The following is a 57,671-nucleotide window of genomic DNA, read 5'->3' on the forward strand; positions in this document are numbered from 1 at the left end:
TTCCGCGGGATGCCAGGTGGTGGCCGACCTCGCGGTCCATGCGTCCGAGCTTCTCGGCCCGGCCGTGCTCAATGCCCCGACCATGGATCGACACGCCCGCGACCCCCTGCCGCAGATCGCCCGGTTGCTGTCCGACGTTCCCCGGGAACGGCCGGGGTGGGGCCTGGTCATCGGCCGCGAGTACCTCGACTGCGAGACACGGAGGCTGCTGGCGACATTCCGGTTCCTGCTCGCCGACCCCATCGAACGCAAGCTTGCCCGACTCGCCACTCCCTGCGTCGTGGTCCGGGGTGGCCGGGACCCGATCGTGTCCCGCGAGTGGGTGCAGGAGTGCGTCTCGCTGCTCCCGCAGGGGACCCTGGCCGAGGTAGCAGGAGCAGGGCACACCCTCAACTATTCGGCACCGGCAGCGCTCGCACGGATCATCCACGCACTGCTGGATCGAACGGGGGATTTCGGATGAGCGACCTCCGGCGGCACGCCCGTGCGGCACGCACGCTGACCGACTTCGACTCGTCGGTCAACATGGTTCGCGCACTGGGGCGCTTCCTGCGTGGCCGGGATCATCGGGCGATGTCGGTGGGGCCTGCCTCGCCGCAACTGGCCGATGCCCTGACGCATCTTCCCCGCAGTATGCGCCGGAGAGTCTTCGAGGCGATGGGATTCCTGCAGGCCGTGCCGCTCGACCGGATCGGCCGACTCGACAGTGACGACCTCGCGCAATGGGTGACCCGGCAGTATCGGGGCGGACCGTATCCGGCGGTGGTGATCGGCGCCGCGAGTGGGGCCGCTGTGCATCTCGCCGCCGCGCTGCACGCGCCCTTCCTGCCGCAGACCGTGCTCGTCGGTGCGAGGGACACCGCGACGCACCCGGATGACCCCGTGTCGGCGATGCGGGCCGTCGCACCGATCGCCAAGCACATCGCGGCACGCAATCCCGACATCGCCGTCCACCACATGCACGATCCGGCCCAGGACCGTCCCATGCTGCAGAGCCTGGCGTATCTGCGGCTCAAGCGGCTGCGGCTGGGCAGGATTTACGAGCGGTTCCTGGAGGAACGGCTGGCGCCGGGTGCCCCGATCATCCTGCTCGACTGCACTCGTGATTGGCGCACCACCGAAGTCGCCGAGCGGACCTACTTCCAGTTCGGTTGTCTCGGGGGCGTTTCGGAGGAGGAGTATCACGACAGCGGCGAACGGGTCGCCGAGTACCTGCGGCGGGAGGGCTCACCGCGGCGGCGGTGGCAGCCTCCGGTGCCCGATGCGCGCCGCCCCGAGGCGGAGTGGGGTTTCGATTCGGCGCTGGTTCCCGATATCGCTCGCTTCGCCCATGGGTTCGGTCACCCGATGCACCGCCTCACCGTGGCCGATCCGCAGGACCTCAGTCCCTTCGTGGCCGATCTGTACCGCTGGTGGTACCGCAGACGCGGATTGCCCGCCGATCGACTGCTCGCCGAGTCCTACGTCCAGTTCGATCCGCTGTGGACTCTGCGACTGGCAGCGGTGCCGTTCTGGCTGCGGTTCAACATGCTCCCCAGCTACGCGGCGCTGCGGGACTACCTGCACAGCGCCGAACCGTTCCGGGACATTCACGTGAACCTCTTCTCGCAGGGTCTGCGCTCCCCCGGAGTGGTGCCCGTCGATCGGTGGCGCGAGCTTGCAGCCGGACAGGCAGGCGGCACCGGCGAGATGCTCGGGGTCGACGAGAGCACCTACCCGCTCGATGTCGGCAGCAGCATGCGCTACACACCCGCGTTCGCCGCACTGCCCCCGCGGCACCCGATTCCGCCGCCGCTGTCCCTTGCCGACATCGACGAGTTCCGCACGCAGACCCGGAAAAATCACGCGGTCGATTGGACCGGGCCTGTCCGGTGAACCTTGTGAACCGGTCGGTTGTCGGCAAAACCGCACGCCCCCACACCCTGGGGGAGGGCTCCGGTTTCCGGGAAGATCGGGACTTCACCATAGCTCGGGGTCTCCGGACAGGAGTGCGGCGTAGAGGGTCAGTCCGGGGCCGAAGGCCATCGCCACCACCGGTCCCGCACCCTCCGGATCGTCGCGGCCGAGCAGCTTCTCGAGGATCAGCAGCACCGTCGGCGACGAGCAATTGCCCTGCTCTGCCAGGACCGATCGGGAGGACTCGAGTGCTTCCGGAGGAAGGTCCAACTCCTGCTGCACCGTGCTCAGGATCGCAGGACCACCGGGGTGCACCGCCCATCCCCGCACATCCGGTACGTCCAGCCCGTGCCTGCCCAGCAGATCGCAGACCACCGGCCGGACGTGTTGGGAGAGCACGGCAGGCACCTTGGGGGACAGCCCCATGCGAAATCCGAGGTCGGTGACGTCCCAGGTCATGTGGTCACTGGTGGACACGTCGGTCATCGCGGCCAGATCGACCAGATGTAGGGGTGAGCTGCGCGATCCGACCCTGCGCGATCCGACCCTGCGCGATCCGGCTGCGTGCGCGTGGTCCGGCGTCAGCACCACGGCAGCCGCCGCGTCACCGAACAGGGCGTGGGAGACCATCTGCTGGGGATCACGGGTGGGCGGTTGCACGTGCAGCGACGTCAGCTCCAGACACAGCAGCACCGCGGGTCGCTGCCGGGCGACGACGAAGTCCGCGGCGCTGCCCAGCGCGGGCAGCGCCGCGTAGCAGCCCATGTGGCCGACGAACAGCCGTTGCACGTCGGAGCGCAGAGACAACGAGGTGGCCAGCCGGATGTCGAGCCCGGGGGTGCTGTAGCCGGTGCAGGAGGCGACGGTGAGCAGTCCGATGTCCTCGGTGGCCACACCGGCCTCGGCCAGGGCCGCGATCGTCGCACGATGCCCCAGCGGTTCGGCTTCCCGGACGTAGCGCCGCATGCGCTGTTCGGTCGACCAACCGGACAGGTCCTCGGTGAGCGGGTCGGCCACGGTATGCCTGCGGAGCACTCCGGAACCCGCGAAGATCCGTTCCGCCAACCGGCTCGTGGCGAAGTGGGAACGGAAGAAACCGTCCCACAACGCCTGCTGCTCGGCGGCCAAGCCGGGAAGAGCCGTACCGATACCGGCGATGGTGGCGCTCACCACCGCGGTACCTGCGCGTCCCGGTCCGGGTCACCGTCCAGGGCGGCAACACCCAGCCAGTCGGCACACACGTCCGAAGTGGCCGGTTGCAGCGCACCGCACCGGGCGTCCCGGTAAATCCGCTCCAGCGGATGACCACGCCGGGTCGCCGAGGTTCCCGCGGCTTCGAGCATCGAGGAAGCCACCTCGGCGGCGGTGTCGCCTGCCACCATCTTGGCTCGCCACACCCAGCGGTTGGTCTCCGGTGTCCCCGGCGCTTCGGCCACCCGCCGAGCGGCCTCGGTCACCACCAGCTCGGCCCCCGCCACCGCGGCGTCCGCCCGACCCATACGCGCACGCACCGCGGGCAGGGTATGCAGGTCGCGGGCACGCAGATGTGCCGCGCCCTCCTGCACAGCGGCGCGGGCCACCCCCGCGTACACCGCAGCGTAGGAGGCCACCAGCCACTGTGGCATCACCTCGGCCATCAGCACCGACAGGCCCTCGACACCGCCCAGCAAGGCCTCGGGGCCGACCTCGGCATCGAGATGCAGATCATGACTGCCGGTGGCGCGCATCCCCATCGAGTCCCAAGTCGGCTCCACCCGTACGCCGCGTTCCCCCGGGACCAGGAAGTAGGACACCGCCGCTTCCCGGGAATCGGCTGTCTCACCGGCTTCGGCATCCCTGGCGGCGACCAGGTAGGCATCGGCGTGTCCGGCTCCGGAGACGAAAGCCTTACTGCCGGTGATGTGGAATCCCTCGCCGACCCGGCGATAGCGGGTGGCGAGGCGGGACAGCCGGGAGCCGGCCCCGCGCTCGCTCATGGCCACGGCGTACAGAGCGCCCTCGGCCGCCCCGGAGAGCACCCGGTCCCGCACGGCCGCGAAATCCTCGGGAGCACCGAGTTCGCGCACCAACTCCTCCGGCAGGTGCGCCAGCGCACCGGTCACCGAGGCGTGCATGTTGAAGATCAGGGCTGTGGATCCCGCACCACTGGCCAGTTCCGCCGCCACTGCCGCGTAGTCCGCGAACGAGGCGCCGCAGCCACCCAGCCGTGCAGGGGCCATCAAGCCCAGGAGGCCGTGGGCGCGCAGCTCCTCGAAGTCCTCTGTCGGGAAAGAGCCGGACAGGTCGTGCTCGCTCGCCCGCGCGGCCAGCCGGGGCCGCAGCAGGCAGGCCAGGGTGTGCGCGGCAGCAGGGTCGGTCGGCACCTGTACGTCGGAGACGGTATCTGAAGGGGCTGTACCTGAAAGTGCGGTATCGGACACCGGCAATCACTCCTCCTTGCGGCCACATGCTTGGAACAGCACCGCCGTGGTGGGCACCGAAACCATCCGCACCGCGCTTCGGCGCCCGCGAGCCCAGGCGAGCAGATCGGTCACCGAGGGGCGGATCCCCCGCAGCGCCAGCCGCACACCGTGCCGGGCGCATTCCGCGCTCAACACGGCACGATCGACCAGCAGAGCCGGGTCGTGGATGCCGGTGGGAGCCATCCCCGGTATGCGTTCGGCCACGGTAATGGCCAGCCACCGACTCAGCGCGGTGGCAGCCAGGGTGTCCAACACCAGCAGCCCGCCGGGACGCAGCAACCGGCACGCCTGCGCCACGGCCCCGGAGAGGTCGTCGACGTGTTCGAGGATCTCTCCGGCGGCGACCACATCGGCGCAGCCGTCGGCCAGCGGCACGGCACGCACATCACCGCGCACCCCGTGCACACCGTGCTGCCCGGCCTGGCGCAGTGCCGTCGACGAGAGATCCACTCCGATGTGCCGATAGCCCTTGCCCGCCACATGGGGGGCGAGCAGCCCCGCCCCACAGCCCAGATCCACCAGCACCGCATCCGGGTGCGTCGCCGGGGGCACCAGCCTGCCGCGGGCCGCCGCCAGCCAGTGCAGCATCGCGAACGCCCCATGCGGCCGCCACCACTGGTCGGCCAATACCTCGTACAGGACCGGGTCGTTGCGCGGCACGGCTGTCGCGCGCGCCAGGGAGTGCGGCACCGCCTCAGCCTGGCACACTCACTACCCATGCGGCATCTCGCGCGGACAGCGCCGGCGCTGATCCGGGCCTGCCACCCGCAACCGACGCTGGCGGTCACCGCAGTGGCCACGGGCCTGGCCGCGACTTCCGGACGTGCCACCGACGAGCTGGTCCTCGTCGCAGCGGCCATCCTGGCGGGTCAGCTCTCGGTGGGATGGCTCAACGACCTGGTCGATGCCGGGCGGGACGCCACGACCGGCCGTGCCGGTAAGCCGGTCGCTGCGGGGCAACTGTCCCGGACGGTGGTGCTGGTCGGGGTGGTCGTTGCCGCGACCGGTGCCGTCCTGCTGTCGCTGCCGTCGGGTGGGCCCGCCACTGCCGCGCATCTGGCCGCTTTGGTTTCGGCCTGGTCGTACGACCTCGGCGCCAAATCCGGGGCGCTGTCGGTGCTGCCCTACGCGGTGTCCTTCGCTCTGCTGCCCGCCTTCGTGGTGCTGGGGCTGCCCGGTGCGCCGTTCCCGCCGCCGTGGCTGATCGTGGCTGCGGCACTGCTGGGGGCAGGCGCGCACTTCGCCAACGTCCTGCCCGACCTGGAGGACGACCTCGCCACCGGTGTGCGCGGCCTGCCGCACCGGTTGGGTGCCACCGGCAGCCGGGTCGCGGCCGCCGGGTTGGCGCTGGGTGCGTCGGTGGTGCTGGTTCTCGGCCCCACGGGCGCGGCTTCCGGTGTGGGGCTCCTGGCCCTGTTCATCGCCGTGCTGGCCATCGCCGTCGGGCTGCTGCGGGCGCTCCGGCCGGGGTCGCGGTCGGTTTTCCAGGCGTTTCTGCTCGTCGCGGTCCTCGACGTCGCCCTGTTGCTCGCAGGCGGGGTGAGCATCGCATGAGGCACGGAACCCGGAAATCGCCGCACCACCGCAGGACGGTGGTCACGATTGTTCACCGCCCGCGGGTCCACCGGCCAACTGGTACGCGCGGGCCCGGGAGACGCCGAGTTCCTCGGCGATCCGGGCATAGCTCATGTTCCGCTCCCGCATATCCCGCACGGCCTGGCGCGTGACTTCCGCATACAACGTTTCGAACTTCTTGGCGTTCGCGCGGACCCGGCGGGCGGCATCGATCCTCGCGACCGGGTCACTGATTTCGGCGAGCTCGGTGTGCAGCGCGTCGATCAACTGCAGGACCCGGGCAGCCGGCCCATCCTCATCGGTAGCCATGGCCCGACTGTAGACCCCGGGTATTGACAGAACTCGTCCTGCTGCACGCTCGCACGTATCTCAGCTCGCCCAGGCCAGGAGACGCCGGCTGCGCTCGGGGCTGCGCAGCTCCGCCAGCGCCTGCTTCTCCAACTGGCGGATACGCTCCCTGGTCAGCCCCATGCGTGCGGCCACGTGCTGCAGGGTGTGCTGGTGGCCGTCGTCCAGCCCATACCGCAATGAGACGATCCTGGCTTCCCGTTCGGGCAGGGACCCGAGCAACGTGCGCAGTTCCTCGGTGAAAGCACGCTGCTCCACGATCTCCGAGGCACGCGGGGTCTCGGTGTCCTCGATGAGGTCACCGACGCTCGTCTCACCGTCCTCGCCCACCGGGACGTCGATACTGATCACTTCACGCGCCGCCCGACGCAGCTCGGTGATCTTCTCCGGAGAGACCTCCGCCTCAGCGGCGAGTTCCTCCACCGTCGGCTCGCGCTCCAGGCGCGTCCCGAGTTTGCGTTCCAGGCGATCGAATTTGTTGAGCTGCTCCACCACATGCACCGGCAACCGCACGGTACGGCCTTGCTCGGCGAGCCCGCGGTTGATCGACTGCCGGATCCACCACGTGGCGTAGGTGGAGAACTTGTATCCCTTGGCGTAGTCGAACTTCTCCACCGCGTGGATCAAGCCCGCGTTGCCCTCCTGGATGATGTCGGAGAAGGGTACCCCGCCACGGAGCTGCTTCTTGGCCACCGACACGACCAGACGCAGGTTGGCCCTGATCATGTACTCTTTCGCACGCTGGCCATCACGGGCCACCATCGCGAGGTCGCGGCGCTCTTCGCTCGGCACAGTGCGCTCGCCGGCATCCACTTGGCGCAGCAGTTCGGCTGCGTACACTCCTGCTTCGATGCGCTTGGCCAGCGCGACTTCGTCATCCGCCGTCAGCAGCGGCGTCGAACCGATCTCGTTGAGGTACTGCCCCACGAGATCCTGGTCGGTGTGTGTGTCAGCAACGCGGCCTTCGGCAAGTGTCTTCGCCTGCGACATGAACACCCCCTCATGGCATACGTCACCGGTCGAGGTCGACCGAATCGGAAAACACAGAAATAGCGCCGTGACCACCGGCGTAATGTGGCGCTGACAGCGAACGGCCTCCGCACACATACCCGGCCAGGACGTTCGACGCATCGACGACCGTGCTCGGGCTGCCCGGCAATCTCGGAGCAATCATATCCGCGTGCTGCAACGCATCTTTCCCGGCAGACATTCCCGCTCTTCCGCGGCCACCCGCCCCGGCCGGTTTCGTGGACCGCCACCCGGGTAACTCAACAAAGGAGGTGAGTCTCGGCCGCCTCCCCGAGTGCCGATCATCCTCGTGACCACCGGGCGTCGGAGGCGGCTGCGGCAGTGCACGGCAGGAGGCCCGATGGCGGCAATGTCCACGGACCCGCCGGACGAGTACCTGGTGCGCCATGTCCCCACCCCGCAGGGACGTATCCGAAGCAGAACGCTCGGCCACCGCCGTGAGCACGCACCACCCGTGGTGTCGCTGATGGGCATGGGGGTCTCGGATTACCTGATACCGGCCGTGCACGCCCACACCGGCTGGACGCAGGCGCACCTGGTCGATCTGCCGGGCTTGGCAGGAAGCGGACCTGCCACACATCCCCTCGACGTTGCCGGATACGCCCGGTCGATCGGCTCCTGGCTCGACGCCGCCGATCTGCCGCCGGTGGTGCTGATCGGCAACTCCAGCAGCACCCAGGTCGCCGCACACGTCGCGGCGATGCGCCCGCACCAGGTGTGTGTCCTGGTACTGGCCAGTCCGACCGTGGACCCGAAGGCACGATCCTGGCCACGGATCCTGTTCTTCTGGAACAAGGACTCGCAGTACCCGCTGCCCGGCTTGCAACAGCAGCACACACCGGAATGGGCCCGCGCCGGAGTACGGCAGTTCGTCCACCTGATCTCGGCACACCTCGGGGACCGCCTCGAGGAGGTCATCGGCGAAGTGCGCTGCCCTGTCCTGGTCCTGCGCGGCGAGCACGACAAGCTCTCCACCGAGTCCTGGGCCAGACGACTGGCCGGACTCGCCGCCGACGGCCGGTTCGCCGCCATGCCGGGCCCCCACAGCTTCGTCTGGACGGCCCCCGCCGCCTGGTGCGAGCCGATCCGGCAAGCGGCAGCACGAGAGTGTGGCTTTCCGAACGACGCTCAGAGCTGACGGATTCCCTTCCGCGGGACCGCTCTGCTCACCGCTGCCTGCGCGCAAGGGACCGCAGGGCCGACTGTGCGGCATTGAAACCGCACATGCCGTGGACACCGGCCCCCGGAGGGGTGGCTGCCGAGCACAGGAACACCCCGGGAACTCCGGTGCTGTACGGGTCGACGGCCACCCGCGGGCGCATGGCCACCTGCAGTGCCGTGTTGGCGCCGGTGATGATGTCGCCTCCGAGGTAGTTCGGGTTGGCACGCTGCAGGTCCGCCGGTGAGCGCACCGAGCAGGCGACGACCCTGTCCCGCAGCCCGGGGGCGAATCGCTCGATCCGGTCGAGCACAGCACCCGTGGCATCGCCGGTGTAGCCGTTCGGGACCTGCGCATAGGCCCACACCGGATGGAGACTCCCGGACGACCGGCCGGGGTCGGCCAGATGCTGCTGTGCGACCAGGACGAACGGGCGCTCGGGCATCCGCCCCCGATTGATGTCGCGCTCGGCGGCGGCGACCTCCTCGAAGGTGCCACCGACGTGCACCGTGCCCGCCTTGCGACACGCCTCGTTTCGCCACGGCACACCGCCTTCCACGGCAAGATCGACCTTGAACGCCCCCGGCGCATGGCGAAAGCGGGCATAGGACCGCCGGACATGCCCCGGCAGTCGATCCCCCAGCACCGTGGCGGCCGCACTCGGAGTGAGGTCGAGCAGCACCGCCTTCGCCGGGGGAAGCTCGTCGAGCGAGCGCACCCGCACGCCGGTCTCGATGGTGCCGCCGGTCTCGGTGAGCATCGCCGCCAGCGCGTCGGTGACCATCCGGGACCCGCCGCGCACGACCGGCCAGCCGAACCGGTGTCCGACCGCGGTCATGATCAGTCCCACCGAGGAGCTGACCGGCCGCGTCAGCGGATGGAACACATGCGCGGCCACTCCGGCGAACAGAGCACGTGCCTCGTCGGTCTTCCAGCGGCGCGCGATGACCGAGGCGGGCTGCACCGCTCGCAGCCCGAACCGGACGAGGCGGACCGGATAGCCGGGCACATGCGTCACCGGCCGCAGGAGGTCCTCGACCAGTCCGTCGATCCCGGAAACGAGCGGGCCGAACAGCCCATCCCAGGCAGGCCCGTCATCACCGAGGCCGTCGGCGGTCTCGGCCACCGAACGGACCTGCACCCCCGCCCTGCCGGAGTCCAGCGGGTGTGCGACATCGATCTCGGGCCACAGCCACTCAGCGCCGTATCGCTCCAGGTCGAGCGAGCGCAGGAACGGCGATCCCGCCCCCATCGGGTGTACCGCCGAGCAGTGATCGTGCAGCACTCCGGGCACCGTCAGTTCACTCGTGGCCGTCCCACCGCCGATCTCCTCGGCAGCCTCGAGCACCGTGACCGACAAGCCCTGCCTGGCCAGGGTGACGGCAGCGGCCAGCCCGTTCGGGCCTGCCCCCACCACGATCGCCTCACTCATACGCCACCACCGAAAACCGGGGACGTGCCTGCCGTATGGCATTCCCGGCCCGCTCGCACCGGCAACGCCGTGCCATCGCCCGGTGCCATCGTCGCCCGGTCGAAGCCGTCGCGCATCGAAAGTGCGGCTTACCGGTGTAGCTGCCAGAGTGAGATCCGGTACCGGAAATGGCAGGGGCACTTCCGTGCCCCTGCGTTTCCGGGCATTGCCACAGTGGCGCCCCGGGCGAGGAACCGACACACCAGAGGAGTCTTGCAGGCATGGCACTGAGCTACGTGCTTCTCGCCGTCAGCTTCGCGATGCTGCTCGCGGGTGCCTTCGTGTTCACCAACGCCATCGAGTGGGCGGGCATGCGGCTCAATCTCGGCCACGGAGCCGTGGGCAGCATCCTGGCCGCGGTCGCCACGGCGCTGCCCGAGTCGACGATACCCGTCATCGCGATCATCACCGGTGGTGGCGAGCGCAGCAGCATCGCGATCGGCGCGATCATCGGCGCGCCGTTCCTGCTGGGCACATTGGCGATGCTGTTGGTCGGCGCGAGTGCCATCGGCTTCCGCAACCGCCGGGATCAGGACGTGAAGCTGAGCCTGAACGTCTCCACGATGGTACGCGATCTTACCGTCTTCCTCGTTTTCCTCGGCATCGCGCTCGTGCTCGGCCTGATCGGTCCGCGGATGGTGAGCATCATCGCGGCCATCGTCTTCGTCATCGCCTACGGCACCTATGTCTGGCGGACCATCACCGCCGGGCACGGAAGCCAAGAGGACGAAGAGATGCAAGCGCTGTTCTTCGACCCGAGCAAGCAGAACCCGCCCCGCAATCCGCAGATCATCGTGCAGGTCATCGTCGGTTTGGGCCTCATCATCTACGGTGCGCACCTGTTCGTCGTCCAGATCGAGCACATCGCCACCACGCTCGGCATCTCCGCGCTGCTGCTGGCGCTGGTCCTCGCGCCGCTGGCCAGTGAGCTACCCGAGAAGATCAACAGCTTCCTGTGGGTGAGCCGGGGCAAGGACACGCTCGCCCTGGGCAATATCACCGGAGCGATGGTGTTCCAGTCGATGCTGCCGGTGGCCGCCGGGCTGGCGTTCACACAGTGGCAACTCAGCGGCCCTGCCGCCGTCGTGGCGGGAGCCGCCCTCATCGGAGGGCTGCTGGCACTGCTGGCGATACGGTACTACGGGCGCTTTCCCCCGGCGTTCATGGTCGCCTGGGGAGTGCTGTACGTCGGAGGGGTGGCCTACGTCATCGTCGGAACATGAGCAGAGATCGTCCATCCTGCACGGTCCTCGTGGCACGGTCGGCTCCTCGCCGCACGGCACGGCGGCCGCACACCGGCGCCACCGCGCCGTGCGGCGGCGCTGCCCCACCGGAACAGTTCAGCGCACCGAAGCCAGCGAGACCACGAAATCCTCCGCCTCATCGGTCCACCACCGATGCAGGTCGAAGCCGGCGGCGTCGAGTTCGTCGCGGACCCGCTCGATCCGGAACTTCGCCGAGATCTCGGTGCCGATCTCCTCGCCCTCGGCGAAATCCACGGTCAGGCCCAGTTCACGCAATGACACCCGCATGGCGCGCGTGGCACGCAGTCGGATCTCGATCCACTCCTGCTCGGCATTCCAGCGCGCCACATGGGCGAACTCCTCCACCGGGAAGTCCGCGCCCAGCTCGCGGTTGAGCACGTGCAGCACATTACGGTTGAACTCGGCAGTCACTCCGGAAGCATCGTCGTAAGCGCGCACCAGGCGATCCGAATCCTTGACCAGGTCGGTGCCGAGCAGCAACCACTCCCCCGGGTGCAGGGCCGTACGCACGGAGTCGAGGAACTCGGCGCGTTCGGCGGGCAGGAGGTTGCCGATCGTGCCCCCCAGAAACGCCACCATGCGGTCACTTCCGGCGGGCAGACCGGCCAAACCGCTGGTGAAGTCGCCGACCACACCGCGCACCCTGATTTCCGGGTAGTCCAGGGCGATCGCGTCGGTGGCGGCGCGCAGCGCCGACTCGGACACGTCCCACGGGATGAACTGCTCGAGTGTCTCGTTCTTGCGCATGGCATCGAGCAGCAGTCTGGTCTTCTCCGAGGACCCGGACCCCAACTCGACGAGCGTGCCCACCTCGGTCATCTCGGCGATCTCCATCGCGCTGCGCCGCAGGATCCGGTGCTCGGCGCGGGTCTGGTAGTACTCGGGCAGTTCGGTGATGCGTTCGAACAGTTCGCTGCCACGGGCATCGTAGAACCATTTCGGCGACAGCCACTTCGGTGTGCCACTCAGCCCTGCGCGCGCGTCGGAACGCAGCTCGCGGTCCGCATCGGCCTCGGTGAATCCGACGATCAGTTCGGGTTGACTCATGGTGCTCCTGCTTCCGGTAGTGCGGTGACGCTGACATGGCTGGTATCGGCGACGACGAGGTGGCGATCCGGGATCGCCTCCCATTTCGGCTCGCCTTGCCGGGGTTCGTCCTGCTGAGACTCGTCCTGCTGGGGTTCGTCCTGCTGAGACTCGTCCTGCTGGGGCCGATCCCGGGCGGCATCATCGTGGGGCAGGCCGTCACCGAATGGCTCCGAGGCCACGGTCACGGCATCCGCCTCGCGTCGGACGGACAGCGAGTGGCTCCAGGTGGTGGCGATCAGGACGCTACCGTCGGTCAGCAGCAGGTTCATCCGCGATTCCGGGGCGGCTGTCACGATCTCGCCGAGCAGGTCGCACACCGCTTCCACGGCAGGCTCCCCTCGATGGAGACGATGCCGCAGCAATGCCCACACCACGGCGGAATCCACCGGTGCGTCCAAGGTCATCAGGTCCACGGCGTCGAGTCGACCGGCGAGTCCGGCCAGGGACTCCGGCCACCCGGACACGCGTCCGTTGTGGCTGAACAGCCAGTTTCCGTCGCCGAAGGGCGCGCATGCCGTCGGTACGACCGGAGTGCCCACCATCGCCGACCGCACCGCACCCAGTACCGCCGAACTCGACACCGTGGAAGCCAGCGCGGCGAAGTTCGCATCCGTCCACATCGGGTCCGCGGAACGGTACCTGGTCGGCACGGACGAGCCGACCGGGTACCAGCCGACCCCGAAACCGTCCACGTTCACCGTGCCACCCGAACGCATGTCGTTCGGCGCCCAGGCCTGCTCGCGCAGCGAATGCTCGGGACGCAGCAAGAGTTCGTCCACAGTCACGGGCGGGCCCAGATAACCCACATGACGGCACATCGGCTGCCCGCTCAGCCCAGCTCGTCGCTGTCGGGTGTCCGGGCACAGCGGAATCCGGCGAAGATCTGGCGCCGGATCGGATAGTCCCAGTTGCGGAAGGTGCCGCGGCAGGCCGCGACATCCGTGCCGAAGGACCCGCCACGCAGCACCTTGTGGCTCGCCCCGAAGAAGACCTCGGAATATTCCCGGTACGGGAACGCCGTAAAACCCGGGTACGGCGCGAAATCCGAGGCGGTCCACTCCCAGACATCACCGATGAGTTGGCGAGCACCACACGGTGCCGCCCCCGTCGGGTACGCCCCCGCCGGTGCGGGTCGCAGGTGCCGCTGACCGAGGTTGGCCCGGCCCTGCTGCGGGTCCGCCTGCCCCCAGGGATAGCGCAGGGATCGACCGCTGCGCGGATCGAAGCGGGCCGCCTTCTCCCATTCCTGCTCGGTGGGCAAGCGCTTGCCCGCCCAATTGGCATAGGCCTGAGCTTCGTAGAAGCACACGTGCACCACGGGCTCGTCCAGGGCCACCGGCTCGACGTGGCCGAAGCGGCGCCGCAGCCAGGTTCCTCCGTCGTCCTTCCAGAACAGGGGAGCCCGCAGATCGGCGCGCTGCCGGTACTGCCAGCCCTGCTCACTCCACCACCGGGGCTGGTCGTATCCGCCGCTGTCGAGGAACCGGAGGAACTGTCCGTTGGTGACCGGCGTGGTGTCGATGCGGAAGTCCGCCACGTGTACCTCGTGCGCGGGGCGCTCGTTGTCCAGAGCCCACGGTTCCGTGGACGTGCCCATGACGAACGGTCCGCCCGGAACCAGCACCTCGTCGGGCAACGAGTCCGCGTCCACCGCCGCGGGCGGGGGTTCGTCGTCGAGAACGGGATCGCCGTTGCGGAGCTGGTGGGTGGCGAGCATGGTCTCGTCGTGCTGTTGTTCGTGCTGCACGATCATGCCGAAGGCGAAGGCCTGCTCCACCAGGCGACGCCCTTCCAGGGGGGACCGGTCCAGCAGGTCGAGAACCTTGTCCCGCACTGTCGTCACGTAGTTTCTGGCCTCGGTCGGCCCCAACAGAGGAAGTGCGGGCCGGTCGGCTCGCGCATGCTGAAACGCGTCGTAGAGGTCGTCGATATCCGGCCGTACCGCCTGTCTGCCGCCGACGTCACGCACCAGCCAGATCTCCTCCTGGCTACCGACGTGCGCCAGGTCCCACACCAGGGGAGACATCAACGGGGAGTGTTGCCGCACCAGCTCGTCATCGTCGACAGCGCTGGTCAGTGCGATGCTGCGGTCCCGAGTGCGTTGCATCTCGTCCGCCACGTGGGTCCGGAGATCCTCGATGCCCAGGTCGGCCGGATTCGGACGGACCGTCTCGCTTGCCACTGATGCCACCTCCGATTCACCGCTGCTCTGCTGCGAAAAGTCGTTGCTCGACGGCCGCGGCCAGTCGTTCGGCCACTCCGTCCGGGGTGTCGGCCTGCCGGTCCAGGCACCGGCAGGCCAGGTCGAAGATCGCTCGAGCCGTGTGGGCCAGTCGGGGATCGCGCAGGCCGTCCCGGGCCGCGTGTATCCAGCGTCCGACGGCAGGCGAGGACAACTCCAGCACCTCGTCCACTGTGGACTCCTCCCGGAACAGTGAGATCAGCGCCGCGGCAGGCAGCATCCAGTCCCGGCCCGCCTGGGTGTCGAGATAGCGCACCTCGAAGTACCCGCGCGGCCGCACCGGCGGGAACACCGTGCTCAGGTGGTAGTCCAGATCATCCCGTGTCGGTGGTGCGGGCAGCGCACCACCGATCCATTCGGCGAAGCTGATTCCGCTCGGCACGGTCCAGTCATCGCCGTCGCGCCGCAGACACATCAGCGCGGTGTCCAGCAATCGTTTGGCCCAGCTCGCCGCCGGATCGGTCGTGATCGGCCCCGGCCGGGTACGTGGCGGGTCGGTGCGCAGCAGCGCGCGTGTCCGGGTCGATGCCCATCCGGTGCGGCGACCGAACAGCGCGGGCGAGTTCGCGAAAGTCGCCATCATCACCGGCCCCAGCGCGTGCAGCGCCGCCCAGCGCGGTGCCACGCGGTGCGCCTCGCCCATATCCAGGCACACCTGAATACCGGCGGTGCTGCACATCATCAGCCGCCCGTCGAGACCGATGCGGTCGAAGGCGGTTTCCATTGCCGCATACCGCGGCACGCGCAGTACCCGCCGCGGGCGCCGCCAGGGGTCGGTGCCCTGCTCACCGAGCACGAACCCGGCGGCGGCGAACAGGTCTCGGACATAGCGAGCATCGGCCTCGACCGCGTCGAACAACGAACGCATGGAAGACGCCGGAAGACTGGAGACCTCGACCTGGCCACCGGGCTCGATGGTGAGTATCGAACCGTTCGGCAGCGGCTCGTGCGGACTCTGCGGGGCCAGGGAGGATGGGGCGTGCCGACCGAGGGCGTCGGTCAGCACATCGACATCGAGGGGTTTTCGGGGGTTCTCGGCATGGTGCACGGTCCATTCGAGCTCGATACCGAGCAATCGTGGCGGACCGTGCTTGAAGCACACGGAGGCGACGTAGGCTTCGGCCTCCGCGCGGGTACGAAGGTGGGATGTGGGGAATTCGTGGACGTCCGGGTCGATCGACACGGTCACGGGGATCACCGCCTGTAGTGGTCTCGTCACCGACGCTACCGGTACGGCACCGGTACCGCACTCCCTTGCACCGGCACACTCGATCTGCTAAAGAGCCGATTCACCGGCGAAAACCGATCTCCTCGTCCCCGCGGGCAAAAAAACAAACCGTACGTACGGATTGCAAAAAGTTCCCCCGAACTGGGACGATCAGCGTATGCCTCGTGTGAGTCCGGATCATCTCCAAGCCAGGCGTCGTCAGATCCTGGACGGTGCACGGGCCTGCTTCGCGCGCCACGGCTATGAAGGTGCCACCGTCCGCAGGCTGGAGGAGGCCACCAGCCTGTCCCGAGGTGCGATTTTCCACCACTTCAAGGACAAGGAGTCACTGTTTCTCGCCCTGGCCGAGGACGACGCCGGGCGGATGGCCGATGTCGTGGCCGAACAGGGACTGGTCCAGGTCATGCGTAACCTGCTCGCCGACCCCGACAGCGGTGGTGAACAGGTGCCCGGCGCCGACTGGCTCGGCACCAGGCTGGAGGTGTCCCGGCGACTGCGCACCGACGCCGACTTCCGCAGACGGTGGGCACAGCGTTCCGAGCAGCTCACCAGTGCGACCAGAGCCCGTCTGAAGTGGCAGTATCGTGCGGGCAATCTGCGTGATGATGTCGATATCGACGTGCTGACCGCCTACCTCGAACTCGTCCTCGAAGGACTCGTCTCCCACCTGGCCATGGGATTGCCCGCCGACGATCTCGGGCCGGTGCTCGACCTGGTCGAGGAAAGCGTCCGGCGTCATCGCGGTCGGTGATCCCCGGCATAGGCACAGTGCCGGGCGGCGAACCGCGGCGTAATCTCGCTTTCGTCGGCGAGCGTGCTCGTCGATGACCGGTATCCGGTCGTCGAGAGGAGTCAGCCAGCGGATGTGGAGCGAGTGGTGGAACCGCTTCGTCGCCTCCGATCCGGCACTGCGCCGCTTGCGTACGGCCACCCGCGTGGCGGTCTCGGTCGCGCTCACCCTGCTGATCGTGTTCCCGCTGCTCGCCTGGTGGGGGCAGCCGTTGACCTCGGCGATCATCGGCGCCGTGGTGGCTATCCAGTCGTCGGTGGCGGTCAACGACGACACCGACCGGCAGCGACGGATCACCACCCTGCTGATGCCACTGCCCGCCACGCTGTCCCTGGTGCTGGCCACGGTCACCACGCCCCTGGCGGTCACGCATATCCTCCTGTTCCTCGTGGTGATCTTCATTGCCACCTACATCCGCCGTTTCGGCCCGCGCTACTTCGCCCTGGGATTCGTCGGGTTTTTCGGCTACTTCTTCGCGATGTTCCTGCGCCCGAGCCTGCCGCAAGTTCCCGCCATGGCCGTGGCCGCCGTCTGCGGAGCGCTGGTCGCTCTCGTGCTGCGTTTCGTCGTGCTGCGCGACGACCCCGAGGGCATCCTGCGCCGAGGGCGGCGCACGTTGCGAGCACAGGTGCACGGTCTGCTGCACGCCATTCGCGACGTCGCCCGGAGCCCCGATTCGGCACAGCACCGCAGGCGGCTGCACCGCCGTTCCATCCGGCTCAACGAGACAGCGCTGATGCTGGAAAACACCGTGCAACAACTCGACAGTCTCGACGAGTCCGGCCGCGAGGTGATCCGCAGGCGCATTCTCGATGTCGAACTCGCCGCCGAGAATCTCCGCACGCCGCTGCTGCGGGTGATCGACCACCCCAGTGGCTCGGCTGCTGTGTCGAGCGCACTCGGCCCCCTGCTCGATGTGCTCCGCGCGGCTCCTTCCGAGATTCGCGAAGCCAGTCGCAACGTGGCCGACCGCGTCGAGCAACAGAGCTCGGCCGAGGTCGCGATGACGATCCGCAGACTCGGCGCGAGCCTGGCGGAACTGGCCACGGCCACCGCCGAACTCGGCACGCAGCGTCACGCACCCGACCAGAGCAGCCACGAGACCGGTCCGGGCGAGGAGCCCACCGACGAACCCGAGGAGCGCGAATCCGAGGAGCGCGAGGCCGGGACCACCGAGGAGACCGGACTCAGGCGTCCCGAGCTACGAACGGCCATCCAGGTCACCTGCGCCACCGGGATGGCCGTCTTCCTCGGTCAGCTCATCTCCCCGAACCGCTGGTACTGGGCGGTGATCACCGCGTTCGTCGTGTTCGTCAGCGCCAACAGCCGGGGGGAACTGCTGGTGCGTGCCTGGCAGCGCACCGCAGGGACCCTGCTCGGGGTGGTGGCGGGGATCCTGGTCGCCAGTCAGGTCACCGGCAATATCGCCGCGGAGATCGCCCTGGTCCTGTTCTGCGTTTTCGCGGCCTTCTACTTCCTGGGGTACTCGTATGCGGTACTGACCTTCTTCATCACCACGATGCTGGGGATCATCTACGGCATTCTGGGCATCTTCGATGTGTCCGTGCTGGAGACCCGGCTTGTGGAGACCGCGGCCGGAGCGGCCGCGGGAGTCCTCGCGGCGATGCTCATCCTGCCGACCCGGACCCACTCGGTGGTCCGGAACCGCTCCGAGGACGTCCTGAAGAGCCTGCGCGACCTCCTCCGTGCGGCCGGTAACTCGGCCGCTTCCCCGGATGACGCCACGAGCCTGCGGGAGTCGGTGCGAGACCTCGACGACCGCGTACAGCAGCTCCGGAACGGTGCCCGGCCGTTGACCAACTACCGGTTGCGTTCCCAGCGCAGCAGGATCGACCGGTGGCTGACCATACTCGGCGGATGCGCCTACTACGTACGCAATCTGGCCGCCGTGTTGCCGACCACGGTGGACATGGTCGACGCCGATACCCGCGAGCGCCTCGCCGAACTGCTGTGGGCGCTGGCCGATGCCGCCGAGTCACTGACCGATGAGGGGTCCCGGGAATTCCGCTCGGCCCTGCAACCCGCTTGCGACCAGGCCGAGACACTGCGCGACATCGTGGAATCGGTGACCAGTGACCCCACCTCGCTGCACCGGACCCTCAACCTGCTGGATCGCCTCACCCAGCTGCTGCAGGATCTGGCCGGGGAACTCGATCCCACCACGCCCGGCGAGCAGCAGGATACGGCAGCCCGCTGAGACGGCCCATCCGTCCATGTCCCCGCTTCGGCGGCGAATTTCACAGCAGCCTGCCGAAGCGGGGACATGCACGCACCGGGCACAGACGAGTCAGGCGACGCCGTGCATGTACTTCTTGATCCAGGGGGTTCCCAGCGCCAGCACGCCCGCCAGCACGAGCGTCACCAGCCCGACACCACCGAAGTACAGGTTCTGGTTCTCCTGCGAATACAACTGGGCGATCTGGGAAGCCACTCCCTGCCCCAGCGCGGGCGCGAGGAAGTACAGGCCCATCGTCTGGGAGGAGAACGCCCGCGGGGCGAGCTTGGTCGTCACCGACAGCCCGACCGGGGAGAGCATCAGCTCACCGATGGTGAACAGCACGAACACGAAGGCGATCATCAGTGGATTCATCAGGCCCTCGCCGTCGCGGAACAGCCCGGAGAAGACGACCCACAAAAAGCCGAGGGCGACGAAGATCAGGCCGCCGACGAACTTCATCGGGGTGCTGGGCTGGCGCTCGCCCCACTTGGTCCACAGCAGCGCGAACAGCGGCGCCAGGACGATGATGGCCAGCGGATTGATCGACTGGAACCACCCGACCGGGAAGCTGTAACCGAACAGCGTGGTATCCGTCTGGAAGTCGGTGACCACCACCAGTGTCGCGGCCTGTTGCTCGAAGAGCAGGAAGAACACGGCCGTGGCCAAAAACAGCGGGACGTAGGCGGTCAGCCGATCGCGTTCCATCCTGGTGATCTGCCCGGAGCGGAACATCACCGTGAAGTAGATGATCGGCAGGATGATCGAGATCGTCGTGATCGTGTTGATCAATCCCTCGACACCCCACAGCACGGTTGCTCCGACGAACACGACCAGCAGGGCGACTGCGATCACCGCAACGCGAACCAGCACCGTCCCCCTCCGGTGCTCCGGCAGTGGGTTGACCGGCTGCTTGCCCGCGTTGCCCAGACGGGCATTGCTGAGTACGTACTGCGCCAAGCCGAGGGCCATTCCGACGGCCGCCGCACCGAAGCCCCAGTGGAAGCCGGGTCCCTCGGCGAGCGCGCCGGTGATGAGCGGGGCGGCAAAGCCACCGATGTTGATGCCCATGTAGAAGATCGAGAAACCGGCGTCCCTGCGGCTGTCCTCGTCGCTGTAGAGGCCACCGACGACGTTGGAGACGTTGGGCTTGAGCAGCCCGGTGCCGAGCACGATCAGGCCCAGTCCGGGGGCCAGCGAGGCATACCCACCGGGCAGCGCCATGCAGATGTGCCCGAGCATGATGAGCACGCCACCGTAGAAGATGGCGCGCTGTGAGCCGAGCATCCGGTCGGCCAACCAGCCGCCGACCACACCGGTGAGATACACCGAAGAGCCGTAGGCCAGCACCAGCGCTACCGCGGTGGGCTTGTCCATCCCGAGGCCACCCTCGGTGACCACGGTGTACAGATACAGCGCCAGGATGGCGCGCATCCCGTAGTAGGAGAAGCGCTCCCACATCTCGGTGAAAAACAGCGTGGACAACCCCGGAGGATGGCCGAAAAAGCCCTTCCCCTTCGGCTGGTCCGTAACCGTGGAGGTGTTCACGATCACGTCCTCTCGTACGTTTCACATGGCGGTGGTAACCGCCCGGTAACTCGGCGGAGGGTACGCCTTGTGCGTCGTGACGTCGGGCACGGGGAACACACAACGGATTCCCTTCAAGCAAACATACTGCAACAAACTCACACATTGGAGTTAATGGGGTATCCGCTGCACACATCCGTATTCACTGGGAAATACTGTGAACACGGAACGCAACTACCAAAGCAATCGAACACGACGGGAGCGTCGATGGATCTCTTGCCCGCCCATCGCAGTGCCATGCGGGAATTCGACAGCCGGGTCCGGCAGATCGATGCGAACCAGTGGAACGACTCCACCCCGTGCACGGAATGGACTGTCCGTGATCTGCTCAACCACCTCGTCGGCGAACAACTGTGGGCGCCGTGGTTGCTGCGCGGAGCCACCCTGGACGAGGTCGGCGACCGTTTCGACGGTGACCAGCTCGGCTCGGACCCGCAAGCGACCTGGGCCGAGGCCAGCACGGCCGCACGGACGGCGTGGGATGCCCTCGAAGCCATCCGAGGCGAGGTTCATGTCACCGGCGGAACGATTCCGACCGAGGATTACGGATGGCAGATGATTCTCGATCTGACCGTGCACGCCTGGGACCTCGCCCGAGGTATCGACACCGACGAAACCCTTGCTTCCGAGCTGGTGGAGACGGTGTACGAGGTCTTCGCCCCCTCCATCGAGTCCTTGCAGGGACTCGGGATTTTCGCCCCGCCCCGGCGGATCGACGAGAACGCGGACATGCAGAGCCGACTGCTCGCCCTGCTCGGACGGGCCCCGTGACACTCACGCGGTCTCCGCCAGGACGAATGGTTCCGACAGCTTGCGTGGGTGGGTGGCTGCCTGCCGGATCACCATCGGCAGCCGTACTTGCTCCATCCGAGATACAATGGCCGTGTACGCGACGAGTTCCGACCAAGTGACGGTTCCCGGCGAACGTATCCACAGCAAAGGAGTGAGGGCGTCAGTGCCCGAGGCACCATCGACCGACGGCAGTACCAGGCCGGGGCGAAGACCCGGCTCCCCAGGCCAGCGGGCGAGGACCCACTCTCGGGGTGACCGCTGATGGACCTCGTACTGGCGATCCTCGGTCTGCTGTTCGTCGGAGTGCTCACGCTCGGTACCGCACTGGCGGTCGCCGCCGAGTTCTCCCTGACCTCCCTGGAACGCAGCACGATCGACGCACACGCGGCGGAGGTCGGTGACCGGCGGTCCAGAACGGTCCAGCGGGCACACAGCACGCTGTCGTTTCAGCTCTCCGGTGCCCAGGTCGCGATCACGCTGACCACACTGGTCACCGGTTACGTTGCCGAGCCGTTGATCGGTGATCTCCTGCGTCCGGCTTTCACCGGCATGGGGCTGCCCGATGCGGTGGCGGGGGCGTTCTCGCTCACCCTGGCCATCCTGCTGGCGACCACGCTGTCGATGGTCTTCGGCGAGATGGTGCCGAAGAACCTGGCGATCGCGCGGCCGCTGCCCACCGCCCGCGCGGTGTCCGGATACCACTCGGCGTTCTCGCGGGTCTTTCGCCCGCTGATCGACGGGATGAACAACAGCGCGAACCGGCTCGTGCGCCGGCTGGGCATCGAACCGCAGGAGGAACTGCGCTCGGCTCGCTCTCCGGACGAACTCGGTTCGATCGTGCGCTCCAGCGCCGAGCACGGCACGCTCGACGAGTCCACCGCGGAGCTGATGGACAAGTCGCTGCGATTCGGCGATCGCTCCGCCGAGGAGCTGATGACTCCGCGCGTACGGGTGGAGTCGCTGACGGCGGAGGCCGGCGTCGATGACCTGCTCGAGGCCGCACGGCGGACCGGATTCTCCCGATTTCCCGTGCACAGTGGCGACCTGGACGAGGTGCACGGGGTCGTGCACGTCAAACAGGCCTTCGGCGTGGCGCTCGACCAGCGCGCGAGTACCCGCGTGGGCTCACTGACCCGGCCCGTGCCGACCGTGCCCGAAACCCTCGACGGTGACGCGCTGCTGAACCGGCTGCGCGGATCCGGGCTGCAACTGGCACTCGTCGTCGACGAATACGGTGGCACGGCGGGCATCGTCAGCCTCGAAGACGTCATCGAGGAAATCATCGGCGACGTCCGCGACGAACACGACCGCCGCGAGGTCGCCGCCGTACGCGCGGTGGATCACGACAACTGGCTCATCTCCGGCCTGCTGCGGTCCGACGAACTGGAAGAGGCCACCGGCTTCACGATGCCCGACGGCGACTACGAAACCGTGGCGGGGCTCGTCCTGGCCGAACTCGGCCGGATCCCGGCCGAAGAGGACGGCATCGACACCGGCGACTGGCGGCTGACCGTCACCCGGATGGACCGCCATCGCATCGCCGAGCTGCGCCTGACTCACGAGCAGGACAGCACCGCAATCCGTCCCACCTCCGAGATGGCGGGCGACCGACAGGAGGTGTCGCGATGAGCGACGGACTCGCCCTGGCTCTCGCGGTCCTGTTACTGCTGTTGAACTCCCTGTTCGTCGGCGCCGAGTTCTCGCTGCTGTCCTCACGCCGCGACCGGCTGGAAGCCCTGCTCGAACAGGGCATCGGCCGAGCCAGGACCGTCATCAACGCGAGCCAGGAGGGCTCGCTGATGCTGACCAGCGCCCAGCTCGGCATCACCCTGTGCTCGCTGGGGCTGGGGCGTCTCGGCGAACCCGCCGTGGCCCACCAGCTCGGCAAGCTCCTCGGGCCCATCCCGATTCCGCCCGCCGTGCTGCATACCGTGTCCTTCGCGATCGCACTGGCGATCGTGGTCGTGCTGCACGTGCTGGTCGGCGAGATGGTGCCGAAGAACCTGGCCATCGCCGACCCGGAGCGGCTCGCGCTGTGGTTCGTGCCCATGCTGGTCGGTTTCGTCAAGCTGGCACGGCCGCTGATCGCGGTGTTCAACATGATGGCCAACGCGGTGCTGCGGCTGCTCAAGGTCGAGCCCAAAAGCGATCTGGAGACCGCCTACACCTCCTCCGAACTCGCCGAGCTGCTCGGCGAGTCCCGACGGGAAGGCCTGCTCGATCAGTCCGAGCACCGCAGGTTGGCGCAAACACTGTCATCGGTGGAAAACACCGTCGGCGACGTACTGATCCCGCTGGAACACCTGACCACCCTGCCCCGCGACCCGACCCTGGGCGATGTCGAGCAGGCCGTGTCGGCCACCGGCTTCTCCCGGTTCCCCGTCTGCGCCGACGGCGGCAAGATCCTGGGCTACCTGCACGTCAAGGATGTGCTCGACCAAGCAGGCACCGCGCCGGAGACCCCCGTGATGCCCACGCGCGTGCGAGCGCTCCCGACCGTGGCCGTGCAGGCCCGCCTCGACGATGCGCTGACCGCGCTGAGACGCTCCCGCAGTCATCTCGCCACCGCCGTGGACGACTCCGGCAGCCCGCTGGGCGTGGTCGCGCTGGAGGATCTCGTCGAAGAATATGTCGGCACCGTGCGCGACAGCACCCACGTCACCTGACTTACTCTGGGGCAACGTGTCGGAAACGAAGTCGGTGCTGTCCGAACGCGAATGGTGCGAGCGGGAGGCGGCACATCACGCGCGGGTATCCCGGTGGACCGAACCGCACCGCCGCCGCAAGCAGCGCGGCGAGGCGCACCCGGTGATGGACTTCCTGTTCACCTACTACTCGCACCGCCCCTCGCGGCTGGAGCGCTGGCAACCCGGCTACGGCGTGGCCCTGGCCGGTGGCGGGAAGTTCCTCGAACGGCGCGGTTACATCGAAACCGACGACGGGATCATGGTCGACCCGGCTGTGCTGACCCCCTCCCGGCGCAGCACCGTGGAGTTCGTACTCTCGCTGCTCACCGCGACCGCAGCACGTCCGGCGCAGCTGGGATGTTTCGGGCTGCACGAGTGGGCGATGGTGTACCGGACCGACCCGGATGACGTGCGCCATACCGGCCGGCCACTACGGCTGGGCCACCAGGGCACCGACGAAGTCGTCGAGTCGATGCGGATCCGGTGCACCCACCACGACGCATTTCGCTTCTTCACCGATCAGGCACGACCGCGCAATACTCTGCAACCTCGCCGCGAGGACCAGGTGCAACTCGAACAGCCGGGCTGCCTGCACGCGAACATGGACATGTACAAGTGGGCCTACAAGCTGGATCCACTCGTGCCCGCCGAACTGGTCGCCGACTGCTTCGACCTCGCAGCACGGGTCCGGGAACTCGACATGCGTGCCAGCCCCTACGACCTCGGTGACCTCGGCTACTCACCGGTTCCCATCGAGACGCCCGAAGGGCGCGCGGAATACGTGCGCAGGCAGCGTGCCTTCGCCGAGGAATCCGCGAACCTGCGCCAACGGTTGATCGACCTCTGTCGCGGAGTGCTCACCTGGGCCGACACGTCTGCTGCGGCTCCCGTCGAAAACATCCGGTGCACGGAATGAGGCGCACCGGGATGGGCCCGCCGGACCGAAGCAACTCCGTGTCCGGCGGGCACCCGACTCACTCCCGAACGGTCAGACCGACCTCGCCGTTGTCATCGCGCTCGGCGTCCAGGGTCTTGTCACCCAGTACCGAAACCGCCTGCTGATCGAGGAAGACGCGCACGCCCTCGGCCTCGACAACCTGGTCGTTGCCCTCTGGCTCGGCGACGACCGACGCCAGCAGACCCTCGTTCACATCGCCACTTTCGGGTGTGGCGATCCGCAGACCGGCCCCCTCGGGAGATTCATTTCCCGACAGGACGACCTTGATGACCTCAGCTGCGTCTTCGCTGATGGTGAGCATGAGCTCAACCCCTCTCGAAGTCTTTTCAGGTGAAGTCGCCAACGGTAGTCGACGGGGTCACCGATCGTACCGGCCGGTCACCCTTCGTACGCCGACAGCGGCGGGCAGGAGCACACCAGGTTGCGGTCCCCGCGCGCACCGTCGATCCGCCGGACCGGTGGCCACACCTTGGCCGCATCGGTGCCCATCGGGTAGACGGCCTCCTGACGACCGTAGGCGTGATCCCAGTCCCCCGCCAGCGAGGCAGCGGTATGCGGTGCGTGCACCAGCGGATTGTCGTCGACGGACCAGTGCCCGGCCGCGACCCTGTCCATCTCCGCGCGGATGGCGATCATCGCCTCGCAGAACCGGTCCAGCTCGGCGAGGTTCTCGCTCTCGGTCGGCTCCACCATCAGAGTGCCGGCCACCGGGAACGACATCGTCGGCGCGTGCAGGCCGTAGTCGCACAGCCGCTTGGCGACGTCCTCCACGCTCAGACCGCTGTCCTTGGTGACCTGACGCAGATCGAGGATGCACTCGTGAGCGACGAACCCACCCGAGCCGGTGTAGAGCACCGGGAAGTACTCGTCCAGGCGCCGGGCGACGTAGTTCGCCGAAGCCACGGCGGTCAGTGTCGCGCGACGCAGGCCGTCGGAGCCCATCATCCGGACATAGGCCCACGAGATCGGCAGGATCGACGCACTGCCCCACGGAGCGGCGCTGATCGGCCCCACACCGGTCTCCGGGCCCGCCTCCGGCTGCAGCGGGTGGTTCGGCAGGAACGGCGCCAGATGCGCACCCACGCCGATCGGGCCGACGCCGGGCCCACCGCCGCCGTGCGGAATGCAGAAGGTCTTGTGCAGGTTCAGGTGCGACACATCGGCACCGAACTTGCCCATCCGAGCCAGCCCGATCAGCGCGTTGAGGTTCGCCCCGTCGACATAGACCTGCCCGCCGGCATCGTGCACCATCCCGCAGACGTTCTGCACGGTGTTCTCGTAGACGCCGTGCGTGGACGGGTAGGTGATCATGATGGCGGCGAGGTCGTCGCGGTGTTTCTCGACGAGCTCACTCAGGTGGTCCATCTCGATGTTGCCGGAGTCGTCGCAGCGCACCACGTTCACACGCAGCCCGGCCATCACCGCGCTCGCCGCGTTGGTGCCGTGCGCACTCGCCGGGATCAGGCACACATCGCGCTGCGACTCACCACGGCTGTGGTGGTAGGCGCGGATGGCCAGCAGACCCGCGAACTCGCCCTGACTGCCCGCGTTGGGCTGCAGGCTCACCGCGTCGTAACCGGTGATCTCGGCCAGCCACGACTGCAGATCCTGCACGATCTTCAGCAGCCCCTCGGCGTCCGCTGCGGGCGCGAACGGGTGAATATTGGCGAAGGACGGCCAGGTGATCGGCTCCATCTCGGCAGCCGCGTTGAGCTTCATCGTGCACGAGCCCAGCGGGATCATGCTGCGATCCAGTGCCACATCGGAATCGGAGAGCCTGCGCAGGTAACGCAGCAGCGAGGTCTCCGAGCGGTGCTGGTGGAACACCGGGTGCGTCAGATACTCCGAGCTGCGCCGCAATGCATCGGGCAGCGCGTCCGGAATCGAGGCGTCGAGATCATCGACATCGGCCAGATCGGTACCGGTCAGACCGAAGGCCTGCCACACCTTGGCAAGATGGTCACGGTCGGTCGTCTCGTCACAACTGATGCCGACGTGGTCGGCATCCACACGGCGAAGGTTGACTCCCGAGTCCCGGGCCGCTGCCACGATCTCGTCCGCTCGGCCCGGCACCCGTGTGACAACGGTGTCGAAGAAGCTGTCCCCGAGAACCTCGATCCCGCCATGGCGGAACTGGGCAGCGAGCACGGCGGCCATCCGGTGCGTGCGCGTCGCGATCGCCCGCAGACCGGCCGGACCGTGGTAGACCGCGTACATCGAGGCCACCACGGCCAGCAATACCTGGGCGGTGCAGATGTTGCTGGTGGCTTTCTCCCGGCGAATGTGCTGTTCCCGAGTCTGCAACGCGAGCCGGTAGGCCTGATCGCCATCGGCGTCGACGCTGACCCCGACCAGCCTGCCGGGCAACTGGCGTTCCAGCCCCTTGCGCACTGCCATGTATCCGGCGTGGGGACCGCCGAAGCCCATCGGCACACCGAAGCGCTGGCTGGTGCCCACGACGACGTCCGCGCCGATCTCACCCGGCGCGCGAACCAGTGTCAGTGCGAGCAGGTCGGCCGCGACCACGGCCATCCCACCCCGCTGGTGAATCTCGGAGATGAGCGCTTCGTGATCCCGCAGCACACCCGAGGCCCCCGGGTATGCCAGCAGCGCACCGAAGAACTCACCATCGGGCAGTCCCGCGACGCCCTCGGAGAGATCGGCCACCACGATTTCGATGCCCAGGGGTTCGGCACGCGTTTCGATGACGGAGCGGGTCTGTGGCAGCGTATCGGCGTCCACGACGAAACGCGGCGACTTGGACTTGCCCGCGCGCCGCACCAGGGTCATCCCCTCGGAGGCGGCCGTGGACTCGTCGAGCATCGACGAGTTCGACACGGGCACACCGGTGAGGTCGGCGACCATCGTCTGGAAGTTCAGCAACGCCTCGAGACGTCCCTGGGAAATCTCCGGCTGGTACGGCGTGTAAGCGGTGTACCAGGCAGGGTTTTCGATCACGTTGCGGCGGATCACGGGTGGGGTGATCGTCGGGTAATAGCCCAGGCCGATCATTTCCGTGTGCGGGTGGCAGCGCTGGGCCAGCTCGCGCAGTTCGTCCAGCGACTCGGCTTCGGTGGCCGGCTCCGGCAGCGCCATCCGCAGGTCGCGCTCGCGAATGCCGGCAGGCACAGCGTGCTCACCGAGTTCTTCCAGGGAACCGACACCGATCACGTCCAGCATCCGGGCCAGCTCTGCAGGCATCGGTCCGACATGGCGATCGGCGAACGGAGTCCCGTGCTCGAGAGCGGCGAGCGGAATGCGGTCATTGGTCACGTCGGTCATCGCCCAACCTCCATCATCGCGGGCATTGCAGCCAGGGGCAGGCAGCACTCGCGGAAGTACTGCCCTCCCCCTCTGTCAATGTCCGCGAAGCGGACGCCTGAGAGCTTCACTCGGCGTGGCCGAGCTTGCACCGTCGGCGGGGCCTGTCACCCGGTGGGGACCGACCCTCTTTCCAGAGGTATCTCGCCCGTACGGTCCATAGGCCTGAGAGGTTGTCGGGGAAGGTTGCTCCTTCGGCGCCGCTCCGACTGGCAGCCGAAGCGAACTCTCCCGTACGGGGTCTGCGACTCCCCGAAGCCTACCTGATAGCTCAGCCCGTTTGGCGATCGCGACGGCGTCTGGAGAGTTCGTCCTCTGCTCCGTCGAGCTGTTCGGCGCTGTCCGCCCGCTCGGCGGGGAACTCGTGAATCGTTCCAGTGATCTCGCGCATGGCACCGCTGACCGCGATGCCGAACACGCCCTGGCCACCCTGCAGCAGGTCCACCACCTCTTCGGCGGAGGTGCACTCATAGACCGTCGTACCGTCGCTGAACAGGGTGATCCCGGCCAGGTCACGGACTCCGCGGTGCCGGAGATGGTCCACCGCAACGCGAATGTTGTGCAGCGAGACCCCGGTGTCCAGCAGTCGTTTGACGACCTTGAGCACCAGTATGTCCTTGAACGAGTACAGCCGCTGCGAGCCGGAGCCTTCCGCGAGCCTGATCGACGGACCGACCAGTTTTGTGCGCGCCCAGTAGTCGAGTTGCCGATAGGTGATGCCCGCGATCTGACAGGCGGCCGGACCGCGGTAACCGACCAGCTCATCCGGCAGCGAGGCGTCCGGAAACAGTTCTCCCTGCTCCACCGCAGCATCCCGGTCGGGTGCTTGCTCAACCACGCCTGCCTCCCCTCGACCGGCGTCCAGCCGGCGACCACCAGACCCCGGGTAGACCGCAATCCGGGGATGCCACCTGTCCGAGCATCGGATTCACCGTGCCGTATTCACTGCCTCGTCGAATTCACTGCCTCGAGCTCATCGCGTGGGTCCATACTGCCACCGACAGCACATCAGAGCACATTGCGTGACTTCGACGATAAGCTCGGGCCAGGAGGCGGTCAACGCGACGCGCGGGCGGTCGTACGGCCGCCCGCGCCCGGCAACTTCCCGTCATCGAAGGCCGCCTTCGGCTCCCGAGGTCCGAAGAGGACCCGTGGTGGTGCCGCGGCCGACCAGGTCAGGTGTCGGCCCCCCGGAAATCCTCCGGCGACACCGAGTCCAGGAATTCCTTGAACTTCTCGACCTCGTCCTCCTGCTCATCCGGAATGAGCAATCCGGCCTCGTCCAGCACGGATTCGTCAGCGTGGATCGGCACCCCGATCCGCAGCGCGAGAGCCACCGAGTCACTCGGCCGTGCCGATACCCGCACGTCCCCGTCGAAGACGAGTTCGGCGAAGAACGTGCCCTCCTGGAGATCGGTGACTCGCACCTGCTCCAGGTCACGCCCGAGCGCTCCGATCACGTCCTTGAGCAGATCATGAGTCAATGGCCGCGCAGGCCGTACACCCTGCTGTTCCAGTGCGATGGCCGTCGCCTCCACCGATCCGATCCAGATCGGCAAGTAACGCTCACCTTCGGTCTCCCGCAACAGTAGGATCGGCTGGTTGGCTGGTAGTTCCACACGCACGCCGACGACGCGCATTTCGCTGCTCATCGTCCAATCGCCTCCTCCAGCGCGTCGAAGCGTGACATCCCTGTCGAGGATCGCGCACCGACGCCTTCGACGCTACCCGCGATACGGCGGAGACACCCAACATCGGCCACCGCCAACCGCGCCATTCCCATTCTGTGGGCCACGAAACCCCTACCGAGCGCTGTCCGTCCCGGCAGGCGCAGTCCCCCGCACGATACACCGCTTCCTCCGGACAGAGCCCCAAAGGGAGACCGCCGGGACAAAGCCCGAATCGGCAATATCGGGGCAGGTCACCGCACCCGGCCCTGTTCCCCGTTCATCAACAGTCGGGGGCGGTGCCGTCCGACACCGCCCCCCGCTCGATCCCCCAACTCGTTACCGGGGGCCCGTGTCCCCGTCGACCGGTCCGGTCAGAAACACCAAGCGGAACTTGCCGATCTGTACCTCATCGCCGTTGGCCAGAACCGAGGTATCCACCGGTTCCCGGTTGACATACGTGCCGTTGAGGCTGCCGACGTCGACAACGACGTAGTCGTTGCCCTCCCGCCGGAACTCGGCATGCCTGCGGGATACCGTGACATCGTCCAGGAAGATGTCGCTGTCGGGGTGACGTCCGGAGCTGGTGGTCTCCCGGTCGAGCAGGAAGCGCGACCCCGCGTTCGGGCCACGCTTGACCACCAGCAGGGCGGACCCGGCGGGCAGCGAATCGACCCCGGACGCGGCAGGCTCCGAGGACGCGCTCTCGGTATTTTCCTGCTCCGAGAGGAAGGGCCTGAAGACCGAGGTGGTCTCCGAGGACTGCTCCGGCGGTACGTCGCCGGGCCCGTCGTTCGTGCTCACCTGAGCTCTCCTCTAAGCGGATGGGTCGTGCCAGTGTCACCCAACGTACCGTGTCGGGGACCGTGCCGGACGTGCGACTCCCAATATCGACTCCCGGATTCCCCCCGGAAGGAAGATCATCCCTGGTCGATCAATTGCCGGTAGGCTGCCTCGTCGAGCAACCGCTCCAATGCGGCGGGATCGGCCAGCCGGATATCGACCATCCACCCGTCGTCACGTGGCTGTGAGTTGACCAGCTCGGGTTGGCTGTCGAGTTGCTCGTTTCGGGCAACAACCTCACCCGCGACAGGTGCGTAGAGGTCCGAGACGCTCTTGGTCGACTCGACCTCGCCCATCGTGGCACCCTCCGCCACCTGCTCGCCCACATCGGGCAACTGCACGAACACCACGTCCCCGAGCTGCTGCTGGGCATAATCGGTAATGCCGATCCGCACGACGTCGTCGCCGGTGGGTGACACCCACTCGTGCTCCTGGGTGTACCTGGTTCCTTCCGAGGTCACCTGGGTTCCACCTTCCTCGTCTGACTCGTCGGATCCCGTCACGGCAGAGCTCATGCAACGGGATGGATCAGCCTATTGGCTGTGCTGTCCACATCGCAAGATATTCCACCCGGTCGTGCCGACGGGCTTCATCAGGCGCGGCCGAACCGGCCGGACCGGCCACGGTGGGTGTGCGCCACCCGTACCGCGGCGATCACCTGAACCAGGTACAGCACCCCTGCCCAGAGATACAGTGCCCCGCCCCAGCACGTGAAGGCGTAGGCGACCGGCCGGACAACGGCGTCGAAGGAGAAGTCACCCTGCACGAGCAGCAACAGCGGAAAGGCGTACATCAGGCAGAACGTCGCCGCCTTGCCGAGATAGTGGACATCGGGTGGTTCATAACCGTGGTAGCGCAGGACCGGCAGGCACAGGGTCAGCACCACATCCCGGGCGATGAGCGCGGTCGCGGCCCACCAGGGAACGACGCCGCGCAGGACGAAGGCGAACAGAGTCGCGATGATGTAAAGACGGTCGGCTGCCGGATCCAGCAGCTGACCGAGGCGGCTGTACTGACCGAGCCACCGTGCGAGCTTGCCGTCCAGCCAGTCGGTAATGCCGCTGGCCACCAGCACAAGCAGCGCGAGAAGGTCGGAGTGCGGCCCGAGCAGCAGCCACAGAAACAGCGGGACCCCGGCAAGCCGGAGCACGCTGAGCAGGTTCGGCAGCGTCCACCACGGGTCGTCCCAGACCCCGGCTGCGGCTTCCTTGATCCGCGCCAGCCCCGGGTCGGGTTCATGATCGAACGCCCGTTCCGCTGCGGACCGATCTGCAGGATTCCCCGTGGCAGCGGTTCGATCGGGAGTGCCGTCGGCATCCTGCACCACGAGCGCCTCCCCTGAACCATTGTGCGACCGCTCCCGCCCGGGCCGGCTCACGCCGGCGGGCACCCCTCCCCGTGTGGGACCCAACCCGGGTAGGACCACACCGTGCCCGCTTTGCGTTCAGGATCCCACATGGCAGTTCAGCACGATCGCGGCGCCCGCGTCAGTTCCGAGGATGGCTCCATCCCCTGCGTTCGAGTTCGGCATCGGTCAGAAAGAGCGGGCGACCCCGATCGTCGACGCCCGCCCAGAGCGAGCGACCGCCCACTCCTTCAAGTACGTACGAGTGACCACCGCTCCACACCACGCTGCACGGTGTGGTCGGCAGTTCCGCACCCCTTCGGCAGCTGTCCGAATGGGCCGCTGCCGAGTGCGTTTCCGTGTGCATCAGTGGTAGCACCTCCGTTCCGGCTGCCGGCCTGAGCGCCTTGCCGCTACCCGCCCCGGCGACATTCCCTGACCGAATTGTGTGTGACCGAAGCCACTGTGTCGCGCTGCGTCGCCTCCGAAGCGCTCGGCGGCTCTTACCGTGCGCCGAACCGCCCACCACCGAAAGCCGCGCGCACAGCGCAGCAGCACAACCGCCAACCACTCGTCCACAACCACTCGTCCACTCGTCGAGCCGACCCGTCACCGGACTCCGGGCCGCGCTCTCCCCTTCCGGCAACGACGGATTCGGGGTGAGGTCTTCCCGTGTCGGTTTCCGCACATCGATTTCATCGCGTCGATTTCGCCCTGCCGTTGTCGTGTCGCCGTCCTCCGCGCCCGCCGAGGTTCCCGCCGACCGCGAAGAAATCGGACTTTCCCGAAGAAGTCGAAACGGATTTTCAGGCATTCCGGAGCACCTTGTCCGAGCGCGAATATCGACTTTTCCCGACTCCCCGCAATCGGCCGGAAACCCATTGTCGACCACTCCGGAGCCATCGGTAGTTACTCAGCGCAGTAATCGCCAGCCGAGAGGTGACACCGATAACAAACGCACCGTGACCGTCCTCTCTGCGACGGAGTCGCGACCCCTTCCTCGCCTGCCGCCGCAACCACCCGCTCAACAGCGCCGTGAACTGCGGTTTTTCCTTGACTTTGGCGCACCGGCACACCACTGCCCCGCTATCCACCCGGGCAGATCGCATGGCCGCTCCGTTACCTTTACGTAACTAGTACATCTGTACATCTACGCTTTCCGTGGTTATGGTCCTCAACTGCTCTGACGATAAGACGGAAGGACGAACGTGCCTGCGGAAAGAGACACGAACACCGAACCGACAGAGCGATCATCCGGTTCCGGGCGAAACACCGGCGGCATGCTGAAGATCGGCGTCTTCGTCGTCGTACTCGGGCTCGCCCTGAGCTACGTTGCCATCGCACAACCCCAGGTGTCCTGGCCCGGGTTGATCGCGATGCTGGTGTTCTACGCCCTGTTCTACTGGCTGGGTGCCTTCGTCGCCGCCCGACGCGCCAGTGGACTGGCCGGCACCATGGTTGCCGGCCGAAACATGCCGCTGTGGATCGGCGTGTTCACCATGACGGCCACCTGGGTGGGTGGTGGCTACATCAGCGGTACGACCGAGGCCACCTTCTCCAGCGGCCTCGCCTGGGCACAGGCGCCCTGGGGTTACGCGTTGAGCCTGCTCATCGGCGGTCTGTTCTTCGCCAAGAAGATGCGGCGCGGCCGATTCACCACGATGCTGGACCCGATCGACATCCGGTTCGGCAAGCGCGCCGCGGGTCTGGGTGCAATTCCCGCCGTGCTCGGCGAGATCTTCTGGACCGGCGCGATCCTCACCGCGCTGGGCACCACGTTCGGCACGATCATCGGGCTGGACTTCAACGTCGCCATCATCCTGTCGGCTGCCATCGCCGTGGCCTACACCGTGGTCGGTGGCATGTGGTCGGTGGCCATCACCGATGTCGTGCAGATCGTGGTGATCTTCATCGGTCTCGCCGTGGCGATCCCGTTCGCCGCGGCCAGCGTCGGCGGACTGGGCGGTGCCTGGTCGAACTACACCATGGACTTCGAGTCCTACGCCGCGCTGTTCCCACCGCTGACCGGGTGGGATGACCCGGCCTGGGGCCACGCCTACTGGAACTGGTGGGACTCCGGCCTGTTGCTGGTCTTCGGGGGCATCCCGTGGCAGGTCTACTTCCAGCGTGTCCTGTCGGCGCGTACTCCGGAGGTCGCCCGGCGCCTGTCCATCGGTGCGAGCGTGGTGGCCGTCCTCGCCGCCGTGCCTCCGGTGCTGATCGGCGTGATCGCCACAGCGGCCAACTTCCAGGCCGAGGGCGCTCCGCCGCTGGAGAACCCGTCGTTGGCGTTGCCCTATGTGCTGCGCTATCTCCTGCCCACCGCCGTGTCCGCGCTCGGCCTCGGTGCCCTGGCGGCAGCGGTCATGTCCAGCGTGGATTCCTCGGTGCTGTCCGCGTCGTCGGTGGCCGGGTGGAACGTCTACCGCCGTCTGCTCCGCCCGAACGCGGAAGCGCAGCAGGTGCAGAAGACGATCCGCCGCCTGATCGTGGTGATCGGCGCGGCGGCGACCATCCTGGCGCTCAACGTCGCCAGCGTCTACCAGCTGTGGTACCTGGCCAGTGACCTGATCTACGTACTGCTGTTCCCGATGCTGGTGTGCGCCTTGTTCGTGCCGTTCGCCAACCGAATCGGGGCGATCTCCGGCTTCCTGGTCGGACTCTTCTTGCGGCTTTCCGGCGGCTCGCCGGTTTTCGGGTTGGAGCCGTTCCTGCCCTGGCCATGGTACGAGGACGGATCGGTGCTCTTCCCGTTCCGCACGGTCTCGATGGTCGCCGGTCTTCTCACGATTCTGGTGGTGTCCTGGCTGACACGGCGAGTCAACTCGCCGGTTTCGATGGCCGCGCTGGAGCCCGACACGGCCGAGCGCCGGGCATGGGGTCAGGATCTCGTCCAGGAGGAGGAGAAGAAGGAGCGCCAACCCGCGTAGGGTGCGGGAGAGGTGTGCAGGACGGCATGGGTGGTTGTGGAACCGACGTCCCCTCGCGGCGCCGCAACCACCATGTCGAAGACCACGTCCCCGGAACGCCCCGGGGGTCCGCCGGAGAGCGATACCGGCGGCCCCGGGCAATTCTTTCCGGGGACTTCCGCACGGGCGCCGCGCCTACCGGTCCGGCGAGGCGATACCGCGCACGAATCCCAGCTCCAGCAGGTCCTGCGGTCGCAACCGCAACCCGGCGGCCACCTCGGCGACGTGTTCGCGGCCGCGCTTGAGGATCGCGGCACCGGATTCCGGTGCGATAACCGCGAAGTAGGCATCCGGGGTGATCCAGGTCCGCTCCGGCGCGGCCAGAGCCAGGGCACCGCCCGAGCCGCCCTCACCGATCACCAGTGTCGTGATCGGAACCGTGGCTTCGGCAACGGCCGTGAACAGCTCGGCGATGGCCGGGCCGACGCCCGCACGCTCCGACTCCGCGGTATTGGCGGCACCGGGAGTGTCCACCAGCGTCAGCACGGCCAACCCGAGCCGGCACGCCAGCCGGATGGCCCTTCCGGCCGTACGGAAACCGGCCGGGGTGGTGGCCGTCCCCGTCTGCGCGGCGTACACGATCGTTCGCCCGTGATGCTCACCGAGTCCGCACCACATCCCCGCGTCGGTGCCGCCTGTCCGGTCACCGGCGATCGAAAAGCGCGTTGTGAAGTAGCTGTCCAGGTACGCGCTCGCCCGGGGCCGCGTCTCCGCTCTGGCCCGTTGCACAGCAGCCCAGCCGCTGTCCGGGAGGTCTTCCTGCCCGAGCGCGGCAGGGACCTCCGCGGGTTCGGGCGAGGGGTTCAGTCGAGCCGGATCGAGCAGCTCCAGCGCCGTGGCCAGCACGTCGGCGAGCTCGGAATCCTCGACCAGAAGATCGGCTTGGCCTGTCGAAAGCTTGCCTTCCGCGGTGAAGGCCGTGTCATCCGGATCGTCCTGGTGGCGAACACGGCTTCCTCCGAAAGCCACCGCGGCCGCCGGTGCGGCAAGGACAAGGTCGGCTCCCGCTGCCAGCGACGCCCACATCCCGCCCGTCGTCGGGTTCCGCAGCACGGTGATGTGCGGCAATCCGGCCTGCCGGGTCAACAGGCACGCCCGGGTGATGTGCTGAAGTTGCCGGAGGGCACAGATGCCCTCCTGGATCCGGCTCCCACCGGAAGCCACCAGTGACACCACCGGAAGACCGAGTTCCCGTGCCCGGGCGAACGCCGCCACGATGCGCGCACCCGCATCCTGACCCACGGACCCCCCGAGAAAACCGAACTCGAACGCGATCAGCACCGCCTGCTGCGCGCCGATCCATGCGTGACCGCACACCACCGACTCGTCGGTACCGGTGCGCCTGCGAGCGAGGGAACGCTGATCGTCATAGCCCGTCCACTCCAGTGGACCATCCCGTCCGGCCTCGGTGACCGGCTCGGGCCGCCACTCCCGGAACCGTGTGCAAACCTGTTCGATCAGGGGGCGGGCGCCGATCCGGTCAACCATGGTCGGCCCGGGCGGAGGCGCCGCGGTCGGCCAGGGCCTTTTTCATGACCTTGCCCATTTCGTTGCGCGGAAGCTCCCGGACGAAGCGCACCATGCGCGGGCGTTTGTGCGGGGTGAGGAGATCGGCCACGTGGTGGGCGAGAGTCTCCTCGTCGGCGGTTCTCCCCTCGGCGGCCACGACCCATGCCACGATCCGTTCTCCGAGATCGGCATCCGGCTCACCGGTCACGGCGACTTCGGCCACCGCCGGGTGTTCCAGCAGCACGTTTTCGATCTCACCCGCACCGATCTTGTATCCGCCGCTTTTGATGATGTCGGTGGCCTTGCGTCCGACGATGCGGATATAGCCGTCGGCGGCGCGAGTGGCCATGTCGCCGGTTCGGAACCAGCCGTCGGTGAACGCCTCGGCAGTGGCCTCCGGACGGTGCAGGTACTCGGTGAACAGGTTCGAGCCGCGTACGAGGATTTCACCGACCGTGTCGTCGTCCCGGGTGGTGATGTCGTGCCCTTGTTCGTCGACAAGTTTGAGTTCCACACCGTCGAACGGCCTTCCCACGTACCCCGGCCTGCGATCCTCCCAGGCGCGCACACCGCAGTTCATGATCGTCTCGCTCATGCCGTATCGCTCGACGACCTGCTGACCGGTCAGGCGCGCGATCCGCTGATGTTCGACCGCGGGCAGGGGCGCCGATCCGGACACCAGTAGCCGGGCCCTGCCCACGGCCCGCGCGATGGCCGGATCGTTCTCGGCGTCATCGGCGAGCCGCCGATACATGGTCGGAACACCGAACAGCATCGTGGCCGGGCCGGCGAGTGCCTCGGCCACGGCCCGCGTGGAGAACGTGCCGAGGTGGTGCACGCAACCCCCCAGCCGTAACGGCCCGAGGACACCGAGGATCAATCCGTGCACGTGGAACAACGGCAGCGCATGCGTGAGCACGTCCCGACCGGTCCACTCCCACGCTTCGGCCACGGCATCCAGATTGGATCGGATCGCCCGCCGCGGCAGTACCACACCCTTCGGGGCGCCCGTGGTACCCGAGGTGTAAATGACCAAGGCCGGGGACTCGCCGGAGGGTTCGTCTGCAAGATCGATGCGTCCCTGCTCGGAATCGGCCATGAGCTCCACCGTGTGCAGGGAAACCGATGCGAGCGCTTCCGCAGGGGCGACTCCCGGTTCGGCCAGGAGCAGCTCCGGCTCGCTGTCGGCGACGATGTGCTCGAGCTCGCGCCGCCCCAACTTCGGGTTGATCGGAACCACCGCCGCGCCCGCGCACAAGGCTCCGACCACGGCGACGCACGTCTCCACGCTCGGCGTGGCCCACACCGCGACACGCCGGGACGACCCGACGCGGTCGGCAATACCCGATGCGGCCGTGGCGAGCGCGGTATAGCTCAGCACGCGCTCACCGAACCGGATCGCCTCCTGCTCGTCCGGTTCACGCAACTTCGGCAGTAGCGACTCGCCCATACCGCTCACCTCCGTGTTGTTGATGACATCGGCCCGGATTCCGTCCGTGGCGAGTGCCCACCACACCACAGCAGCCACCACGAGCACCCACACCGTGCGCAACGGCACCTCTCGGTCACTCGAATCCAGGCTTCACCATCGCAGGATGCCGTGGTCATTCCCGGTATCCTCGAGCAGGCACTCGTCCCCACCCCACCGGAGTTCGCCTCGATGCTCGCTCGCCTTCCGTCCGTGCTCGGGCGGCAATTCCCCATCCCGGCGAGCGGCTACACCCGATGACCAGCTGGCTGATGGCCACCGTGGGCACCGCCGCTCTCGGCAGTGTCTTCCCGGTGATCAATATCGAGCTCTACCTGCTCGGGGTGGTCTCCACCGTCGATGGCGTGTCCTGGTGGGCACTCGCGCTGGCTGCCACCGTCGGCCAGTTGGCGGGCAAGATGCTGTTCTTTCTGGCCGGGCGAGGAAGCATCACCCTCGGTAGACGGCTCGGCAACAGAGCCAGGGCCGAGCGGGACGGTCGCTGGACCTTGTGGCTGGAAAAGTTCCACGGCAAGGCGCGCGAGCGCCCGTGGTGGGGGCTGAGCGTGTTGTTCCTCGGTGCGGTCGTCGGTCTCCCGCCCTTCACCCTGATGTGTTTGGTCTCGGGTGCCACCGGGATGGCCTGGATCAGTTTTCTCGGCGTGAGCTTCGCGGGCCGTTCCCTGCGCTTCCTGCTCATAGCGGGGGCTCCCGAACTGCTGCAGCACCTTCCCGCCTTCGGCTGAGCGCCAATCGCGTCCGTACGGCACGCATAACCGCCGCACGCGGCGGGAACCCGGAAATCGGCAGGTGTCCGCCGTATCCGGAGGTTGTCATGACGTCGCGTTCCCAGCCCAACGACAAGCACGAACAGCTCGACCACGAGCGCAAGGATCCGCAGGACACTTACCTCACCACACAGCAGGGTGTCCGGATCGACCACACCGACGACGCCCTCACCGTGGGCGAGCGCGGCCCCACGCTGCTGGAGGACTTCCACAATCGCGAAAAGATCATGCACTTCGACCACGAGCGCATCCCGGAACGGGTCGTGCACGCTCGGGGCTCGGGTGCCTACGGTTTCTTCCAGCCCTACAGCGGGTGGCTCTCGGACTACACCGCCGCGCGGTTCCTGACCGACCCGCAGGAGCAGACGCCGGTGTTCGTGCGGTTTTCCACCGTGCAGGGCTCCAAGGGGTCCAACGACACCGTGCGCGACGTACGCGGGTTCGCGACCAAGTTCTACACCAGCCAGGGCAACTACGATCTCGTCGGCAACAACATGCCGGTGTTCTTCATTCAGGACGGGATCAAGTTCCCCGACTTCGTGCACGCGGTGAAGCCGGAACCCGACACCGGGATCCCGCAGGGAGCCTCGGCACACGACACGCTGTGGGACTTCGTGCAACTGCAGCCCGAGACGATGCACATGATGATGTGGCTGATGTCGGACCGTGCGCTTCCCCGCAGCTACCGGATGATGCAGGGATTCGGGGTGCACACCTTCCGGTTCGTCAATGCCGAGGGCAGGGGAACGTTCGTCAAGTTCCACTGGAAACCCATGCTCGGCACGCACTCGCTGGTCTGGGACGAGACCCAGAAGGCAGCGGGCAAGAACTCCGACTACAACCGTCAGGATCTGTGGGAGACCATCGCCAACGGCGACTACCCCGAGTGGGAGCTCGGCGTCCAGCTCGTCGACGAGTCCCGCGAGTTCGAGTTCGACTTCGATCTGCTCGATGCCACCAAGATCATCCCCGAGGAGGAGGTCCCGGTCCAGCCGGTCGGCAAGCTCACGCTCAACCGCAACCCGGACAACTTCTTCGCCGAGACCGAACAGATCGCCTTCCACACGGCCAACGTCGTGCCGGGTATCGACTTCACCAACGATCCACTGCTGCAGGCGCGCAACTTCTCCTACCTCGACACACAACTGATCCGGCTGGGCGGGCCGAACTTCGCGCACCTGCCGGTGAACCGTCCCGTCGCCGACGTCTCCAACCACCAGCGCGACGGCTTCCACCAGACGCGGATACACACCAGCAAGGCGGCGTATCACAAGAACAGCCTCTCCGGGGGATGCCCCGCGCTCGCCGGTGACCAGGAAGTGTTCCGGCACTACCAGGAAAAGGTCGAGGGCGCCAAGATCAGCAAGCGCAGCGAGAGCTTCGCGGATCACTACAGCCAGGCCACCCTGTTCTGGAACAGCATGGCCCACTGGGAAAAGGACCACATCATCGCCGCGTTCCGGTTCGAACTGGGCAAGGTCGAGCACACCCACATCCGCGAGGGAGTCGTCGAGCACCTCAACCACGTCGATCACGATCTGGCCGTCGCGGTCGCCCAGGGCATCGGGGTCACGCCTCCCGCCGAGGCCGCGCGCACCAACCACGGCCGCAGCTCGCCGGCGCTGAGCCAGTCGAACTCGGTCAAAGACACCATCGCCACCCGCCAGGTGGCCGTGCTCGTCGCCGACGGGGTCGACGCAGGCGAGGTGGAGCAGATCAAGCAGGAACTGAGCGAACGAGGAGCAGTCCCCCAGGTCCTGAGCCTGCGGGGCGGTTCGGTACAGGCCGACGGATCCGGACACGTGACGGTCAACGCACGCATCGACACCGTGGCGTCGGTACTGTTCGATGCGGTCATCGTTCCGGGCAGCAGCGAGAGCGTGCAGGCTCTGTCCAGCGACGGCTACAGCGTGCACTTCGTCACCGAGGCCTACAAGCACTTCAAGCCCGTGGCCGCCAGCCAGGAGGGCGTGGCGCTGCTCCAGCGGGCCGGGGTCAACGGGGTGCGCCACGCCGATGAGACGCAGCAGGTCGTGACCGACCAGGGCGTCGTCACGGCCACGGGCACCGACGGATCGCTGCCTTCGGACTTCATCGAGCAGTTCGCCTCGGTCCTGGCAGGACACCGCGTATGGGAGCGCGACACCAGCCACATCCCCGCGTGAGGAGCGCAAGCAGGGCGCGGGCCACCTCTTTGCCGGAATCGGAAAAAGGTGTCCCGCGCCCTGCTTGCGTTCAGCCGGTCGAACTTCGCCGCCGGCGCCGTCCGCCGACGACGAGCTCGGCCAGCCCCACCAACAGGGCCGCACCGACGAACGAGACGGAGGCGACCAGACCGGTCGAAATCGCGTCCCCGTAATCACCACCGGAGAGCTGTCCGAAGAAGAGCCCCGAGGCGGTGGCGATACCGAGGGCGGACCCGATGCGCTGGCCGGTCTGCTGGACGCCCGCTGCCGTACTGCCGTGTGCCACGTCGACCTCACTGAGTGTCACGGTCTGATTCGGCGAGATCACCAGACCGCTGCCGATGCCCGCGACCAGCAACGGCGGCGCGACGATCAGGCCCGCCTTCATGCCGACTCCGCTTGCCAGCAGGAGATCGGTCGTCAGCAGCCCCGCCAGCGCAGCCGACAGCCCCACCAGAACCACTCTGCGCCCGAAGCGGTGCACGACTCGGCCGCCGAACACCGCCGAGACCGCCGAGCCCACCGCGAACGGGGTCAGCGCCAGACCGGCCTGCAGTGCGGTGTAGCCCAGTCCGCGCTGGAAGTACACGGCCAGTACGAAGAAAATACTGGTGAATCCGGCGAAGTAGAGCAGCCCGAGGGCGGAACCGACGGCGTAGCTGCCGACTGTGAACAGCCGCAGGTCGACCAGGGGCGTGCAGCCCCGCAACCGATATCGGTGCTCCCAGAACACGAACAGCCCGAGCAGTACCGGAGCCGGGGCCAGCAGGTACCAACCGACGCTCACGCCGCCTTCACCGGCCACGAGAGGAAGCAGCAGGCACACCATGCCCGTGCCCAGCAGCAGCATGCCGACGATGTCCACGCTGCGCGACCGGCGCCGGGATACCTCGCGAGGCAGTAAACGCCAGGCGAACAGCACACCCATCAGACCGAACGGCAGGTTGACGAGAAACACCCAGCGCCAGCCTTGTTCGGCTCCGGCCAACTGGATGATCACTCCGCCCAGCAGCGGTCCGATCGCGGTGGAGATCCCCACTACCACACCGAACAGTCCGAACGCTTTGCCGCGCTCGTGGCCGCGGAAGTGCTGCTGGATGAGGCCGAGCACCTGCGGGTTGAGCAGACCTCCGGCCATCCCTTGCAGCAACCGGGCGACAACCAACCATGCCGGAGTGAGGGCGGTCCCGGCCAGTGCGCTGGCCCCGGTGAACGCGAGGAGCGCGATCATGAACATCCTACCCCGGCCGTGCTCGTCACCGAGTTTGCCCGAGGGCACCAGAACGAGGCCGAAGGTCAGTGCATATCCGGAAACCACCCAGGACAGTGCGGCGGGGGATGCCTCGAGTCCTTGCTGGATCGAGGGCAGTGCCACGTTGACGATGCTCACATCGAGCAAGGTCATGAAGCCGGCGACCAGACAGAGTGCCAGCACGTGCCAGCGGTTGGCCGCTGCCCGGTCGCCGGCTCGTGTCGAGCCGGACGCTGGCTCCGTCACGTTCACCTCGCCTGCCGAGTTCCGAGTCCGTCGAACTCAGCTCAACATGGTGACTCGACGGTCGCCACATCCGGTGGGTCACGTCGCAGACGACGTCCCGATGGGTTCGGAGCTCGAGCCCACGATCGCGGAGTGCTCCTCGGGTGCGGGGCCGGCGTCCTTCGGACCCGCCTCCTCCGGCGGCTTCTTCCCGGCCGCTGCGTCGGCGAGCAACCACCGCCGGAAGGAGACCATCACCATGGCCAGCACGAAGATCAACGGGAACGCGGTGATGATGGACAAGGTCTGCAGGGCTTCGAGTCCACCCGCGTACATCAGGATGAGCGAGACACCGGCCAGCACGGCCGCCCAGAACACGCGGTGCCACCGCGCGGGGTCGGTGCCTCGGGGCAGCTCCCGTGAGGCCACCGCCGCCATCGTGTACGCCGACGAGTCCAACGTGGTCGCCAGGAATACGAGCACCAGCACGACGAAGATCGTCAGTGCGGCGGTTCCCAGCGGCAGGCTCGACAGCGTCGCCATGATCGCCGCAGTGTCCCCCTGGGACCGCACGATATCGGCCACCGGCACCAGATTGCTGATCTCGTAGTACAGAGCGGTGTTGCCCAGCAGTGCGAAGGACAACCAGCAACCGGCGCTGCCCGCCAGGCACATCCCGGCGATCATCCCGCGGATCGTGCGTCCCTTGGAGATCTTGGCCACGAACAGGCCGACGAACGGAGCATAGGAAATCCACCAGCCCCAGTAGAAGACCGTCCAGTCCTCTTCGAAGCCGGAACCACCCACCGGGTCGGTGTAGAAACTCATTTCCACGAAGTTCTGCAGCAGGATGCCGACACTGTTGGTGAACGTGTCGATCATGAACACGGTCGGGCCGACCACGAGCAGGAAGGCCCCCAGCGCGAATGCGAGCCAGATGTTGAAGTCGGCGAGGCGCTTGAGTCCCCTCTGCAGACCGAGGAAGACACTCGCGCCGAACAGCACCGTCCAGACCACCACGACCCCGACGTCGAGAAGCGCGCCCTTGTTCAGCGGCGTCAGCACGGCGAGGCCGTCGGAGACCACCGGAACCTCCAGTCCCAGCGAGGTGCCCGCCGCCCCGACGAGGCCGAAGATGAACAGCACGTCGATCATCCGGCCGAGCCAGCCGTCGGCCCGGTCGCCGATGACACCGCGGCAGGCATCGCTCAACCGCAGCGTCCGTTGCTTGCGCACGTGGTAGACGTAGGCCAACGCGAGTGCGGGCAGGCAGAACAGGCCCCACGCGGTGAAACCCCAGTGGAACATCGGATAGGTCGCGGCCCAGTGCGCGGCCTCCACGCTCCGCGGGGCCATCCCCATCGGCGGGTCGTTGTAGTAGTGCGCCCATTCGATGACGCCCCAGTACATGATTCCGCCGCCGATGGCCGAGGTGAAGATCATCGCCATCCAGCTCAGCGTGGAGAACTCCGGCTTGTCACCGGGCTCGCCGAACTTCACCCGCCCGTAGCGGCTGCAGGCCAGCCAGATCAGGAAACCGAAGACCGCCACGGCGAACCACAGGTACAACCACCCGAATTTCCCCGTCAGCAGTCCCAGCACCGCGTCCAGCACCTGCTTGCCGCGTTGCGGCGCGATCATCACCGGAACGCAGATGACCGCCACCAGCAGCAGCGAGAACCAGAACACCCGTTTGTCGATTCGGACATTGCCGGTTGTGACACCGATTACGGAAGCACCTCCAAGGTTCGGCGATGGGGCCGTTCGGCCGTTTCCCATCGCTACGGCAGGCACGTGCAGGGCTCGGGCGGCGAACCTTGCCGGATCCATCCGGGGCCGCCCTGGCAGGCAGGGTCGCCTCAGTGCGGGCGCTCCTCGGCGAACAGCACCGCGCGACTATTGCGATTCGACTGACGTGCCAGTCGTACAACGAGGCATCACCTTGAACCCGTATTCGCGCACAAGTCAAGAGATAACCAGTTCATTGCAGCGCAAAGCACTTTTCAGGGTAACGAACAACCCCATCCCGGGGCGGCTGGCTTCGCAACAGTCGCCGCAACACACATCCTTCATTGCGATTTTCGCAATACATTGCTAGTGTTCGGTCCTGTGCAGAACACGACGACCGAGTTGCGTGAACGGGTGCGGGAGGTCCTGCGGCAGCATCCGGACAGCCAACGTGCCTTCGCGGGCAAGGTGGGCCTGGACGCCACCAAGCTGTCGAAGTCACTCAGCGGGGCCAGGCGATTCACCCCTGCCGAGCTCACTCGGATCGCCGAGGTCGGCAATGTCACGGTGAACTGGCTGATCAACGGCAGCGACGAGGTCGAGACGGTGGCCGCCGCTCCGCAGCGCACCGCGCGTGCCGAAGTCGACCTCACCGGTAACGGCGAGGCCGGTCGGTACCAGCAGATCCTCGATGCCGCCTGGCATCTGATCGCCGAGCGGGGCTATCACTCGGTGCGTATCGCCGACGTGGCCAAAGCCTGCGGCACCAGTGCCGCGACCATTCACTACTACTTTCCCGGCCGCAATGACCTGCTGACCGAGACGCTGCGGTACTCGGTGCGGCAGGCCTTCGACCGGCAGGTCGCCGAACTGCACACGGTCGATGACGCCCACGAACGACTGCTGCGGCTGATCGAGCTGCAACTGCCCACTCCGGGGCTGCTACGGCTGGAGTGGTCGATCTGGATGCAGGTGTGGAACGAGAGCGCCCTTCGCCCCGAGCTGCGGGTTCTGCACACCGATTCCTACAACCGCTGGCACGACACGATCGCCCGCACGATCCGCGAGGGCCAGCAACAGGGCGTGTTCACCGGGGCGGACCCGGAGGAACTGGCAATGACCCTGACCGCACTCATCGACGGTCTGGGCATCCAGATTCTCACCGATCGTCCCGGCCGGTCGGTGGACGGCATGCGTCAAGTCCTGCGCGACTTCGTCGACCGCGAGATCGTCCGCCACTGAACTCGCCCCGCAGACAGGGCACCGCAGACAGGGCACCGCAGCCGCGCGCCGGGTGCTCGGACGGAGTGCGCCCGAAAAACCGCTCTCCCGAAAAGGAGTCACGAATATCATGAACAACGAGGTCATCGTTACCGCCGCGCTGACCGGCGCGGGCGACACCGCGGGCAAAAGTGAGCACGTCCCGGTCACCCCGGAACAGATCGCCACCTCGGCGGTGGACGCCGCCAACGCCGGTGCCGCCGTCGTGCACGTCCACGTGCGCAACGTCGAGACCACCCAAGGATCCCGGGACGTCTCGCTGTACCGCGAGGTCGCCCAGCGCGTCCGCGAGTCCGGTGTCGATGTGGTCATCAACCTCACCGCCGGGATGGGCGGGGACCTCTTCATCGATCAGGAGGACCCACTCAAACCGATCGACGGCACCGATCTGGTCAACGGACTCGATCGACTGCCCCACGTCGAGGAACTGCTGCCGGATATCTGCACGATGGATTGCGGGTCGTTGAACTTCGGTGACGGCAGCCAGCTCTACATCAGTACACCGGACATGCTGCGTGCAGGCGCGCGACGCATTCAGGAGCTCGGCGTGAAGCCGGAGATGGAGATCTTCGACACCGGCCAGCTGTGGCTCGCCACCAAGCTGATCGACGAGGGCCTCATCGACGCACCGGCACTGTTCCAGCTGTGCATGGGCATCCCCTACGGTGCACCCGCCGACCCCGGTGTCCTGCAGGCCATGGTCAACATGCTGCCCGAGGGCTCGAACTGGGCCAGTTTCTCCATCGGCCGCAACCAGTTGCCCTGGGTGGCGCAATCGGCCCTGCTCGGTGGGCACGTCCGTGTCGGCCTCGAGGACAACCTCTACCTCAGCAAGGGCGTCAAGGCCACCAATGCCCAGCTCGTCGAGCGCGCGGTGGGCATCGTCGAGGGCATGGGCGCCACAATCGCCACCCCCGATCAGGCGCGCCACAAGCTTGGCCTCGCACCCCGCCGGTGACGTGGTGCACGCACGATACGAAAGGCATTTCAGTTGAACGAGCACACCATCGCCCCCGCCGACGTCACACGGGTGACCTGCATCGGGGCGGGCGTCATCGGTGGAGGCTGGATCGCACACTTCCTGGCTCGCGGCTACCACGTCACGGCATGGGATCCGGCCTCCGACACCGAGAGCAAACTCCACCGGTTGATCGAGGCAGCCTGGCCCGCACTGACCGAGCTCGGGCTGGCCGAGGGCGCGTCCCGGGAGAACCTCACGATCGCACCGACCCTGGAAGAGGCCGTCTCCTCCGCCCAGTTCGTGCAGGAAAGCGCCCCGGAGACATTGGAGCTCAAGCAGGACCTGCTGGCACGCATCGATGCGGCCACCCCGGCCGACGTCGTCGTGTCCTCGTCGACCTCGGGCTACGGCATGACCGAGATGCAGGCCCACTGCCCTACGCCACAGCGCCTCGTGGTCGGACACCCCTTCAATCCGCCGTATCTCATTCCGCTGGTCGAGGTCGTCGGGGGCGAGAAGACCGAGCACCGGGCGGTGCGGTGGGCCTCGGAGTTCTTCGAGATCGCCGGAAAGTCGGTCATCACGATGGATCGCGAGGTGCCTGGCTTCATCGCCAATCGGCTGCAGGAGGCGATCTGGCGCGAAGCCCTGCACATGGTCGCCAACGGCGAGGCTACTCCCGCGCAGATCGACACCTCCATCACCGAGGGACCCGGCCTGCGCTGGCCGCTGCTTGGTCCGTGCCTGACCTTCCATCTTGCCGGAGGTGAGGGCGGTATGGCGCACATGCTCGACCACTTCGGACCGTCACTGAAGTCGCCGTGGACACGCCTGGAAGCACCCGAACTGACCGACGACCTGCGGGATCGCATGGTGCAGGGCTGCGAGGAAGCAGCCGACGGGCGCAGCATCGCCGACCTCGTCTCCGATCGGGACCGCGCGATCATCGATGTCATGCGCGCGATCGACGGCGTTCGCAGGGGTGACTCATGAGCGAGCTCCCGGAATTCCGCAGCCGGGTACGCCCGGAGTGGATCGACTACAACGGTCACCTCAGCGAGGCCTACTACGTGCTCGTTTTCGGCTTCGCCACCGACGCGCTCATGGATCGGATCGGGCTCGATGCGGACTATCGCGAACGCACCGGATGCTCGCTGCACACCGTCGAGGCCCACGTCCGGTATCTGCGGGAGGTCGGCCCCGGCGCCGAGCTGACGGTCATCAGCCGGATCGTCGGCGGCAGTGCGAAGAAGGCACGGATCTGCCACGAGATGGCGGCCGACGGCGTCGCCGTGGCCACCGAGGAGATCCTCGCCCTGCACGTCGATGGCGAACAGGGGAGGACCGTTCCGTTCCCGGACACCGTCGCCGATCGGATCGGCGAGCTCGCCGAGGAACCGCCGGCATACGCGGGCCGCTCCCTCTGACGCGTGGTTCGGACTCGCCGGGCACCCGAAAGGCTCACGGTACTTGAGACGTGGATCACGTATGGGTAGCTTGCGGATGTCCCCACTGCGGAGGTGATCGGTGTGCCGGAAGAGAACGGTTCCGGGGTGGCCCCGCAGGTCCTGGCCGAGTATCACGATGCGGTGTTGCTACTCACCCTCAACCGGCCGGACCAGCTCAACGCCTGGACTCCGACGATGCAACACCGCTACTTCGATCTGCTCGAACATGCCGATCAGGATCCGAGCGTTCGCGCGATCGTTCTCACGGGCGCGGGCCGCGGATTCTGCGCCGGAGCCGACGTGGCCACCCTGGCCGATCTCCCCGTGGAGAGCCACTCCCGGAACGATCATCCACCATCACTGCCGATCCGGCTGCGTAAGCCCGTGATCGCTGCGATCAACGGGTCGGCGGCAGGAGTCGGACTCGTGGCCGCACTGTTCACCGACGTCCGGTTCGCAGCGGCCGACGCGAAGTTCACCACGGCCTTCAGCAGGCGCGGGTTGGTCGCCGAACACGGCATCGCCTGGTTGCTGCCGAAGCTGATCGGCGTCAGCAAGGCCCTCGACCTGCTGCTGTCGGCGAGAACGGTGGCAGGCACCGAAGCCCACGAGTTGGGACTGGTCGATCGGGTTCTGCCTCGTGACGAGGTACTCGACGCAGCTTTGGAATACGCCCACACGCTGGCCACCGAATGTTCGCCCGCGGCAATGGCCGATATCAAGCAGCAGATCTACAGCGGCCTGGACACCGGGCTGGAAACGGCTGCCTCCGATGCGGGGGAGCGTATGATCGCTGCCCTGCACAGGCCCGACTCCGCCGAAAACGACGGCAACCACCATGCGGATCGGGCACCGCGCTTCCCGCCGCTGGATTAGCTGAAGTTGTCCCCCGCCTTCCCCGATCACGCTCCAGCGGACCGGGGAACCGGTACGGGTGATCGAGTAGCACGAACGGGTGAGTGCGCCCATCCTGGTCCGGAAGGCCCGCAATATTTCCGGGCCGATGCGGGATCACCGACGAATCGCCGTCGACGGTGCGCAACGGCCCGGACCTCGTGTCGAGAGGAGAACGGCCATGACCACTGCCGGCGACATCATGCACGCCGGTGCCGAGTGCATCGGCGAGAACGAGAGCATGCTCAAGGCCAGCCAGATGATGCGCGACCTCGACGTGGGATCCCTGCCGATCTGTGGCGAAGACGATCGCCTGAAAGGCATGCTCACCGATCGGGATATCGTCGTGGGCTGCTGCGCCGAAGAACGCGATCTCACCACGATGCGGGCAGGCGAGTTCGCGGACGGCGCCCTGTCCTGGGTCGCTGCCGACGCCGATATCGCTCAAGCACTGCAGATGATGGAACAGAAGCGTATTCGCAGGTTGCCGGTGATCGACAATCACCGCCTGGTCGGCATGATCAGCGAAGGTGACGTGGCACGGAATCTGCACGACGAGCGACTCACCCGCTTCATCGAGGGCGTGCACTCCAAGTAGGCGAGCACCGAGCAGCAACCATGTGCCCGACCCGCACCCGAGCGTGTGCGGGTCGCGGCCCGTGTGCCGAGAGCGCGCTCAGTCCTCGCCTGCGACCAGTGGTTCCAGGCTCAGGCCCGGATGCTGCCGCTGTATCATCCCGAGCGCGATCCGGTCGTTGAACAGAGCCAATTCGGCACCGTCGGTGCGCTGCAGGACCTCACTGCGGGAACCGGCGTCGACGGTGGCACGCTGCTGCGGATCCGCCAGGCGGCGCACCACCGAGTACGGCAGGTGATCGAGCTGGATCGGCACGCCGAACTCCGTCGACAATCGTTGGGTGGCGACGTCGAACTGCATCGGGCCGACTGCGGCCAGCACGGGCGCGGCATCCCCGCGAATCTCCGAGCGCAGTACCTGAACGATGCCTTCCTGCTCCAGTTGGGCAATACCGCGCCGGAACTGCTTGAACCGGCCCGAGTCGGTCGCCCGCACGACCGCGAAATGCTGGGGGGCGAACTGGGGCAGGCCGGGAAACCGCACGTCGGTTTTCCCCTCGTACAACGTGTCGCCGATACCCAATGCCGAGGCGTTGACCAGGCCGATCACGTCGCCCGGATAGGCCACATCCAGCGAGTCCCGCTGCTGGCCGAAGACCTGCTGGGCGTACTTGGTCGCGAACGGCTTCCCGGTCGCGGCATGAGTGACGACCATGCCGCGCTCGAACCGACCCGAGCACACCCGGGCGAAGGCCAGCCGATCACGGTGAGCCCGGTCCATCCCGGTTTGCACCTTGAACACGAATGCCGAGAACGGCGCGTCCAAGGCACGCGGCTGTTCGCCGACGTCGAGACGGGGCTCCGGGCGCGGCGCCAGCCGCACCAGTAGATCCAGCAACTGCCGGACACCGAAATTGAGCACGGCCGCGCCGAACAGTACGGGTGTGGCCGTGCCGTCGAGGAACCGCTCGACGTCGAATGTCCCTCCGGACTCGGCGAGCAGTTCGGATTCCTCGCGGGCGCGAGTCCACTCCGCGCCTTCCTCGACTTCGGCCTGCCGGGCATCCAGGTGATCCTCCGGTGCCGCACTCGCTCCTCCCGCGGTCCGATGGAAGCGAGTGTACGAACCATCGGAGCAGTCGAGGACACCGCGGAACTCACCGGGTTCCCCGACCGGCCACGTCAGTGGCATCGGCTGCAGGTCCAGACGATGCGAAAGCTCGTCACACAGCTGCAACGCCGAACGCCCCGGCCGGTCGAACTTGTTGATGAAGGTCATCACCGGGATACCCCGATGCCGACAGACGTCGAAGAGCTTGAGCGTCTGCGGTTCCAGTCCCTTGGCGGCGTCGAGCAACATCACCGCAGAGTCCACCGCCGCGAGTACCCGGTAGGTGTCCTCGGAAAAATCCGAGTGACCAGGTGTATCCAGCAGGTTGATGACCGTGTCGTCGTACTCGAACTGCAGGGCGGCCGAGGTGATCGAGATACCGCGGGCGCGCTCCATTTCCAGCCAGTCGGACACGACACCCGAGCGACCGGACTTACCGTGCACCGCACCTGCCTCGGCGATCACCTTGGCGTGCAACGCGAGTGCCTCGGTCAGGGTGGATTTGCCCGCGTCGGGATGGCTGATCACGGCAAAGGTGCGCCTGCGTCGAGCATGAGCGGCCACGTCCGATGCGGCTGCCGCCCCGGCAGCCCGAGTCCCCTGTGACACGACCGGTTCCCACTCCTTCACCGACACGGGCACAACATGGCAGCGATACGACGACTACAGCACCGCCACGGCACGGCGCCGCCACGGGACAGCACCGCCATAAAGCAGCACCGCCATACAATCGCCTCGTCCATTCTACCGTTACGTCACTGTAGGGTGGTGGAAGGCGAAATCCCCGACGTTCGACAACAGCGTGGTAGGAGGTCGCCGAACCGCCGAACACGTCGAAACCACTCGGTTGGGCCGATGCACCGGGGAGTCGTTACGGTGACAAGTATCAGGACCGGCCTGCAGAACTGGAGACGTCATGGATTTCGAAACGCCGGATGCGGATGCCGCCGAGCAGCTCCATGAGGACAAGAGCGCCGAGGAGCAAGGAGGGGTCGATCCCGTCGCCGAGACCCCGGAGGATGTCAATCCCGCCGACATGGCCGAACAGCAGCAAATCGTGCCGGATGACGAGGAGGAACGCTACTGAAGCGAACTCTGCGGCTTCAGCTGGGCCAGAGCCCGAGGAGATCGGCGAATCCCTCGCGCCAACTCGGCCAAGCAGGACGCCAGCCCACCGCCTCTCGCAGCCGGAAGTTCGTGGCACCTCGTTGTTCGGTGAGTTGATGCACCGTGAGCCAGTCCAGCTGCTCACGAGCCTGATTCAGCGTCAGCGACACCGGAGCGGGCCCACCGATCATGTGCGCGTAGGCCGGTAACCATTCGCCGATTTCCGCAGGCTCGTTGTCCACGACATTGTAGGCGCCCGGTTCCCCTCCCTCCAGCACATCGAGCACGGCGCCGGCGGCATCATCGACATGGGTGAACGAGGTGAGGCCTGCCCCATCCTCGATCAGCGGCACAGCACTACCGCGAACCATCCGATGCATCACTCCGGTTGGCGCGAACGAGGTACCCGGGCCGTAGAGCGATCCGTATCGCAACGCCATCCCCTCGATGTCGGGGCACGTCAGGAGTGTTTCCTCCAAGGCCTCCACAGCTCGCACGGCCTCACCCCAACAGCCGGGCGCATCGGTCCACAGTGGTGCTTCCTCGTCCAGCACCTCGTGGCCGTACGGGTAGTACGCCGAGGCCGTGCTCTGCGCCACCACACGGCGAACCCCGGCCGAGGCCGCCGCCGAGACGAGATTGCTCGTTCCCGTGGCTCGCAGCTGCGCCGTGTGCTGCATACCGGCCGTACAGTCGACGCCGCGGAAACCCGTCACCTGATGCACCACCACATCCGGCGCTGCCCGGGTCAGCACCTGCCGTACCGTGTGCGGGTCCATGACATCGGCGACGGCGACGCCGTCCACACCGCCGAGTCGGTCCACGTGACGCGTTTGGCGTACCAGGGCCGTCACATGGTGTCCCCGTTCACGCAGCAGCGGCAGCAATGTCCTGCCAACCACACCGGTCGCACCGGTTACGAACACACGCAGGGGCACTCAGCACCTCGCAGGCGATCGACATCAGCAACAGGCGAGCCTACCGTTCCGAGACACCCCGGAACGGGTGAATTTTGTGCTGTTGTGCTGTTGTGCTGTCTCGTCCATGCCGATGTCGGTGCAGAAAAGGACAGGCCCACACCGTTGTGGCGTGGGCCTGTCCTCTCTCGATCCGGTGAACTCAGATGCTACGAATCTGAGCAGCCTGCGGCCCCTTCGGGCCCTGGGCGATCTCGAACTCCACCCGCTGATTCTCGTCCAGCGTGCGGAAACCGGTGGCGTCAATCGCCGAGTAGTGAGCGAACACGTCGGATCCTCCCTCATCCGGGGTGATGAATCCGAATCCCTTTTCGGCGTTGAACCACTTGACGGTACCGGTAGCCATTCTCTGTCTCCTACTTCAGATGGCCGGGGTCAACACTTCGTAAACCCCAAGTCGCCGAGATGATCACCCGGGCCGAACGGCCTCCGGCACAACAAAGTGCCTGCGTCACGGATCGTTTCGCAGGCACTTTCCAGTACTTCTGGGAACCAAAACTGCAACATCGGATACATTAGCAGCCCCACAAGGGGTTGTCACTCTTGCGGCGACACCATGGCGCGCGTGTCGGAGGAACCACACGCACCCGCTTCCGGCCGGTTCACCGGAGCCTCTGTGCACGCCTGCCGCCGGGATGCCGCAGCAGTACGACACACCGGCGCAGGCTCCTACTGGCCACAAGTGATCATGAACACCGTTATCACGGAATACTGACCAGTACCCGTCCGGCGGCTTCTGCCTCACGGTTGCGCTCGCTGTGCAGGTCCGCCAAGTGCAGCGCCGCCACCCGGGGTGTGGTGCCGTCACCGTCCCAGGAAGCCAGCAACGGTGGGATCTTGGCCTGCATCTCCTCCCGAAGCACGCTGAACGAGAGCACCGGATCGGCATCGACCCGTCCGAGCAGCAGCCACCATGCCCATGCCACCGCACCCGAATTCGCGACGAAGTCCGGCAGGACCGGAATCCCTCTCGCCGCCAGCATCTCCTCCGCCTCCGGGGTCACCGGTGTGTTCGCCGCCTCGATCACGATCCTCGCGGCGACGTCGGGGACACGCTCGGAAGTGATCGCATACGACACCGCCGCCGGAACCAGCACGTCGACCTCGGCAGCCAGCACCGCTTCCCGCGGCAGCCGCTGCACATCCTCGGGAACCCGACTCCGGTCGATCTCTCCGAAGCGGTCCCGCGAATCCAGCAGCGCGGGAATATCCAGCCCGTCGGGGTGGTACAGCGCACCGACCACATCGGCCACCGCAACGATCGGAAGGCCCGCCTCGTGCAGGTACCACGCAGCGCCGCCGCCCATCGTGCCCACGCCCTGCACCGCCACGGTGGTACGCGACGGCTCCCACTCGCGGGCACGTACGACGCCGAGACAACTCTGTGCCACTCCATAGCCACCGACCACATCGCCGAGCAGCAACCCACCAGGCACGGGGGCATTCAGTCCGGCGCGCACGCGGCGAAGCGTGTGCTCGACATCGGGAGCGCGGCGGATCGCAGCATGGTAGCTCTGCTGCAGTCCCACCTCGCCGAAGATCTCGTCGATGAGATGCTGTGGCACACCGAGATCCTCGGCGGTCACCCAGTGTGCATCGATCCACGGTCGCATTGCCTCGACAAAGCGGCGTAGCACACCTCGCGCCTCGGGATCCTTCGGATCGCAATCGATGCCGCCCTTGGCACCACCGACAGGCAAGTCGAATACTGCCGTCTTGCGGGCCATACCGCGCGCGAGATCCTCGACCTCCGACATCGTGCAACCCGCGCGCATCCTGGTCCCACCAGTGGCAAGACCGGACACGAGACTGTGCACAACCAGGTATCCACGCTTGCCCGTCATCGGATCTGTCCAGGTCATCCTCATCAGCGGGTCGCAGTCGACGAGTGCCACCGGCCGAACCTCCTCCCTTGTGCTGTGCGTGAAACGGGCACCGCGACAGCGGCACCCACGGGTAACAGAAGGATGTGCGTGGAGCGGCGGACTCCCGGCCGGCCACACGCGCTACACGGACTTGGCCATCGCCACGATCGCGGCGATGGTGGTCATGAATGTCGAAGCCACAGCGATGACGAAGAAAGCCAGCGGAGCCGACGAGCGTGCCCCTGTTCGTGAGCTCGCATGGTCACCTCCGCTCTCGCTGGCGTTGAATTGAAGCTAAACCCACTCGTGATCGATTGTCAACAATCCTTGTGTCGGACATTTCCGTGTCCTGCGCAGCGGCCGATCCCGGATCACACGACCGGGTGCCGCGGCCGGGTGCCGCGGCCGGGTAGCCACGGCCGAGCGCCACGATCGGATGCCGCAACCGAGCACACCGCTGCTTCGGCCGTGGCGTGCACTCCCTTCAGCCGAAGTCCGACCGGGAGTCCTAGGCTTTCGCCTCGCGGAGGTCGTGACGTGACACGCCGCGGAACAACGAACCCACGTGGTGTGAATCGTGCGGGAGTCACTCCAACGGTGGTCAGCCGACTGGGAGGATGCAGCCATGAACCAACCGGGACCCCAGACCCGACCGGGATCACTGGACGAGGAAAGCCAGCAGGAGCTGATTCAGCAGATCGGTCGGGTGATCGTGCAAGCACTGCCGCCGAGCTGGCAGGAAGTCAGTGTGGAGTACCGCGCGATCGGTTCGCACAGCGAACTCGCCGCGCAACTGGTGGCGCCCAACGGCACGCTGATTCCGTGGGCACCACCCGATGAAGCCGCACCGATGTTCGATCATCTCCGCATCGGCATGCATCAGCAGGGCCGGGGAACCTGGATCAGCGCACTGTATCGGCTACAACGTCCCGGTAGTTACAGCGTGGACTTCAACGGCGACTACGAGCCCGTATGGCACACCGCTCCTCCGGCTGCCGAGTTCGCCGCCGAACTCCGCACCCTGCCCCGCGCAACCGAGAACATCCCCGACTGGCTGGCCGAACGCGCGGGTCTGCAGACTTGATCGGCGCACCGGATCTGGCCTTCGTGAACGGGCCGGTCGCGACCATGGACCCGGTGCGATCGTTCACCGACGCCGTCGCCGTGCACCACGGACGGATCACCGCACTGGGATCGGCTGCCGTAGGCCGCATCACGGCCTCCGGGACCACGGTCATCGACCTGCGTGGCCGGTTGCTGCTGCCCGGATTCCAGGACGCCCACGTACATCCGGTCTACGGTGGACTCCAACGGTTGCGCTGCGATCTGACGGGCAGCACGGACGCATCGGACTGCCTGCGCAGGGTCGGCGAGTACACGCGAGCACATCCGGAGGTGGCATGGCTGCTCGGGGGAGGCTGGGATATCGGCCATTTCCCCGCGGGTGCGCCCGCCCGGGAACCGCTCGACGCCGTGACCGGGGACCGTCCGGCCTATCTCGTGAACCAGGACCACCACGGGGCATGGGTGAACACAGCAGCTCTGCGGCATGCCGGCATCGACCGCGACACCCCCGACCCCCCGGACGGACGAATCGAACGGGACGCGGCAGGCCATCCGGCCGGGGTGCTGCACGAGGGTGCGACCAGGTTGGCCACCCGGGTGATTCCGGCGGCCACCGACCACGAGTACCGCCAAGGATTGCTGGCAGGGCAACGATACCTGCACTCGTGCGGCGTGACGGCGTGGCAGGACGCGATCATCGGCCCTTACCTGGGTTATGCCGATACCTTGGATCTCTACGCCGAGCTGGATCGGCAAGGACTGCTGACCGCCCGCTGCACCGGTGCCCTGTGGTGGGACCGTGCCCGTGACGAGACGCAGATTCCGGAGCTGCTCTCCCGCCGCGCACGCGCGCGCGGCAGTCGCTTCCGCGCGGAGACCGTCAAGATCATGCAGGACGGCATCTGCGAAAACCACACCGCCGCCATGCTGGAGCCCTACCTCGGCGGGCACGGCAGTGGGCACTCCCACGTGGATGCCGAAGCGCTGGCGCGCGGTGTATGTCGCCTGGATGCCGAGGGATTCCAGGTGCACTTCCACGCGATCGGTGACCGAGCCATCCGCGAGGCCTTGGACGCGGTGGCACAGGCCCGCAGCACCAACGGGATGAACGATCTGCGTCATCAGATCGCCCACGTCCAGGTGGTGCACCCGGACGACGTGGCGCGCTTTCGCGCGCTCGGTGTCGCCGCGAACATCCAAGCTCGGTGGGCCGTCAACGACGTGCAGATGACCGAGCTCACCACGCCGTATCTCGGCCGGTCCCGAACTCGGCGGCAGTATCCCTTTCGGGCACTGCGCCAAGCCGGTGCGGTTCTCGCCGCAGGCAGCGATTGGCCGATCTCGGGACCGGAACCACTACAGGCGGTCCATGCCGCGATCAACCGATCCGAGTACGGAACCGACCAGAAACCATTCCTCCCGGAACAAGCGCTGGACCTCGGTGACGCCCTCACCGCGGCCACTCTCGGCAGTGCCTGGGTGAATCACCTCGACGATGAAACCGGCTCGGTCGAACTCGGCAAGAAGGCCGACCTCACCGTGCTCGATGCCGATCCGTTCCTGTTGCCCGCAACGGAGATCGGCAGCGTGTCGGTCGACATGACCGTGGTGGACGGACAGGTGGTCCACGAACGCAGTCGGTGACCGCGCCGTTTCGGCAGCGATCTTTTTCGTTTCGGGATCGGACTCGGGGTGGTGTGGCTTCGGTGCGATAAATTTCGATTAATACTGATTATATTATTGCACCTGCCGAAAGTGATGACATGAAGCTGTGCAGTTCGAGCGGGCAAGCCGAGTACGTCCGGCACGGCACACCGGCGGGCGGTTCCCTTCACAGCCCTGCGGGTATGTCGCTGTCATGGTCATGCACGCGGCCGACCCCGAGTCGATCAACGCCGATCCCCCGCCACAGCCATGGCCTGCTCCGCTCGGGGTGGCACTCACCGATACGACATTCCTGCACTGGCCGGCCGACCCGGCGCTGGTTCGCCCGCTACTGCCACCGGGCACCGAGCCCGACACGCATGACGGCGACACCTACATCGGGTTGATCGCCTTCCGGCTGCGCTGCTTCGGCGAGTTCCTCGAGACCAACGTGCGGGTCTACTCGGTCGACGACAGGGGTCGCCGCGGCACCGTCTTCCTGACCATGGAAGCCGACCGGCTGCCCTGGGTGCTGGCCGCCCGATCCTGCGGGCTGCCCTATGCCTGGTCGCGGATGCACCTGACCCGCGATGCCCACGTCCTCGACTACGGCAGCGCCCGACGCAG

The 57,671-nt window shown here is 67.1% G+C and carries 52 protein-coding genes and 1 riboswitch (2 of these 53 cut by a window edge); of the genes, 26 read left to right on the top strand and 26 right to left on the bottom strand.

Annotated elements, in window-relative coordinates; translation table 11 throughout:
* Together JOF55_RS01355 and JOF55_RS01360 are read left to right on the top strand one after the other, a co-directional pair.
* Positions 1-463 carry the 3' portion of an alpha/beta fold hydrolase gene (locus JOF55_RS01355; protein ID WP_310268303.1) on the top strand. Its footprint begins 251 nt before the window's first position, so only the last 463 of its 714 coding nucleotides appear in the window; its start codon lies beyond the left edge, outside the window; its stop codon occupies positions 461-463.
* Complete coding sequence (locus JOF55_RS01360) at positions 460-1,875, top strand: hypothetical protein (protein ID WP_310268305.1); 1,416 nt, start codon at positions 460-462, stop codon at positions 1,873-1,875. The genes JOF55_RS01355 and JOF55_RS01360 overlap by 4 nt, the downstream gene beginning before the upstream one ends.
* An 84-nt stretch (positions 1,876-1,959) precedes the next feature.
* Here the strand turns inward: JOF55_RS01360 and JOF55_RS01365 are convergent, their stop codons facing one another.
* From JOF55_RS01365 to JOF55_RS01375, 3 genes are all read right to left on the bottom strand, one after another.
* Complete coding sequence (locus tag JOF55_RS01365; RefSeq protein ID WP_374727198.1) at positions 1,960-3,069, bottom strand: type III polyketide synthase; 1,110 nt, start codon at positions 3,067-3,069, stop codon at positions 1,960-1,962.
* Complete coding sequence (locus tag JOF55_RS01370; protein WP_310268311.1) at positions 3,063-4,259, bottom strand: acyl-CoA dehydrogenase family protein; 1,197 nt, start codon at positions 4,257-4,259, stop codon at positions 3,063-3,065. The genes JOF55_RS01365 and JOF55_RS01370 overlap by 7 nt, the downstream gene beginning before the upstream one ends.
* A gap of 63 nt (positions 4,260-4,322) precedes the next feature.
* Positions 4,323-5,048, bottom strand: coding sequence for a methyltransferase domain-containing protein (locus JOF55_RS01375; protein WP_310268314.1), 726 nt, complete (start codon positions 5,046-5,048; stop codon positions 4,323-4,325).
* A 27-nt stretch (positions 5,049-5,075) separates the two neighbouring features.
* Here JOF55_RS01375 and JOF55_RS01380 point away from each other — a divergent pair, with 27 nt between their 5' ends.
* Complete coding sequence (locus tag JOF55_RS01380; protein WP_310268317.1) at positions 5,076-5,912, top strand: UbiA family prenyltransferase; 837 nt, start codon at positions 5,076-5,078, stop codon at positions 5,910-5,912.
* 42 nt (positions 5,913-5,954) lie between these two features.
* On the opposite strand, the gene JOF55_RS01385 is transcribed toward JOF55_RS01380, so the two are convergent.
* Positions 5,955-6,242: a hypothetical protein gene (locus tag JOF55_RS01385; protein ID WP_310268319.1), complete on the bottom strand. Its 288-nt coding sequence runs from the start codon at positions 6,240-6,242 to the stop codon at positions 5,955-5,957.
* A 60-nt stretch (positions 6,243-6,302) separates the two neighbouring features.
* Complete coding sequence (locus JOF55_RS01390; protein WP_310268323.1) at positions 6,303-7,271, bottom strand: sigma-70 family RNA polymerase sigma factor; 969 nt, start codon at positions 7,269-7,271, stop codon at positions 6,303-6,305.
* 379 nt (positions 7,272-7,650) lie between these two features.
* Between JOF55_RS01390 and JOF55_RS01395 the strand changes: the two genes are divergently transcribed.
* Positions 7,651-8,448, top strand: coding sequence for an alpha/beta fold hydrolase (locus JOF55_RS01395; protein ID WP_310268326.1), 798 nt, complete (start codon positions 7,651-7,653; stop codon positions 8,446-8,448).
* A gap of 28 nt (positions 8,449-8,476) precedes the next feature.
* Here the strand turns inward: JOF55_RS01395 and JOF55_RS01400 are convergent, their stop codons facing one another.
* The gene (locus JOF55_RS01400; protein ID WP_310268327.1) at positions 8,477-9,901 is read right to left on the bottom strand and encodes a phytoene desaturase family protein; all 1,425 of its coding nucleotides are present in this window, start codon (positions 9,899-9,901) and stop codon (positions 8,477-8,479) included.
* 260 nt (positions 9,902-10,161) lie between these two features.
* Between JOF55_RS01400 and JOF55_RS01405 the strand changes: the two genes are divergently transcribed.
* Complete coding sequence (locus JOF55_RS01405) at positions 10,162-11,163, top strand: sodium:calcium antiporter (protein WP_310268330.1); 1,002 nt, start codon at positions 10,162-10,164, stop codon at positions 11,161-11,163.
* 117 nt (positions 11,164-11,280) lie between these two features.
* Here the strand turns inward: JOF55_RS01405 and egtD are convergent, their stop codons facing one another.
* From egtD to egtA, 4 genes are all read right to left on the bottom strand, one after another.
* On the bottom strand, positions 11,281-12,252 hold the full coding sequence (gene egtD / locus JOF55_RS01410; protein ID WP_310268332.1) for an L-histidine N(alpha)-methyltransferase: 972 nt from the start codon (positions 12,250-12,252) through the stop codon (positions 11,281-11,283).
* On the bottom strand, positions 12,249-13,112 hold the full coding sequence (egtC, locus tag JOF55_RS01415; RefSeq protein ID WP_310268335.1) for an ergothioneine biosynthesis protein EgtC: 864 nt from the start codon (positions 13,110-13,112) through the stop codon (positions 12,249-12,251). Before egtC ends, egtD begins: the two co-directional genes overlap by 4 nt.
* A gap of 11 nt (positions 13,113-13,123) precedes the next feature.
* Entirely contained in the window at positions 13,124-14,401 is a 1,278-nt protein-coding gene (gene egtB, locus JOF55_RS01420; protein WP_374727344.1) for an ergothioneine biosynthesis protein EgtB, read from the bottom strand.
* A gap of 91 nt (positions 14,402-14,492) precedes the next feature.
* The gene (egtA, locus tag JOF55_RS01425; protein ID WP_310268341.1) at positions 14,493-15,755 is read right to left on the bottom strand and encodes an ergothioneine biosynthesis glutamate--cysteine ligase EgtA; all 1,263 of its coding nucleotides are present in this window, start codon (positions 15,753-15,755) and stop codon (positions 14,493-14,495) included.
* Between the two features lie 166 nt (positions 15,756-15,921).
* Here egtA and JOF55_RS01430 point away from each other — a divergent pair, with 166 nt between their 5' ends.
* Positions 15,922-16,515: a TetR/AcrR family transcriptional regulator gene (locus JOF55_RS01430; protein ID WP_310268344.1), complete on the top strand. Its 594-nt coding sequence runs from the start codon at positions 15,922-15,924 to the stop codon at positions 16,513-16,515.
* A 73-nt stretch (positions 16,516-16,588) separates the two neighbouring features.
* Positions 16,589-18,772: an FUSC family protein gene (locus JOF55_RS01435; RefSeq protein ID WP_310268347.1), complete on the top strand. Its 2,184-nt coding sequence runs from the start codon at positions 16,589-16,591 to the stop codon at positions 18,770-18,772.
* Between the two features lie 90 nt (positions 18,773-18,862).
* Here JOF55_RS01435 and JOF55_RS01440 read toward each other — a convergent pair whose 3' ends face one another.
* Complete coding sequence (locus tag JOF55_RS01440) at positions 18,863-20,344, bottom strand: peptide MFS transporter (protein ID WP_374727199.1); 1,482 nt, start codon at positions 20,342-20,344, stop codon at positions 18,863-18,865.
* A gap of 240 nt (positions 20,345-20,584) precedes the next feature.
* On the opposite strand from JOF55_RS01440, the gene JOF55_RS01445 reads away from it, so the two are divergent.
* The 4 genes from JOF55_RS01445 (at position 20,585) to JOF55_RS01460 (ending at position 24,772) form a co-directional block, all read left to right on the top strand.
* Positions 20,585-21,148, top strand: a complete 564-nt coding sequence (locus tag JOF55_RS01445) for a TIGR03086 family metal-binding protein (RefSeq protein ID WP_310268353.1) — start codon at positions 20,585-20,587, stop codon at positions 21,146-21,148.
* 282 nt (positions 21,149-21,430) lie between these two features.
* Positions 21,431-22,798 (top strand): hemolysin family protein, encoded by a 1,368-nt coding sequence (locus JOF55_RS01450; protein WP_310268355.1) that lies wholly within the window; start codon positions 21,431-21,433, stop codon positions 22,796-22,798.
* Positions 22,795-23,835: a hemolysin family protein gene (locus JOF55_RS01455; RefSeq protein ID WP_310268357.1), complete on the top strand. Its 1,041-nt coding sequence runs from the start codon at positions 22,795-22,797 to the stop codon at positions 23,833-23,835. The genes JOF55_RS01450 and JOF55_RS01455 overlap by 4 nt, the downstream gene beginning before the upstream one ends.
* 16 nt (positions 23,836-23,851) lie before the next feature.
* Complete coding sequence (locus tag JOF55_RS01460) at positions 23,852-24,772, top strand: 3-methyladenine DNA glycosylase (protein ID WP_310268360.1); 921 nt, start codon at positions 23,852-23,854, stop codon at positions 24,770-24,772.
* Between the two features lie 58 nt (positions 24,773-24,830).
* On the opposite strand, the gene JOF55_RS01465 is transcribed toward JOF55_RS01460, so the two are convergent.
* From JOF55_RS01465 to clsA, 7 genes are all read right to left on the bottom strand, one after another.
* Entirely contained in the window at positions 24,831-25,115 is a 285-nt protein-coding gene (locus JOF55_RS01465; protein ID WP_310268363.1) for a HesB/YadR/YfhF-family protein, read from the bottom strand.
* A 77-nt stretch (positions 25,116-25,192) separates the two neighbouring features.
* The gene (gene gcvP, locus JOF55_RS01470) at positions 25,193-28,096 is read right to left on the bottom strand and encodes an aminomethyl-transferring glycine dehydrogenase (RefSeq protein WP_310268366.1); all 2,904 of its coding nucleotides are present in this window, start codon (positions 28,094-28,096) and stop codon (positions 25,193-25,195) included.
* Between the two features lie 182 nt (positions 28,097-28,278).
* A riboswitch (glycine riboswitch) is annotated at positions 28,279-28,379 on the bottom strand.
* A gap of 27 nt (positions 28,380-28,406) precedes the next feature.
* Positions 28,407-28,973 (bottom strand): MerR family transcriptional regulator, encoded by a 567-nt coding sequence (locus JOF55_RS01475; RefSeq protein WP_310268369.1) that lies wholly within the window; start codon positions 28,971-28,973, stop codon positions 28,407-28,409.
* 337 nt (positions 28,974-29,310) lie between these two features.
* Complete coding sequence (locus JOF55_RS01480; RefSeq protein WP_114454972.1) at positions 29,311-29,787, bottom strand: bifunctional nuclease family protein; 477 nt, start codon at positions 29,785-29,787, stop codon at positions 29,311-29,313.
* Between the two features lie 354 nt (positions 29,788-30,141).
* Positions 30,142-30,606: a glycogen accumulation regulator GarA gene (gene garA / locus JOF55_RS01485; RefSeq protein ID WP_310268378.1), complete on the bottom strand. Its 465-nt coding sequence runs from the start codon at positions 30,604-30,606 to the stop codon at positions 30,142-30,144.
* Positions 30,607-30,722: 116 nt separating this feature from the next.
* Positions 30,723-31,106 carry a glycine cleavage system protein GcvH gene (gene gcvH, locus JOF55_RS01490; RefSeq protein WP_310268381.1) on the bottom strand — a complete coding sequence of 128 codons (384 nt, stop codon included), beginning with the start codon at positions 31,104-31,106 and terminating at the stop codon, positions 30,723-30,725.
* Positions 31,107-31,237: 131 nt separating this feature from the next.
* Positions 31,238-31,867, bottom strand: coding sequence for a cardiolipin synthase ClsA (gene clsA, locus JOF55_RS01495; protein WP_374727345.1), 630 nt, complete (start codon positions 31,865-31,867; stop codon positions 31,238-31,240).
* 1,403 nt (positions 31,868-33,270) lie between these two features.
* Between clsA and JOF55_RS01500 the strand changes: the two genes are divergently transcribed.
* Positions 33,271-34,920, top strand: a complete 1,650-nt coding sequence (locus tag JOF55_RS01500; RefSeq protein ID WP_310268385.1) for a high affinity choline transporter 1 — start codon at positions 33,271-33,273, stop codon at positions 34,918-34,920.
* A 174-nt stretch (positions 34,921-35,094) separates the two neighbouring features.
* Here JOF55_RS01500 and JOF55_RS01505 read toward each other — a convergent pair whose 3' ends face one another.
* Both JOF55_RS01505 and JOF55_RS01510 read right to left on the bottom strand, forming a co-directional pair.
* On the bottom strand, positions 35,095-36,447 hold the full coding sequence (locus tag JOF55_RS01505; protein ID WP_310268388.1) for a carboxyl transferase domain-containing protein: 1,353 nt from the start codon (positions 36,445-36,447) through the stop codon (positions 35,095-35,097).
* Positions 36,440-37,918, bottom strand: a complete 1,479-nt coding sequence (locus JOF55_RS01510; protein ID WP_374727346.1) for an acyl-CoA synthetase — start codon at positions 37,916-37,918, stop codon at positions 36,440-36,442. The genes JOF55_RS01505 and JOF55_RS01510 overlap by 8 nt, the downstream gene beginning before the upstream one ends.
* Before the next feature lie 150 nt (positions 37,919-38,068).
* Here JOF55_RS01510 and JOF55_RS01515 point away from each other — a divergent pair, with 150 nt between their 5' ends.
* The 3 genes from JOF55_RS01515 to JOF55_RS01525 all read left to right on the top strand — a co-directional run bounded on the left by JOF55_RS01515 (position 38,069) and on the right by JOF55_RS01525 (position 40,889).
* Positions 38,069-38,197, top strand: coding sequence for a hypothetical protein (locus tag JOF55_RS01515; protein ID WP_310268394.1), 129 nt, complete (start codon positions 38,069-38,071; stop codon positions 38,195-38,197).
* Entirely contained in the window at positions 38,194-38,682 is a 489-nt protein-coding gene (locus tag JOF55_RS01520) for a VTT domain-containing protein (RefSeq protein ID WP_310268396.1), read from the top strand. The genes JOF55_RS01515 and JOF55_RS01520 overlap by 4 nt, the downstream gene beginning before the upstream one ends.
* An 89-nt stretch (positions 38,683-38,771) precedes the next feature.
* A complete protein-coding gene (locus JOF55_RS01525) occupies positions 38,772-40,889 on the top strand; it encodes a catalase (protein WP_310268398.1) in 2,118 nt (705 codons plus the stop codon).
* Between the two features lie 70 nt (positions 40,890-40,959).
* On the opposite strand, the gene JOF55_RS01530 is transcribed toward JOF55_RS01525, so the two are convergent.
* Both JOF55_RS01530 and JOF55_RS01535 read right to left on the bottom strand, forming a co-directional pair.
* Entirely contained in the window at positions 40,960-42,408 is a 1,449-nt protein-coding gene (locus JOF55_RS01530) for an MFS transporter (RefSeq protein WP_310268400.1), read from the bottom strand.
* 78 nt (positions 42,409-42,486) lie between these two features.
* Positions 42,487-44,076, bottom strand: coding sequence for a BCCT family transporter (locus JOF55_RS01535; protein WP_310268402.1), 1,590 nt, complete (start codon positions 44,074-44,076; stop codon positions 42,487-42,489).
* Between the two features lie 420 nt (positions 44,077-44,496).
* Between JOF55_RS01535 and JOF55_RS01540 the strand changes: the two genes are divergently transcribed.
* The 6 genes from JOF55_RS01540 (at position 44,497) to JOF55_RS01565 (ending at position 49,297) form a co-directional block, all read left to right on the top strand.
* Positions 44,497-45,357 carry a TetR/AcrR family transcriptional regulator gene (locus JOF55_RS01540; RefSeq protein WP_310268404.1) on the top strand — a complete coding sequence of 287 codons (861 nt, stop codon included), beginning with the start codon at positions 44,497-44,499 and terminating at the stop codon, positions 45,355-45,357.
* A gap of 109 nt (positions 45,358-45,466) precedes the next feature.
* Positions 45,467-46,354, top strand: a complete 888-nt coding sequence (locus tag JOF55_RS01545) for a beta-keto acid cleavage family enzyme (protein ID WP_310268407.1) — start codon at positions 45,467-45,469, stop codon at positions 46,352-46,354.
* A gap of 33 nt (positions 46,355-46,387) precedes the next feature.
* Positions 46,388-47,350, top strand: coding sequence for a 3-hydroxyacyl-CoA dehydrogenase NAD-binding domain-containing protein (locus JOF55_RS01550; RefSeq protein WP_310268410.1), 963 nt, complete (start codon positions 46,388-46,390; stop codon positions 47,348-47,350).
* Entirely contained in the window at positions 47,347-47,784 is a 438-nt protein-coding gene (locus JOF55_RS01555; protein WP_310268412.1) for a thioesterase family protein, read from the top strand. The genes JOF55_RS01550 and JOF55_RS01555 overlap by 4 nt, the downstream gene beginning before the upstream one ends.
* A gap of 102 nt (positions 47,785-47,886) precedes the next feature.
* On the top strand, positions 47,887-48,681 hold the full coding sequence (locus JOF55_RS01560) for an enoyl-CoA hydratase-related protein (protein WP_310268415.1): 795 nt from the start codon (positions 47,887-47,889) through the stop codon (positions 48,679-48,681).
* A gap of 199 nt (positions 48,682-48,880) precedes the next feature.
* On the top strand, positions 48,881-49,297 hold the full coding sequence (locus tag JOF55_RS01565; protein WP_310268416.1) for a CBS domain-containing protein: 417 nt from the start codon (positions 48,881-48,883) through the stop codon (positions 49,295-49,297).
* A 78-nt stretch (positions 49,298-49,375) separates the two neighbouring features.
* Here the strand turns inward: JOF55_RS01565 and JOF55_RS01570 are convergent, their stop codons facing one another.
* Positions 49,376-50,995, bottom strand: a complete 1,620-nt coding sequence (locus JOF55_RS01570; protein ID WP_310268418.1) for a peptide chain release factor 3 — start codon at positions 50,993-50,995, stop codon at positions 49,376-49,378.
* A gap of 307 nt (positions 50,996-51,302) precedes the next feature.
* Between JOF55_RS01570 and JOF55_RS01575 the strand changes: the two genes are divergently transcribed.
* Entirely contained in the window at positions 51,303-51,473 is a 171-nt protein-coding gene (locus JOF55_RS01575; RefSeq protein ID WP_310268420.1) for a hypothetical protein, read from the top strand.
* Between the two features lie 16 nt (positions 51,474-51,489).
* On the opposite strand, the gene JOF55_RS01580 is transcribed toward JOF55_RS01575, so the two are convergent.
* From JOF55_RS01580 to JOF55_RS01590, 3 genes are all read right to left on the bottom strand, one after another.
* A complete protein-coding gene (locus JOF55_RS01580; RefSeq protein ID WP_310268423.1) occupies positions 51,490-52,431 on the bottom strand; it encodes an NAD-dependent epimerase/dehydratase family protein in 942 nt (313 codons plus the stop codon).
* 181 nt (positions 52,432-52,612) lie between these two features.
* Positions 52,613-52,816 carry a cold-shock protein gene (locus tag JOF55_RS01585; RefSeq protein ID WP_114455080.1) on the bottom strand — a complete coding sequence of 68 codons (204 nt, stop codon included), beginning with the start codon at positions 52,814-52,816 and terminating at the stop codon, positions 52,613-52,615.
* A 355-nt stretch (positions 52,817-53,171) separates the two neighbouring features.
* On the bottom strand, positions 53,172-54,338 hold the full coding sequence (locus JOF55_RS01590; RefSeq protein ID WP_374727347.1) for a Glu/Leu/Phe/Val dehydrogenase dimerization domain-containing protein: 1,167 nt from the start codon (positions 54,336-54,338) through the stop codon (positions 53,172-53,174).
* A gap of 148 nt (positions 54,339-54,486) precedes the next feature.
* Here JOF55_RS01590 and JOF55_RS01595 point away from each other — a divergent pair, with 148 nt between their 5' ends.
* From JOF55_RS01595 to JOF55_RS01610, 4 genes are all read left to right on the top strand, one after another.
* On the top strand, positions 54,487-54,627 hold the full coding sequence (locus tag JOF55_RS01595; RefSeq protein WP_310268430.1) for a hypothetical protein: 141 nt from the start codon (positions 54,487-54,489) through the stop codon (positions 54,625-54,627).
* A gap of 333 nt (positions 54,628-54,960) precedes the next feature.
* Entirely contained in the window at positions 54,961-55,419 is a 459-nt protein-coding gene (locus tag JOF55_RS01600; protein WP_310268432.1) for a hypothetical protein, read from the top strand.
* Positions 55,420-55,463: 44 nt separating this feature from the next.
* Positions 55,464-57,044: an amidohydrolase gene (locus JOF55_RS01605; RefSeq protein ID WP_310278239.1), complete on the top strand. Its 1,581-nt coding sequence runs from the start codon at positions 55,464-55,466 to the stop codon at positions 57,042-57,044.
* 214 nt (positions 57,045-57,258) lie between these two features.
* Positions 57,259-57,671, top strand: the 5' portion of a protein-coding gene (locus tag JOF55_RS01610; RefSeq protein WP_310268435.1) for a YqjF family protein. It continues 295 nt past the right edge of the window; only the first 413 of its 708 coding nucleotides appear in the window; it begins with the start codon at positions 57,259-57,261; the stop codon falls past the right edge of the window.

The organism is Haloactinomyces albus (genome assembly GCF_031458135.1).
GTDB lineage: Bacteria > Actinomycetota > Actinomycetes > Mycobacteriales > Pseudonocardiaceae > Haloactinomyces > Haloactinomyces albus.

What these genes read in the sequence shown, in the direction of transcription:
- JOF55_RS01360 (WP_310268305.1), top strand. Translation starts at nt 460, where the DNA reads ATGAGCGACCTCCGGCGGCACGCCCGTGCGGCACGCACGCTGACCGAC.
- JOF55_RS01380 (WP_310268317.1), top strand. Translation starts at nt 5,076, where the DNA reads ATGCGGCATCTCGCGCGGACAGCGCCGGCGCTGATCCGGGCCTGCCAC.
- JOF55_RS01385 (WP_310268319.1), bottom strand. Translation starts at nt 6,242, where the DNA reads ATGGCTACCGATGAGGATGGGCCGGCTGCCCGGGTCCTGCAGTTGATC.
- JOF55_RS01390 (WP_310268323.1), bottom strand. Translation starts at nt 7,271, where the DNA reads ATGTCGCAGGCGAAGACACTTGCCGAAGGCCGCGTTGCTGACACACAC.
- JOF55_RS01395 (WP_310268326.1), top strand. Translation starts at nt 7,651, where the DNA reads ATGGCGGCAATGTCCACGGACCCGCCGGACGAGTACCTGGTGCGCCAT.
- JOF55_RS01400 (WP_310268327.1), bottom strand. Translation starts at nt 9,901, where the DNA reads ATGAGTGAGGCGATCGTGGTGGGGGCAGGCCCGAACGGGCTGGCCGCT.
- JOF55_RS01405 (WP_310268330.1), top strand. Translation starts at nt 10,162, where the DNA reads ATGGCACTGAGCTACGTGCTTCTCGCCGTCAGCTTCGCGATGCTGCTC.
- egtD (WP_310268332.1), bottom strand. Translation starts at nt 12,252, where the DNA reads ATGAGTCAACCCGAACTGATCGTCGGATTCACCGAGGCCGATGCGGAC.
- egtC (WP_310268335.1), bottom strand. Translation starts at nt 13,112, where the DNA reads ATGTGCCGTCATGTGGGTTATCTGGGCCCGCCCGTGACTGTGGACGAA.
- egtB (WP_374727344.1), bottom strand. Translation starts at nt 14,401, where the DNA reads ATGCAACGCACTCGGGACCGCAGCATCGCACTGACCAGCGCTGTCGAC.
- JOF55_RS01430 (WP_310268344.1), top strand. Translation starts at nt 15,922, where the DNA reads ATGCCTCGTGTGAGTCCGGATCATCTCCAAGCCAGGCGTCGTCAGATC.
- JOF55_RS01435 (WP_310268347.1), top strand. Translation starts at nt 16,589, where the DNA reads ATGACCGGTATCCGGTCGTCGAGAGGAGTCAGCCAGCGGATGTGGAGC.
- JOF55_RS01445 (WP_310268353.1), top strand. Translation starts at nt 20,585, where the DNA reads ATGGATCTCTTGCCCGCCCATCGCAGTGCCATGCGGGAATTCGACAGC.
- JOF55_RS01450 (WP_310268355.1), top strand. Translation starts at nt 21,431, where the DNA reads ATGGACCTCGTACTGGCGATCCTCGGTCTGCTGTTCGTCGGAGTGCTC.
- JOF55_RS01455 (WP_310268357.1), top strand. Translation starts at nt 22,795, where the DNA reads ATGAGCGACGGACTCGCCCTGGCTCTCGCGGTCCTGTTACTGCTGTTG.
- JOF55_RS01465 (WP_310268363.1), bottom strand. Translation starts at nt 25,115, where the DNA reads ATGCTCACCATCAGCGAAGACGCAGCTGAGGTCATCAAGGTCGTCCTG.
- gcvP (WP_310268366.1), bottom strand. Translation starts at nt 28,096, where the DNA reads ATGACCGACGTGACCAATGACCGCATTCCGCTCGCCGCTCTCGAGCAC.
- JOF55_RS01480 (WP_114454972.1), bottom strand. Translation starts at nt 29,787, where the DNA reads ATGAGCAGCGAAATGCGCGTCGTCGGCGTGCGTGTGGAACTACCAGCC.
- JOF55_RS01500 (WP_310268385.1), top strand. Translation starts at nt 33,271, where the DNA reads ATGCTGAAGATCGGCGTCTTCGTCGTCGTACTCGGGCTCGCCCTGAGC.
- JOF55_RS01505 (WP_310268388.1), bottom strand. Translation starts at nt 36,447, where the DNA reads ATGGTTGACCGGATCGGCGCCCGCCCCCTGATCGAACAGGTTTGCACA.
- JOF55_RS01510 (WP_374727346.1), bottom strand. Translation starts at nt 37,918, where the DNA reads ATGGGCGAGTCGCTACTGCCGAAGTTGCGTGAACCGGACGAGCAGGAG.
- JOF55_RS01520 (WP_310268396.1), top strand. Translation starts at nt 38,194, where the DNA reads ATGACCAGCTGGCTGATGGCCACCGTGGGCACCGCCGCTCTCGGCAGT.
- JOF55_RS01525 (WP_310268398.1), top strand. Translation starts at nt 38,772, where the DNA reads ATGACGTCGCGTTCCCAGCCCAACGACAAGCACGAACAGCTCGACCAC.
- JOF55_RS01545 (WP_310268407.1), top strand. Translation starts at nt 45,467, where the DNA reads ATGAACAACGAGGTCATCGTTACCGCCGCGCTGACCGGCGCGGGCGAC.
- JOF55_RS01555 (WP_310268412.1), top strand. Translation starts at nt 47,347, where the DNA reads ATGAGCGAGCTCCCGGAATTCCGCAGCCGGGTACGCCCGGAGTGGATC.
- JOF55_RS01565 (WP_310268416.1), top strand. Translation starts at nt 48,881, where the DNA reads ATGACCACTGCCGGCGACATCATGCACGCCGGTGCCGAGTGCATCGGC.
- JOF55_RS01575 (WP_310268420.1), top strand. Translation starts at nt 51,303, where the DNA reads ATGGATTTCGAAACGCCGGATGCGGATGCCGCCGAGCAGCTCCATGAG.
- JOF55_RS01585 (WP_114455080.1), bottom strand. Translation starts at nt 52,816, where the DNA reads ATGGCTACCGGTACCGTCAAGTGGTTCAACGCCGAAAAGGGATTCGGA.
- JOF55_RS01590 (WP_374727347.1), bottom strand. Translation starts at nt 54,338, where the DNA reads ATGAGGATGACCTGGACAGATCCGATGACGGGCAAGCGTGGATACCTG.
- JOF55_RS01600 (WP_310268432.1), top strand. Translation starts at nt 54,961, where the DNA reads ATGAACCAACCGGGACCCCAGACCCGACCGGGATCACTGGACGAGGAA.
- JOF55_RS01605 (WP_310278239.1), top strand. Translation starts at nt 55,464, where the DNA reads ATGGACCCGGTGCGATCGTTCACCGACGCCGTCGCCGTGCACCACGGA.